The organism is Nostoc sp. DSM 114161 (assembly GCF_052692665.1).
In genome coordinates, this window is sequence record NZ_CP195141.1 from 4,906,601 (window position 1) to 4,964,271 (window position 57,671).

The 57,671-nt window shown below is 40.9% G+C and carries 32 protein-coding genes and 1 pseudogene (1 of these 33 cut by a window edge); 17 read left to right on the forward strand and 16 right to left on the reverse strand.

Annotated features, from left to right (window positions below; translation table 11 throughout):
• Both NSTC745_RS21080 and NSTC745_RS21085 read right to left on the reverse strand, forming a co-directional pair.
• Positions 1-3,164, reverse strand: the 5' portion of a protein-coding gene (locus NSTC745_RS21080; RefSeq protein WP_445632681.1) for a PAS domain S-box protein. Its footprint begins 1,882 nt before the window's first position; only the first 3,164 of its 5,046 coding nucleotides appear in the window; it begins with the start codon at positions 3,162-3,164; its stop codon lies beyond the left edge, outside the window.
• A 681-nt stretch (positions 3,165-3,845) separates the two neighbouring features.
• Positions 3,846-5,996, reverse strand: a complete 2,151-nt coding sequence (locus NSTC745_RS21085) for a putative bifunctional diguanylate cyclase/phosphodiesterase (protein ID WP_445632682.1) — start codon at positions 5,994-5,996, stop codon at positions 3,846-3,848.
• Between the two features lie 331 nt (positions 5,997-6,327).
• Here NSTC745_RS21085 and NSTC745_RS21090 point away from each other — a divergent pair, with 331 nt between their 5' ends.
• From NSTC745_RS21090 to NSTC745_RS21115, 6 genes are all read left to right on the forward strand, one after another.
• Positions 6,328-12,480, forward strand: a complete 6,153-nt coding sequence (locus NSTC745_RS21090) for an AAA family ATPase (protein ID WP_445632683.1) — start codon at positions 6,328-6,330, stop codon at positions 12,478-12,480.
• Between the two features lie 3 nt (positions 12,481-12,483).
• The gene (locus NSTC745_RS21095) at positions 12,484-12,963 is read left to right on the forward strand and encodes a response regulator (protein WP_445632684.1); all 480 of its coding nucleotides are present in this window, start codon (positions 12,484-12,486) and stop codon (positions 12,961-12,963) included.
• A 355-nt stretch (positions 12,964-13,318) separates the two neighbouring features.
• Positions 13,319-14,623, forward strand: coding sequence for an MFS transporter (locus tag NSTC745_RS21100; protein WP_445632685.1), 1,305 nt, complete (start codon positions 13,319-13,321; stop codon positions 14,621-14,623).
• 132 nt (positions 14,624-14,755) lie between these two features.
• A complete protein-coding gene (locus tag NSTC745_RS21105) occupies positions 14,756-14,920 on the forward strand; it encodes a hypothetical protein (protein WP_445632686.1) in 165 nt (54 codons plus the stop codon).
• Positions 14,921-15,574: 654 nt separating this feature from the next.
• Positions 15,575-17,929 carry a beta strand repeat-containing protein gene (locus NSTC745_RS21110; protein WP_445632687.1) on the forward strand — a complete coding sequence of 785 codons (2,355 nt, stop codon included), beginning with the start codon at positions 15,575-15,577 and terminating at the stop codon, positions 17,927-17,929.
• 58 nt (positions 17,930-17,987) lie between these two features.
• Entirely contained in the window at positions 17,988-18,113 is a 126-nt protein-coding gene (locus NSTC745_RS21115) for a hypothetical protein (protein ID WP_445632688.1), read from the forward strand.
• A 59-nt stretch (positions 18,114-18,172) separates the two neighbouring features.
• On the opposite strand, the gene NSTC745_RS21120 is transcribed toward NSTC745_RS21115, so the two are convergent.
• From NSTC745_RS21120 to NSTC745_RS21140, 5 genes and pseudogenes are all read right to left on the reverse strand, one after another.
• Positions 18,173-19,003, reverse strand: coding sequence for a phytanoyl-CoA dioxygenase family protein (locus NSTC745_RS21120; protein ID WP_445632689.1), 831 nt, complete (start codon positions 19,001-19,003; stop codon positions 18,173-18,175).
• 290 nt (positions 19,004-19,293) lie between these two features.
• On the reverse strand, positions 19,294-28,560 hold the full coding sequence (locus tag NSTC745_RS21125; RefSeq protein WP_445632690.1) for an amino acid adenylation domain-containing protein: 9,267 nt from the start codon (positions 28,558-28,560) through the stop codon (positions 19,294-19,296).
• A gap of 37 nt (positions 28,561-28,597) precedes the next feature.
• Positions 28,598-34,072, reverse strand: coding sequence for an ATP-binding sensor histidine kinase (locus NSTC745_RS21130; protein ID WP_445632691.1), 5,475 nt, complete (start codon positions 34,070-34,072; stop codon positions 28,598-28,600).
• Between the two features lie 302 nt (positions 34,073-34,374).
• Positions 34,375-34,578 (reverse strand): annotated as a pseudogene (locus NSTC745_RS21135) (IS66 family transposase); the annotation flags it as partial.
• A gap of 403 nt (positions 34,579-34,981) precedes the next feature.
• On the reverse strand, positions 34,982-36,028 hold the full coding sequence (locus tag NSTC745_RS21140; RefSeq protein WP_445632692.1) for a 3-deoxy-7-phosphoheptulonate synthase: 1,047 nt from the start codon (positions 36,026-36,028) through the stop codon (positions 34,982-34,984).
• Positions 36,029-36,532: 504 nt separating this feature from the next.
• Between NSTC745_RS21140 and NSTC745_RS21145 the strand changes: the two genes are divergently transcribed.
• Positions 36,533-37,066: a GNAT family N-acetyltransferase gene (locus NSTC745_RS21145; protein ID WP_445632693.1), complete on the forward strand. Its 534-nt coding sequence runs from the start codon at positions 36,533-36,535 to the stop codon at positions 37,064-37,066.
• Here NSTC745_RS21145 and NSTC745_RS21150 read toward each other — a convergent pair.
• The 3 genes from NSTC745_RS21150 to NSTC745_RS21160 form a co-directional block, all read right to left on the reverse strand.
• On the reverse strand, positions 37,007-37,795 hold the full coding sequence (locus NSTC745_RS21150) for an SDR family oxidoreductase (RefSeq protein ID WP_445632694.1): 789 nt from the start codon (positions 37,793-37,795) through the stop codon (positions 37,007-37,009). The genes NSTC745_RS21145 and NSTC745_RS21150 overlap by 60 nt on opposite strands.
• A gap of 79 nt (positions 37,796-37,874) precedes the next feature.
• Positions 37,875-38,696 carry an NADPH-dependent oxidoreductase gene (locus tag NSTC745_RS21155; protein ID WP_445632695.1) on the reverse strand — a complete coding sequence of 274 codons (822 nt, stop codon included), beginning with the start codon at positions 38,694-38,696 and terminating at the stop codon, positions 37,875-37,877.
• Positions 38,697-38,872: 176 nt separating this feature from the next.
• Entirely contained in the window at positions 38,873-39,988 is a 1,116-nt protein-coding gene (locus NSTC745_RS21160) for a sulfonate ABC transporter substrate-binding protein (protein ID WP_445632696.1), read from the reverse strand.
• Between the two features lie 714 nt (positions 39,989-40,702).
• Here NSTC745_RS21160 and NSTC745_RS21165 point away from each other — a divergent pair.
• The 3 genes from NSTC745_RS21165 (at position 40,703) to NSTC745_RS21175 (ending at position 44,971) form a co-directional block, all read left to right on the forward strand.
• Positions 40,703-41,113 carry a hypothetical protein gene (locus NSTC745_RS21165; protein WP_445632697.1) on the forward strand — a complete coding sequence of 137 codons (411 nt, stop codon included), beginning with the start codon at positions 40,703-40,705 and terminating at the stop codon, positions 41,111-41,113.
• Between the two features lie 181 nt (positions 41,114-41,294).
• Positions 41,295-43,463 (forward strand): peptidase domain-containing ABC transporter, encoded by a 2,169-nt coding sequence (locus NSTC745_RS21170; RefSeq protein WP_445632698.1) that lies wholly within the window; start codon positions 41,295-41,297, stop codon positions 43,461-43,463.
• 2 nt (positions 43,464-43,465) lie between these two features.
• Entirely contained in the window at positions 43,466-44,971 is a 1,506-nt protein-coding gene (locus NSTC745_RS21175; protein ID WP_445632699.1) for an HlyD family secretion protein, read from the forward strand.
• 94 nt (positions 44,972-45,065) lie between these two features.
• On the opposite strand, the gene NSTC745_RS21180 is transcribed toward NSTC745_RS21175, so the two are convergent.
• Positions 45,066-45,827: a class II aldolase/adducin family protein gene (locus NSTC745_RS21180; RefSeq protein WP_445632700.1), complete on the reverse strand. Its 762-nt coding sequence runs from the start codon at positions 45,825-45,827 to the stop codon at positions 45,066-45,068.
• Positions 45,811-46,380 (reverse strand): cysteine dioxygenase family protein, encoded by a 570-nt coding sequence (locus NSTC745_RS21185; protein ID WP_445632701.1) that lies wholly within the window; start codon positions 46,378-46,380, stop codon positions 45,811-45,813. The genes NSTC745_RS21180 and NSTC745_RS21185 overlap by 17 nt, the downstream gene beginning before the upstream one ends.
• Positions 46,381-46,512: 132 nt before the next feature.
• On the opposite strand from NSTC745_RS21185, the gene NSTC745_RS21190 reads away from it, so the two are divergent.
• Entirely contained in the window at positions 46,513-47,424 is a 912-nt protein-coding gene (locus NSTC745_RS21190; protein ID WP_445632702.1) for an IS982 family transposase, read from the forward strand.
• Between the two features lie 11 nt (positions 47,425-47,435).
• Here the strand turns inward: NSTC745_RS21190 and NSTC745_RS21195 are convergent, their stop codons facing one another.
• From NSTC745_RS21195 to NSTC745_RS21205, 3 genes are all read right to left on the reverse strand, one after another.
• A complete protein-coding gene (locus NSTC745_RS21195; RefSeq protein WP_445632703.1) occupies positions 47,436-47,582 on the reverse strand; it encodes a hypothetical protein in 147 nt (48 codons plus the stop codon).
• Between the two features lie 184 nt (positions 47,583-47,766).
• On the reverse strand, positions 47,767-47,988 hold the full coding sequence (locus NSTC745_RS21200; protein WP_445632704.1) for an RRXRR domain-containing protein: 222 nt from the start codon (positions 47,986-47,988) through the stop codon (positions 47,767-47,769).
• 396 nt (positions 47,989-48,384) lie between these two features.
• A complete protein-coding gene (locus NSTC745_RS21205; protein WP_445632705.1) occupies positions 48,385-49,281 on the reverse strand; it encodes a LysR family transcriptional regulator in 897 nt (298 codons plus the stop codon).
• A 319-nt stretch (positions 49,282-49,600) separates the two neighbouring features.
• On the opposite strand from NSTC745_RS21205, the gene NSTC745_RS21210 reads away from it, so the two are divergent.
• Positions 49,601-52,882: an efflux RND transporter permease subunit gene (locus NSTC745_RS21210; protein WP_445632706.1), complete on the forward strand. Its 3,282-nt coding sequence runs from the start codon at positions 49,601-49,603 to the stop codon at positions 52,880-52,882.
• 128 nt (positions 52,883-53,010) lie between these two features.
• Here NSTC745_RS21210 and NSTC745_RS21215 read toward each other — a convergent pair whose 3' ends face one another.
• Positions 53,011-54,111 (reverse strand): glutamate--cysteine ligase, encoded by a 1,101-nt coding sequence (locus NSTC745_RS21215; RefSeq protein ID WP_445632707.1) that lies wholly within the window; start codon positions 54,109-54,111, stop codon positions 53,011-53,013.
• 124 nt (positions 54,112-54,235) lie between these two features.
• Here NSTC745_RS21215 and NSTC745_RS21220 point away from each other — a divergent pair, with 124 nt between their 5' ends.
• The 5 genes from NSTC745_RS21220 to NSTC745_RS21240 all read left to right on the forward strand — a co-directional run bounded on the left by NSTC745_RS21220 (position 54,236) and on the right by NSTC745_RS21240 (position 57,645).
• On the forward strand, positions 54,236-54,556 hold the full coding sequence (locus tag NSTC745_RS21220; protein WP_445632708.1) for a hypothetical protein: 321 nt from the start codon (positions 54,236-54,238) through the stop codon (positions 54,554-54,556).
• Positions 54,557-55,161: 605 nt separating this feature from the next.
• On the forward strand, positions 55,162-55,737 hold the full coding sequence (locus NSTC745_RS21225) for a cupin domain-containing protein (RefSeq protein ID WP_445632709.1): 576 nt from the start codon (positions 55,162-55,164) through the stop codon (positions 55,735-55,737).
• A 23-nt stretch (positions 55,738-55,760) separates the two neighbouring features.
• Positions 55,761-56,330, forward strand: coding sequence for a carboxymuconolactone decarboxylase family protein (locus tag NSTC745_RS21230; protein WP_445632710.1), 570 nt, complete (start codon positions 55,761-55,763; stop codon positions 56,328-56,330).
• A 219-nt stretch (positions 56,331-56,549) separates the two neighbouring features.
• On the forward strand, positions 56,550-57,230 hold the full coding sequence (locus tag NSTC745_RS21235; protein ID WP_445632711.1) for a Mo-dependent nitrogenase C-terminal domain-containing protein: 681 nt from the start codon (positions 56,550-56,552) through the stop codon (positions 57,228-57,230).
• Between the two features lie 163 nt (positions 57,231-57,393).
• Positions 57,394-57,645, forward strand: a complete 252-nt coding sequence (locus NSTC745_RS21240) for a four helix bundle protein (protein WP_445638652.1) — start codon at positions 57,394-57,396, stop codon at positions 57,643-57,645.
• The last annotated feature ends 26 nt before the right edge of the window (positions 57,646-57,671 follow it).

Genomic DNA, 57,671 nt, shown 5'->3' on the forward strand with positions numbered 1-57,671 from the left:
AGTAATTGCAGATGCTCCTCGTCTTGAGCCATCTGTAAAAGATGAGAGTGAGATAATTCAGGATAAAAGACAGATATTCCCAGCTGTAGCTGCTGTACGAGCTGTTGTGCCCTGCTTTTGGGGCGATAACGTCGTTGGATTTTCTCTAGGATCTCTTGTTTTGTCGGGTCGGCAATGGCGATCGCAATTTGTTTGCTCGACCAATCTTCCTGAAAAACATCTACAATACACCAATCAGCTAGGGTAGGAACTGCTAAATTAGCTACGTTAGTAATGGTGATTTCATAATCTAATGAAGCAGCCAGTAAGGTGCTGGCTTCCACTAAAAACTGTTGGGTGGCTTCAACTCGTTTGCGTTCGCTAATATCCTCGATAATGCCTAACGCATATTTGAGTTGCCCTTTACTATTCCAAACTGCTGATGAAGTTAAGTTTACCCAAACAATGGAACCATCTTTGCAAAGGTAGCGTTTTTCTAGGGAATAACCGTTAATTTCTTGCGCCAAAACTCGCCCAGCATTTTGTATATCAATTTCTAAGTCATCAGGATGAGTAATTTGCTGAAAGTTCATTTGCATTAACTCTTCATGGCTGTATCCAGTAATTTCACACAATGCCGGATTAACCTGAAGAAATCGTCCATCCAAGGCTACCAGAGTAATGCCGACAACAGCTTGATTGAACATTGCCCGGAATCTTTCTTCACTTTCTCGCAAGGCAACTTCTGTTTGTTTGGCTGCTGTCACATCTGCCATAATCATCCCAATGCCCACAGTTTCGTCCATACGATTGTTGACTGGGTAATAGTTGCCCAGCCAATGTTTGTAATTTTCAGGTTGCCTTGGTATGTAGGTGCTAATTTCGACATTCAGCAGTGGTTCTCCAGTCTCTAACACCTGCTGTAACTGCACTTCTAACTCAGCTGCCATCTCTGGCAGGACTTCTTGAAATTTGCGTCCTAAATGTTCTTCTATGGTTAAACCATTAATGTTAGCGAATACCTGATTGATGCGGATATATCGCAGGTCACTATCCAAAAAGCATACAGCAACGGGAGCGGCTGCTAGTAGGGCATCTAGAAGAGACAGAGATTCGGCGTAATGCACTAGAGCTTGGTGGATGTCGCGATAAAGTTGGGCATTTTCCACTGCTAAGGCAGCACGATGGGCGACATCTGTTGCTAAAGTCAAGTCAGAGCGATCGTAGCGACGGTCTGATTCGGCGGTGATAAAGCTGATGCTGCCGAGTACTCGCCCTCTGGCGATTAACGGCACAATCATCACAGACTTCATCCCCAATTGCCGAAGAAGTTCTAAGTGTTCTTGATTTTGAGTATTTGCTACTAATAGCGAGTCAGATATTTCGGGGATGAGTTCGCTTTGCCCAGTTTGCAATATAGTAATTGCACTTACACCGTTGTAATCTTGAGCATACTGCTGAAGTTGACGCGCTAATTCGGCTTTGGATGGGTCTGCATGGGCAATTGGTAGGCGACGAATAGAACCATCTTCATTGACAATATCGACGCTACACCAATCTGCTAGCTGGGGAACTGAAATTTTGGCGATTTGTTCTAAGGTTTGCTCGTAATCTAGGGAAGTAGAGAGTAGACTACTAACTTCGGCAATGTAGCGGAGTCTTTCTTCAGCTTGCTTGCGCTCTGTAATATCTAGAACAAAGAAAGCTCCCCGTTCGTGACTGCCTTCAAAGCAGCTAGCACCTGCCAAAATCGGTAAACGGGAGCCGTCTTTACGGATATATTCTTTTTCAAAAGGATTACAAAAAGAACTGTTTTCTAGTTGAATAAGTACTTGTTTATCAAGTGATTCATACTCTGGTGGAGTCAGGTTTTTCCAATTAAGTTTGCCAGAAACTAATTCTGCACGAGAGTAACCCAACATATTCAATAAGGCATCATTAGCTTCTGTGATTTTGCCGTCTTTTTCCCAAAAGCCAATGCCAATCATATTCGACTCAACTACGCTGCGAAACTTGGCTTCGCTTTCCCGTAATGCTTGCTCGGATTGCTTTTGTTGAGTGATATCAATGGATGTAATTCCTACTCCTAGCAACTGCCCATCCGCTAAACACACTGGATAATAGTTGACAATACCGTAACGATAGACCCCTGGCGGATATGTTTCACCGCTGATTTCCTGGTTAAGTAAGGGTTGCTTGGTTGCCATCACTCGTTCAAACACAGGCTCTATTTGGTCAGCCCATTCTGGTAAGACTTCCCGAAAAGTGCGACCAATATGTTGGCTCAGTGGTACACCATTGATGGCTGCTAAAGCTTCATTAGCGTAAACGTAGCGAAGTTCGGTATCCAGAAAAGCCAGCGCCACTGGCGAAGTACTCACCCAAGCATTAAGCAATGCTAAAGATTCATCTTTTTGCTGAACAGCTTGCTGAAGTTCTGTCTGCAATCTGGTTTTTTCTAGTTGTGCTTGCTGGCGTTGGGTAATATTCACAGCCACACAAGTAATACCATGAATGCTATTGTCTGCATCCTTTAGCGGTTCAATCAGCAAATCATAGTAACAGTTTTCTCCACATACTGGCAGACAAACCTCTTCACGGGTGGAAATACCAGTTTTTAATACTCTTTCCTTGATTGCTGTTAATTGCTCTGCTATTGAGGCGGGAAATAATTCTGCATCAGACTTACCCAGGATTTCTACTGCTGTGTCTCCACCTTGAGGATTATGAATCCACTGATATCGCAAATTGCGATCGTGCTGAAATATCATAATATCTGAACTGCTCAAGGCTAGGCGAAATCTTTCTTCAGAGACTTTGAGCTTTTGTAAATTTTCATCAGCAGTTCTTTTAGCGGTTTTTAAAACTTCACATAAGACACTAAAAAGCAATCCTTGTATTGCAAATAACCCGATTCGCACAGAATTGGATAAGTCAAAACTCAGTTGAGAAACTGGCGATATAAAAAAGTAATTGCTCAGTAGTACAGATAAGAAGGTTGCCAACAGCCCTGATTTCAAACCACCATACCAGGCACTCACCATTACAGCGCTAAAAAATAGTAGAAAAGGAGTTTTACTCATGCTTAGCCAGGGGTCTAGCATCAGCATTAACACTACCGCAAGTGTGACACTTAATACAGCAACGCCATAACGCAGTAATTGGAAATAATAAATATGGAGCATGAAAATGTCAGAGAATAACCAATACTTATTGCAGAGGCTGTATACAGCCTAAGCTAGTTTGCAAATTTTAGGAAGTTATCTCTAGATAGATTTTGTGGAGTGGGGAAAACTTCTTTTTCTATGAGAAAAATCTTTGAAAATGTAGTATATCTAGCCAAAATTCATATTAAGAATCGTATTTGATTTTTAAACTTACTTTTGCAGTGTGCGAAGCTCAGTGCAAGCGCCAGAGGCTTTTCACAGGGAAGAGAAAACAAGCGATAGTGGAGTGAGTTTTTTCAAAAATCAAATAGCATTCCTATAATAATTAATATTCTATAATCCAATAGAGTTCAGTTAAGACTCGATCCTCGCTAAGCCTCCTTAAAAAAGAGGGAACTAAGCCCCATTTGTAAGGGTGTTGGGGGGATCTTCCGGAGCAAAATATCGTTAACTGAACGGTATTGTTCTATAATCATAATATTGATTTGCTGACGAGAAATACTAAATTTACAAAAACGTAGTTACCCAACTTAATCTTAAAACTTATAAAATAAAATCTGCTAATGAGTGATTGTTTGTTAAGTCAGTCGCAATGTGAAACTTCTATATTAATTGCAAAAAGCTGATTAGCCACTCCTGTAAAGACGCCATTCATAGTGCCTGTACTCCATACTTTCTGGCGGTGGCAAATTGCACAAATCACATCCGATCGCGATAGTTAGAGAAGAAATATAAAGTTTTACTTGCTAGAAGTGCTTCTGCTGTTTGGCGATCCAGAGGTTGGGAGAACAGGTAACCTTGACCCAATTCGCATCCTAGCTGCTGTAACCATTGAAGTTGCTGTGGTGTTTCAATACCTTCAGCAACAACACCCAATCCGAGTTGATTGCTCAAAGCAATAATGGTACTGACAACTTGGTAATTACGGTTTCCTTCTTGCATTTGACTGACAAAGGAGCGATCGATTTTCAAATTATCGGTGGGTAAGCGATGGAGATAATTGAGCGATGAATAACCAGTACCAAAATCATCAATACTAATCTGAATTTTTCTAGCTTTTAACTCGGTTAATAAATCAATTGTCTGACTAATATTTTCAATGAGCATACTCTCGGTAATTTCTAAGACTATGGAATCGCCCGTTAAATTTGTTTGGGCTAGGATGCCATCGATGTCTTCAATTAAACTCGGTTGGCGAATATCTTGAGCGGAAAGGTTGATACTAATTTTTAGCGGCAAATGATTAATAAAGTTTTTTTTCCAGTTTGCCAGTTGTTGGCAAGCTGTGTAAAGCATCCAGCGATCGATTTGCACAATTAGCCCCGTTTCTTCGGCGATCGCCATAAATTCCCTTGGCAAAACAAACCCGCGAGTCGGGTGCTGCCAGCGCACCAATGCTTCAAATCCAATCAACCGCCCTGCTTGGGGTTGGCTTTTTTTGTCGTAGCGATTGCCAAGAATATCAACAATCGGCTGGTAATAGATGGCAAACTCTTCTCTTTCCAAAGCTTTGCGAATATCGCTTTCTAAAGTCAGCCGATTTACTGCTTGGGTATGCATTTTGACATCAAAAATTTTGTAGGAACTTCTTTCCTGAGCTTTGGCTCGATACATGGCAATATCGGCATCTCGCAGTAAATCGGAGGCTTGGCAATAATATTTTGTTCCTAAAACAATCCCGATGCTTGTACTGATAACTACTTCAGCATCATTCAGTATCAACGGTGTTTGCAGATCTCTGAGGATACGCTCGGTAATTTGAATGGCTTTTTCAATACCAGGAATATCTTCTAGCAAAATTACAAATTCGTCACCACCAATGCGAGCGACTAAATCAATCTCCCGCAAATGGGCTTTTAGCTTTTGAGCAATATCCTTGAGTAGTTGGTCTCCTGCTAAGTGTCCTAAACTGTCGTTGATGACTTTAAAGCGATCGAGGTCTAGAAACAAAACAGCGTAACGATAACTTTCTACTCGTTTAGCTCGGTTAATGGCTAGTTCCAGCCGTTCCACCAAAAGTGTCCGATTCGGTAAATCCGTTAATGGATCGTGCAAAGCATTGTGGATAATTAACTCTTGTGCTTGTTTTTTCTCGGTCACATCCATTAAAACACCATACCAAACAATATCCTCATTCTCTCGACACTCCGGACGAGCATTTGTCTGTACCCACTTGAGTTTGCCAGAGGGTGTAACTACTCGCCATTCGTAGGAGAATGGTTTTAAATTTTGAGCGCTTTGTTTGGCGGCTGTATAAAATTCTGCACGGTCATCAATATGAATTTGGTCGAAGCAAAGAGAAGCATTTTCTAAAACTTGATGTGGCGCTAACTCTAAAAGATCCAGACAGCCCAAACTGATATACTCAAAGGCAGTAGAACCATCATAATAATATACAAAGCTGTAAATCATTCCGGGTATATTAGATGCTAATGTTTGTAACAGCTTTTGAGCTTGTTTGCCCTCTGCTCTTACCCGTGCATCCCGAAGTTCTCGACGCACTGCCTCTGGCAATCGATTTAAGTTATCCTTCATCACATAATCATGAGCGCCAGCTTTCATCATTTCCACAGCCAAAACTTCGCCAATTGTGCCGGAAACTAAAATGAAAGGAATATCTTTGTGACTCTGCTTGGCTATTTCCAAAGCCTCAGCAGCATTGAATCCTGGCAATCTGTAATCGGAAATCATCACATCCCAGCTAGCGCTATTGAGGGCTGCAAGTAGCTCTGGGGCTGTTTGGACGCGCTGCCAGATCGGATTGAAACCACCACGGCGCAATTCACTGAGAACTAACATAGCATCAGTCTCGGAATCTTCAACAATCAGGACGTTCAACGTTTCACTCATCCTACAATCTCCTTAGCAACCCATTGACTAATCCCGCAATATTTTGAGTTCAATTTTTCTTAAAATTCCTCTAGTATCGATAAATGAGCTAATCGGGTTTGATTATTGTATAATCGGCATGATTCAATCATTTTTGAATTTTAGATTGCCGATTTAAGATTTTTTTAGGTTTTGGGATTTGAGATTTGTTCTCGTATTTAAATTCTCTAGCTCTGAAACTATTTCTAAATTTTAGATTGAGAATTATCCTATGGAAAATCTAAAATTCAAAATCTAAAATTCAGTCAACCCGGCTTTGTCCTTCTGTGTAATAGTTGCAGGCGGTTAAGCTATGCTGGAAATTCCTGAATACCAAATTCTGACAAAAATCCATGAAAGCGTTAATTCACGCGTTTATAGAGGAATTCATCAAGTGGATGGGTTGCCTGTAATCTTCAAAGTTTTGAAGAAAGACTACCCCACTCCAGAAGAAATCACGCGCTATAAGCTCGAATATGAAATTACACGCAGTTTATCATTGGAAGGCGTTATTCAGGCTTATGATTTTCAACAATATCAAAATACTTTTCTACTCATTTTGGAGGATTTTGGAGGAGAATCTTTAGCAAAAATTATAACTAATAAAAAATTTACTCTAACACAGTTTCTCAAGTTAGCCGTTAAGATAACTCAGAGTTTATCGGAAATTCATAGTGCGAATATTATTCATAAAGATATTAATCCGTCAAATATTGTTTTAAATCCCCAAACACAAGAGCTTAAAATTATTGATTTTGGAATTTCAACTGACTTATCGCGCGAGACTTTAACTATCAAAAATCCCACGGTACTAGAGGGAACGCTAGCTTACATATCTCCAGAGCAAACAGCCAGAATGAACCGTTCTCTGGACTATCGAACTGATTTTTACTCTCTAGGTGCTACTTTCTATCAACTGTTAACCAATCGATTGCCTTTTGAATCCAGTGATGCCTTGGAGTTAATTCATTATCACCTGGCTTTAGAACCTATTCCACCGCATTTTATCGATCCAGAAATTCCGGTGATGGTTTCAGAAATTGTTCTGAAACTGTTAGCTAAGACCGCAGAAGAACGCTATCAAAGTGCCTGGGGAATTAAAACCGATTTAGAAGAGTGTCTCAAGCAGCTACAATACAGCGGACGAATTGATTCTTTTTTGTTAGGGAAACAAGATATTTCTGAGAAGTTTCAGATCCCAGAAAAACTTTATGGCAGACAAAGGGAGGTAGAGGCATTATTAGGAGCATTTCAAAGAGTGGCAGGACAAAGCGAACTGATGCTAATCGGGGGATATTCCGGTATTGGGAAGTCAGTTTTGGTGCAGGAAATTTATAAGCCGATTACACAGCAACGAGGCTACTTCATTGCGGGTAAATTTGACCAATATCAGCGTAATATTCCTTATTATGCGATCGCCCAAGCTTTTGAGTCACTAATCAAACAATTACTGACTGAAGATAAAGCACAGCTGTGTCAGTGGCGCAAGCATCTGTTGGCTGCTCTTGGTGCCAACGCTAGAGTCATTACCCAGGTAATTCCAGCACTGGAGTTGATTGTAGGCAGCCAGCCAGACGTACCTGTTCTGCCGCCAACTGAAGCCCAAAATCGCTTTCACCAAGTTTTCCAAAATTTCATTGGCGTCTTTACTCGTTCGCAACATCCCCTAGTCATCTTTTTAGACGATCTTCAGTGGGTAGATAATGCCTCCTTGAAGCTGATCGAATTATTAACTACCGCAACCATTGGGCAATCTTTGTTGTTAATCGGGGCTTACCGAGATAACGAGGTAAATCCAACCCATCCCCTGATGCAGATGGTAAAGGAAATCCGCCAAAGTAAAGGAGTGGTAAATCACCTTTGTTTGTCACCTTTAAGTCTACCTGACATCAATCAGTTAATCGCCGATACATTGCACTGCCAGCTAGAAGATTCTCTGTTATTGGCAGAACTAGTACAACTAAAAACCGGTGGCAATCCCTTTTTTATTAATGAATTTTTGAAATCTCTCCACACCGAAGGGTTATTAGAATTTCATCGCCAAACTAAAAAATGGCAGTGGTCGATAGAGCAAATTCGCCATCGTGAAATTACGGAGAATGTTGTACATTTGATGGCAGCGAAAATTCAAAAGCTGAACAAACAGACACAGCAAGTTTTACAGCTAGCTGCCTGCATTGGCAACTGTTTCGATCTGCAAACTCTGGCATTTGCCGCCCAATTATCCCAGCGAGAAGCCGCCCAGGCTTTAGGAGTAGCGATCGCCCAAGGGTTGATTCTGCCTTTGAGCAATGCCCACAAATCAGTAGTATTAGATGTAACGCTAACAGCCGACCTGACTCCAGTAGAATACAAATTTGCCCACGATCGCATCCAGCAAGCGGCCTATTCGCTGATTCCCCAAGCCCAACAAAGCAACGTCCATTGGCAGCTGGGACAGTGCTTTTTACAAATAACTTCCGCACAACAGTTAGAACACAAAATTTTTGATATCACCAACCAACTAAACCTGGGCAGAAAAGCGATCGAAAATCAATCCCAGCAGCATCATTTGTCTCGGTTAAACCTGATGGCAGGAGAAAAAGCCAAAGCATCAGCCGCTTATGACGCTGCTTGGAGATATTTGCAAATTGGTTTGGATCTCCTGACAACCGATAGCTGGCAAACAGATTATGACTTTACCCTGACCCTGTACAATGCAACCACTGAAGCAGCTTATCTGAGCGGCAATTTCGAGCAAGTACAGCCACTATTCCAAGAAGTACTCCATCGCGCAACAACTCTATTAGCCAGCTTAAAAGTTTACGATGTCAAAATTCAGACTTATGTGGCTGAAAATAAATTACTAGAGGCGATTCAAATAGCTTTAGAGTTACTTCAGCAATTAGGAATTCACCTGCCCATCAGCCCAAGCTTTGAGGATGTTCGGCAAGCACTTTCGGAAACTGACTCTAAATTGGCAAACAGACGCATTGAAGATTTGGTTGACCTGCCAATCATGTCCCAGCCAGAAATGCTAGGGGCAATGCAACTTTTGGCAAGGATGTGTGCATCAGCTTATTTGGCAGTACCTCCCTTATTTTTGCTGATTGTACTCAAGATGGTGGATTTGCTGGTTGAGTACGGAAATATGACCTTGGCTCCCTTTGCCTATGCTGCCTATGGAATTATTCTTTGTGGAGTAGTCTTAGACATTGAAGCAGGGTATCAATTTGGTCAACTGGCTTTAAGTCTACTTGGCCCAGATACCAAATCCATTCAAGCCAGAACCTTATTCGCGGTTACCAATCAGATTAACGTTTGGAAGACACACCTGAAAAACAGCCTCAAGCCACTCCAAGATTGCTATCAAATTGGTGTCGAGCAAGGCGATTTAGAGTTTGCTGGCTACGCGGCTATGTATTTTTGTGCTTATTCATTTGCAGCCGGTCAACCTCTAACTGAACTCGAACTGCATCTAACCAGCTATGCTCAGGCAGTAAAACAAATCAAGCATTCGGCTGGCATTGATTTTGTAGAAATTTGCCAGCAGACTGTTTTGAATCTGGTTGAGGAAGTTCCCAATTCTGGGATGCTATCCGGTCAAGCTTACGACGAAGCAACTCGGCTACCCCAAATGGAACAAACGAATTTTCACGCAGGTTTGTTCTATTTCTACCTGAATAAATTATTTCTCTGTTATTTGTTTGGCGATGGAAATCAGGCGATGTCTGCGTTGAAAAATTTGGATGCCTGCGGCGGACTGGGCCAAGAAGCAGCGACAGACCGCGCCTTAGCCAATGCTGTCCTCGCCCAAGAATATTTAGCAGCCATGACGGGAGCAGCCTTGGTTGGGATGTTTCGGTTCTACGATTCTCTATGCCGACTGGCGGTGTATTCCCACACAAACACCGCAACACAATCCCAATTGTTGGAGCAGGTAGTAGAAAATCAAGCAAAAATGCAAAATTGGGCGCACCATGCCCCAACGAACTATCTACACAAGTGGTATTTAGTAGAAGCAGAACGGCATCGGGTGTTGGGTCAAGTAGTCCAAGCAATGGACGCCTACGATCGCGCCATTGCCCTAGCAAGGGAGAACGAATACCTGCAAGAAGAAGCTTTAGCAAACGAACTAGCTGCAAAGTTTTATCTAGCACACAACCGCATCGCAATCGCCAAAGCTTATTTCCAAGAAGCGAGGTACGGTTATTTAAGGTGGGGAGCAACCGCTAAAGTCCGAAATCTAGAAAAACAGTATCCCCAATTGTTAGAGGTGTACTTTGAAAAAACCGAAATAAGTCAAATTAACACCACAGAATCGGCTGCAACTAAATTAGAAGCACTAGACTTAGAAACGGTGTTGAAAGCTTCCCAAGCGATCGCCAGCGAGATTGTCTTAGATCGACTCCTGGCAAAACTGATGACGATCTTAATTGAGAATGCCGGAGCGCAAACAGGTTATCTGATTTTGCCAACAGCAGACGAATGGCAGATTGAAGCCATGAAGTCCATCGGCCAAGCCACTTTAATATCAAAAGACTGCAATCCTGACTTACCAACGACCTTAATCAATTACGTGACTCGCACCCAGGAAAGTATCGTCCTCGATAATGCTGCTGCTGAAGGCAACTTTCAGTCCGAACCTTGGATTGTGCGACGCCAATCGAAATCAATTCTTTGTACTCCACTGTTGAACCAGGGAAAACTAACAGGAATTGTGCTTTTAGAAAACAATCTCACCACCAAGGCATTTACCCCAGAGCGAATTGAAGTCCTGCACTTACTTTTTACTCAGGCAGCTATTTCCATTGATAATGCCCGTTTGTTAAAGCAGCAAGCAGAATTAAATGCATCCTTACAGGCTGAAATTGCCGATCGCCAACGGGCCCAAAAAGACCGCGATCGCTTAATGGCCATGCTGGAGGCCACCAGCGACTACGTTGGTCTGGCAGATTCCCAAGGTAATGTCCTCTGGAATAATGCTCAGTTACGCAAACTGCGCGGTCTTTCTCTGGATGCAGACCTCTCCAACTTGAAGATCGCCGACTACCATCCCCAATGGGCGCTAGAGATTCTGCAAAACCAGGGCATTCCAGCAGCAATTCGAGATGGAATTTGGCTTGGTGAAATCGCTTTGCTTGGCAGCGACGGCAGAGAAATTCCGGTTTCCCAAACCATCGTTGCTCACAAAGCAACAGATGGCAGTGTAGAATATTTTTCTACCATCGTCCGGGATATCAGTGAGGCGAAACGCCGAGAAGCGGAACTCAAAAGAGCAGAAACAATGCTGCAAAATCTGGTTACAGGAACGGCTGCGGTTACAGGGCAAGATTTTTTCCCAGCTTTGGTTCATCATATTGCCGCAGCCTTACACGTCCCCTATGCCTTGGTCACCGAATTAGTTGAAGGCAAACTCAAAGCTCTGGCTTTTTGGGCGCATGGGGCATTGCAACCAGAAATATCCTACTTTCCGGCGCGTACACCATGCGAATTTGCCTTAAGAGACGGATTGTTTTACTGCGAAAGCTGCGTTCAAGAATTTTTCCCTGAAGACTTAGACTTAGTAGCAATGGAAGCAGATAGTTATCTGGGTATTTCCTTAAAAAATGCCAGCGGCGACCCGATTGGTAATCTTTGCATCCTCGACGTGGAACCACTCTCAGATCGGCTACGAATAGAGATAATTTTAGACGTATTTGCAGCGCGGGCAGCAGCAGAATTAGAGCGCAAAAGGGCGATTGAAGCTCTGCATCAACTCAACCAATCTTTAGAAATCAGGGTCAAACAACGAACTGCCCAATTAGAAACTGCTAACAAAGCGTTGGAGGCCTTTGCTTATTCAGTTTCCCACGATCTGCGGGCACCGCTGCGGGCCATCGATGGCTTTTCGAGAATGATGCAGGAAGATTACGGCGATCAACTAGATGCCGAAGCCAATCGTTACTTAAAAATTGTCCGCGACAATGCCAAACGTATGGGTGAGTTGATTGATGATTTGTTGACTTTATCTCGTTTGGATCGCAAAGAAATGTCCCGGCAACCAGTGTTTCCCAATGAGATTATTCAAATGGCACTCAATGATTTAGCCCCGGATTGGTCGAGTCGCGAGATTGAATTTGCGATCGCCGATTTACCTGTATGTCAAGCCGATCCTTCCCTGCTCAAACAAGTTTGGCTCAACCTGTTATCCAATGCCATTAAGTACACCCGCTACAAACCCCTTGCCTGCATTGAAGTAGGTTGTCAGGCCATCGATGGTGAAGGAATATACTTTATCAAAGATAACGGGGCTGGATTTGATATGCGCTATGCCGATAAACTTTTTGGAGTCTTCCAACGTCTGCATCGAGAAGAAGAATTTGAAGGTACAGGCATTGGACTGGCCATCGTGCAACGCATTATTCAACGCCACGGAGGGCGCATCTGGGCTGAAGCAGCGAGCGGTCGAGGCGCGACTTTTTACTTCATGCTTCCCAATAACTAACCCATGATTTACCAATCAAGCGATCGCTCCACCGATCCACCTTCCGAGCAACCAATTTCCATTCTCTTAGTGGAAGATAATCCCACTGATGCCGAACTGACTATTCGAGCATTGCGTCGCGCCAGAATTGGCAATCAAATTCAACTGCTTAAGGACGGAGCAGCAGCTCTAGATTTTATTTTTTGCCAGGGAGAATATGCCCACCGCACCATAACGAATCAACCAAAAGTGATTTTGCTGGATTTGAAACTACCAAAGGTGAGCGGATTAGAAGTTTTACGTCAAATCAAGTCCGATCCCCGCACGCAAAAAATTCCGATTGTAGTCCTGACCTCTTCCGCTGAAGACCGAGACATGATCGAGAGTTACCAGTTTGGGGTGAATAGTTACATCGTTAAACCTGTCGATTTTGAACAATTCAACCAAGCAGTTCAACAGCTTGGTTTTTATTGGGTTTTGTTTAACCAATTGCCAGCTTTTTAGTAGAGTAATGTACAGGAAACAGGCAATAAATATAAATAATCAAATCACCATATATGTATGCGATCGCCAAAATTGAAAGTTAAACGTGACATACTCTAATCAATCAGTTATGTCATGTCCGGCTAATCAGTTGTAATTCCATACATCTGTGCAGAAACGGCAAAACCCTCTCCCCTGCCCCTCTGCTCCCCTGCGGCCTTAATGATAAGTCTTTAACCGGACACGATATTAAAGCTTCAGCAATAAAGATACCCTTACACAGCCAAATAAACGATGCCTGCGGCGGTAAACTATGCGATTATCATATAATTGTTAGCTTGACTAACAGTTAGCAGTACATATTAAAATTCTGCTCATGAAAATTTGGAACAGGCAACTAGGCGATCGCGTAAGTAATATCACTTATCACTATTTACCTGCCTTTCGCTGGCGTAATTTTCGGCTGTTTTTTGGAGGACAGTTACTATCATTGTCTGGGACATTTATGACCCAGCAGTTAACTATTCCTTGGCTGGTATACGATTTGACTAACTCTGCCTGGTTATTGGGAGTTGCAGGGTTTGTGCAATTTTTACCTACGTTATTACTGATTCCCTTTTCAGGCGTATTGTCCGATCGCTGGAGTCGTCGGGAGTTGTTAATGCTAGTGCAGATATTGGGAATTGGCGTTTCCTTGGCTTTAACGATTCTGACCTTTACAAATTGGATTACGTTTCCCATCCTATTAATACTGAGCGTTCTCAATGGTTTGCTCAAGGGATTAGATATGCCGGTGCGTCATACAATCGTCACTGAAACCGTAGATGACCGAGCTGATTGGAGTAATGCGATCGCTTTGAATTCAGTAATGTTAAGTTCCTCTTCGGTATTGGGGCCCGCTATGGGTGGAATTTTGATTGGCACGCTAGGGGTGAAATATTGTTTTCTCTACGATACCCTTAGCTACATTCCCGCCATCTTGACTCTGCTAGCTATGCGGCTGAAAGCCAGACCCACGCAGACTCTTACAAACCTGAGCGATACTTTTGAAAAATTGCGGGAGGGCTTTGAATATGTCTCCCACTTCCAGCCGATTAGAGCAATTTTATTAATACTAGCGTTACAGGGTTTAGTCGGAATGTCTCATATTGCGCTGATGCCTGTCTTCGCATCTAAGATTTTAAATGGAGATGCAACTACAATGGCTCACTTAAGTACCTCAGCACCGATTGGTTCTTTGCTTGCTTGTTTGTATCTGAGTGTCAGACGAGGGATTGTGGGCTTAGAGCGTTTGATTGTAGTGGCTCAAGCCTTGATTGGCATGAGTACGATCTCCTTCTCGCTATCGCGTCAAGTTGGGCTGTCCATAATCATATTGGTGTTTGTAGGCTGCTTTGCCATCCTTCTGATTACCAGTAGTAATATGATTATCCAAACCCTAGTTGCCGAAGATAAACGCGGACGGGTAATGAGTTTTTATGCCCTAGCAATGGTGGGTATGATGCCTTTTGGGAATCTGTTAGCTGGAACTTTAGCAGATAATTTTGGTGCGACTAATGCCTTAATTGTTTGTGGCAGTATGAGTATCTTAGGTTCGCTATGGTTCTCTACACAATTGCCAGCAGTCAGTCGTTGGATCGCTTCCCAAACAAATCTCTTCTCTTTGGAAAAGTTGAATTAGTCATAGACTGTTTCACTAAGCTGTTGACAGTTGACGGTTGACTGTCAACAGTCAGCACAAAAAGATAGACCCATGTCTCAACTTTGTAGATTGGGAAATATGGCTAAACATACCTATAGTTTGTAAGTAGTCGTGCAAAATAAATTTCATATAAGTAGCGATGACTTGCTGCGTGGTGGTGCAGGTAACGACGTATGGCGCGGTGATGCAGGGAATGACTGGCTCACTGGTGGCAATGGTAATGATAGCCTATATTATTTTCGGATCTTTGCAATATCTGTCTTGTACTTCATGTAAAGAATTAGCTAGGAAAATATTAAGGCTATATAAAAAATAATCTCGGTAAATAATTATGACTAAATAGTTTTTCTTTTCAATATGTAAAGATATTTGTTCAGAAATCAATTACTCAGTAAATATTCTAATATATTAATATATTAATGATGAGCAGAAATTTTGAATGTTCTGTTCGTTTGTTTATGCTTCGCAATTTGTTTCGTATTTTTCAGCTAGAGCCTCAGGGTTAATAACTGTAAAAAAGACATAAATATCTGTTATCCTGTTTTCAAGCTAGTAAGACTTACGCGTTGGCAAAAAACTCAAATTGAGGTGTGTCTTTTGAGCTTTAAATCTGAATTTTTGAGACTTTTTGAGTAATTTTTGGGTTGTACTAAACCTAAAGTATTAGTCATCAAGATGATTAAAGTCAAAAATAGCTAATTTTAGAAGTTATAGACGCTCAGAAATTTGTACAATGCCTAAGACTTAGATAGTTATAGAAATGCTAGTTGCAATTTCGCGAACAGGATAAATTGTTAAGAAAAATAACTCTGAATAATAGCATGAGAATATGCCGAAAGATTGCATATGGTCAATTATTTCTGCTCTTAAACAACACTGCAACTTCAGAATTGAACTTACTTCAACAATTGATTCATGTAGGAAAAAATTATGGCAAATATCATAGGAACCAATGGTGATGATACTCTACAGGACACCACCAGCGCGGACACGATTAACGGTAAACTTGGCAACGATACCATTATTACAAGTGGTGAAGGCAACGACACCCTGACTGGCGGAGGCGGCAACGATACATTTGTTTACGATTCGGACTACTACGGCTTTGCTGGTACTTATACAATCACTGATTTTGGTGGAGTAGGTAAAGGAACAAACCCAACACCATCAGTTATTGCCGAAGTTGATAAGATTCAATTTTTTGGTGTTGAGTTGAGTGTGCGAAATCTGCTGCTGACGCAAAATGGTAGCGATTTAGAAATCACTTTTGAATCAGCCGATTCTACGCCTAAATTCATCCTCCAAAACTTCAAACTAGAAGACTTGGAGAACTTGAAAGCTTCTGGTAGTACGCCAGCCATTGGTAATATTATCTTTAATAACGAAACTACGGTTACTGATAGTTTTAATGTTGTGGATGCCAATTCTACTGATACAACCATCGGCATCAAAAACACAGTCACTTTTCTCAATGACCTTGCTAACAACATTACAGGTTTAAACAACTCAGATGATGTGATTAATGGTCAGGGAGGTAATGACAAAATCAATGGCTTAAGTGGTAACGATCTTTTGAGAGGTGGTGTGGGAAATGATACTCTCATTGGTTGTTTAGGCAATGACACCCTGGTTGATATAACTGGCAATAATTCCCTTGTTGGTGGTATTGGTGACGATCGCTTGAATGCTGACTTTTCAACAGGTGATAATTTCCTTGATGGCGGCAGTGGCAACGATTACTTAAATGCTGAGGATTCAGAAGGTAATAACTTACTCTCTGGGGGCGATGGCGATGATATTCTTAGCACCTCTTACCTTTCTGGTAGGCTTGGACAGATATTTACTGGCTCCTTAGGTAATAACACTCTCAACGGTGGTACTGGTAATGATACATTGCGTGCTGAGTCTCCAACAGGCAATAACTTACTTAATGGAGGCAATGGCAATGATTTTCTTTCCACCTCTGGCCGTAACTCATATAGAGGGTTTGTTTATTTTATCTCCTCAGGTAATAACACTCTCAATGGTGGCGCTGGTAACGATACATTGCTTGCTGAGATTTCAACAGGCAATAACTTACTCTCTGGCGGCGATGACAATGATTATCTCGACACCTCTGGCGGTCTCATTAATCCCAACTATAAAGATAGTTACGATCCTTCCTCAGGCAATAACACTCTCAATGGTGGCGCTGGTAACGATACATTGCGTGCTGAGCTTTCAACAGGCAATAACTTACTCTCTGGTGGCGATGGCAATGATTATCTCTCCACCTCTGGCATTGTCAACACTGTCATAAATTCCAACGATGAAGATTACAATCCCTCGTCAGGCAATAACACCCTCAACGGTGGTGCTGGTAATGATACATTGCGTGCTGAGATTTCAACAGGCAATAACTTACTCTCTGGTGGCGATGGCAATGATTCCTTGTATGTAAGCCCCTCATCTGGCGATAGTGTTCCCTCTTATTTAGTGACTCAAACAGTAGATGGAGGCAAGGATGAGGATTTATTGTCGGTTGATTACACCAACGCTAGCACAGGAATCACAACGACATTCAATGCTACTACTAATGTTACCTCAATCGCAGCAGGCAAGTATCAGGTTAATTACAAAAATATTGAACGATTAAATATCTCAGGTACAGCCTACAATGACAACATCGTGGCGAGCAATGGCAATGATACGCTCACCCCTGGCAATAGCGGCAAAGATACGATAGATGGGGGTCGAGGTGGGGATTTGTTGTTTGTCGATTACAGCGGTGCTACCACAGGAATTACTTCGACATACAATGCCACTACTAACATCGGCTCAATTACCGCAGGTGCGAACTCGGTTAATTACAAAAATATTGAACGATTAGATATCACAGGTACATACTACGATGACTTCATTGTGGGAACCAATGGTAATGATATCCTCACAGGTGGCAATGGTAATGATACCCTCTATGGAGGAAGTGGTATTGATACGTTTGCTTTTGATATTTTTGATTTTGATGAAGGGAGCGATCGCATTTATGATTTCAATGCAACTAATGAAGTAATTCAGGTATCGCCTGCTGGTTTTGGTAGTGGATTATCGGCAGGTGTACTAAAAGCTAATCAATTTACAATCGGTGCATCTGCAACCACTAGCGCTCAAAGGTTTATTTATAACTCCACCACAGGTGAATTGTTCTTTGACCAGGATGGTAGTGGGGGTGCATTTACTCAGCTACAATTTGCTTTAGTTACTGCTGGCTTGTCATTAACCAACAATAATTTTGTGGTTGTTTAATCGTGGTTAAGGCTGTATTCATCTAGGTAGAGAAAGTTGCAAATGCTGGGAATGCGAGATGTCTGAAATACTGGACTTTAGACTAAAGATGAGCGATCGCCTTCATCTTGAAGGCGATTCTCTTTCAAAGACGCTACGCGATCGCTCGGTAAGTGGTCTGTCCCAAACGGCAGGGCGATCGTAAAGTTTATGCCTTCAAGCTTCTTACTTTGTTATACACATCAATATTTAGATGCGTTTGCCCTAGCTAGAAAGCTGAGATAACATATCAGATGCTAAAGGAATAACAGGTCGATAATCTTGACTAACAAGAAAATCTGGTCGTGGGTTTATAACTGGAGAAGGAATATTTTCAATACTATTATAAGTAATAATTACTGTTGAACGCCCAAAAGGTGATATATTATTGCTAGAGGCGTGGACAATATTACTATCAAAAAACACTAATGAACCTGCCGCAGCTTTGATAAAAGTAATTCCATATTTTGATACTAAATTAGTAATTAATTTCTGGTTGAGAGAATACTTCAAATTAGCGCTAAAACTCGATATCCATTCCTGACTTTCATTAGAACTATGAGCCGTAACATCAATCATCTCTTCTTTATGAGAACCAGGAATCAAAAATAGCGGGCCATTAAATTCGTTCATATCATCTAACAAACACATGGCGTTGACTGCTTGAGGTCTTTGCATTCCATCCTCTTTACGCCAATAGATGTAGTCTTGATGCCACTTCCAAATATCGCCGCTAAATGCTGCCTTAATATTAATTTTGAATTGATATACATATACTTGACTGCCAACTATTTGCATTGCAGGTTCAACGATAAACGGATGTCTTGTTAGACACTTGAAAACATCATTTGTTATATGCGAACCGTGCAATGAACGTAAAGTTTTACCATCTTTTTCCAGAACTTTTTTGGGTGAGTTATCTGCTGATAAACTAGATAATTCTGCTTTCATCGCTTCAATTTCACCGCGAGAAAAATATTCTGGCAATACAAGAAATCCTTGATTTTTATAAATTAATAACTGTTCTTCTGTGAGGTGCATATTAAAAGCCTGCATCTATGTGTAATTCAAATTTATCTGTTTTAATAATTACAGCAATTGTCAAAAACACTTAAATTGTCCAGAATTTATTGATAAGTTAAGCTACTCAAAAATACCGAAAATTAATCATTATTAAATTAGATATTCATGAGTAGATATTAACTGTATCTACTAAACTATTCGGTTCTTAAATCGCATAGTCACTTCCTAAGTTTGTTGACCAATGACGGTTAACTGTCAACCGCGATCAGTTAACAGTCAACACGAGAAAATGTGCAATTTAAATATATGACAGCTTATGCAGATTACATACTCAAAAATCCACTACGTTGGAAATAATCTAAATATTTACCGATTAATTCCGCATCGATTGATGGGCATTTAATTGACGTATTGGCAATTGCATTTAGTGTATTGCGACAGTCTAAATCAGCAGTATTTTGATATAGCTCCCATGCAGCCTGTTCTTGATTCACTTTTTCAGTGAACATAGGCAAAAGAGCAAATAAGGGATTTGACTGGGAATACTGAGCTTGATTAATTAAATTATCTGTCCATTGAGAATATGGTACTTTTTGAAGTTGGTATCCACAAGCTGATATCAACTCAAATAATTTAATTAAATCAATGTTTTCCGATGGTAAAGGCACTATATGAAACGCCTTTCCTAAAGATTCTTGTGTCTGAGATATTTTAACAATGGCTTTACTGGCATAATCTACAGTAATTAAATCTTGTTTTTGATTGATTAGTTCTGGAAAACTACCTACTTGTATGCAACCTACGATCAATCTAGATATGAAGTCATCTGTATTAGTGACACCAGTCTGGGGATGACCCATTAAAAATCCCGATCTGATGACTGTTACAGGAATTCCTCTAGATTTAGCAATCCAAACAAGTTTTTCAGCTACCCATTTACTTTGTGTATAGCCAATCTCTTGAGAAAGATAAGGTTCGCTATTATCAATGTCGTCATCCTCATAAAGGACATTCAACCCATTTATACAAGCCATTGCGCCAAAAACTGCCATTGTTGAAATGTAGTGTACTGGCTTGAGTTGATGCTGACACGCTAATCTGAGAACTTCTTGCGTACCAAGAACATTTGCTGCCTTAATTACAGAATATGGTTTAGCAAAGTTGACTTGAGCGCCGCTATGATAAATAACATCAATCTGCTGTGCTAACTTCTCAAATTGCTTTACAGAAATTCCAAAACGAGGTAAAGCTAAATCTCCTGGTATGGGGATGATTCTGGAACTTTGGCTTGCATCCCAAATTAAATATTTTTCTAGGGTTTTCTGTAGTCTTTTGAAACCTTCAGTTTCGTTCTTAGCACGCACGAGACAATATATTTTTGCCTGAGTTTGCTGTAGCAATTCATGGATTAAGAAAGCACCTAAAAAGCCTGTTGCTCCTGTTAAAAAAATATGATGCGGTTGGTTGATATCCTTAGCAAGGACTCCTTGGGGATAAATGTTTGGATCTAGTACGGCTTCAGCTTTGAGATTAACAACACTATCCAAAACAGCAGTTCCTTTTTGATGCAGTTTGTCAATGATTTGGCTGAGTCCTTCTATAGTTTGCTGCTCAAAAATATATCTTACAGGCAGTTCTACTTGAAAAGTTTCTCGTAGATACATCATTAACTGGGTAGCTAATAGGGAATTACCACCTAGTTCAAAGAAGTTATCTTGAATTCCGACACGATCGCTACCCAATACCTTAGCCCAAATAGCAACCATTTTTGACTCAGTAGGAGTACGAGGTGTAATTAATGCTGCTTCTAGACTGCTTCTGGACTGATCTGGTGCGGGTAGCGATCGCCGATCTAACTTACCATTAGGTGTTAATGGCAATTTCTCTAAGCATACAAAAGCTGTAGGCACCATATATTCTGGTAGCTTTTGTTCCAGAAAGCGGCGGAGTTCTACTGCCAATTTTCGGGTAAATTTACCCTGTAGAGGTTGATTGGCATAGTAATTCCAAGGTTTAAGGGCAACTGTATCTCGATTAGCGATCGCTTGTGCTACTTTTTCTTGCTCGCGATGTCTAAAAACTACGTCGTAACAGTCAACCACACTCGATTCTGACCAAGTAATATCGAGCAAATAGGGTAAATCTTCACTTAAATTCCACAGTTCTTCCGGATCGATGCCAATTTGGGGAAGTTGTTCTAAATGGGATCGCACTTCACCTACTGTCTTAGGCCCATCTGGACTATTGAGCAATTCTATAGTCTTGACTTCCTTAATTACTCTGGCATTGGGTACATTTTTGATTCCTAAAATCTCTGGCTGAGTTGCTAATAACAGATGACGAACAGATGACAAAGTTAGCTGTTGTTGTTGCCAATCCAACCAAGTAATTCCAACAGTGTTATCAGTATTAATTCCTATATGTAAAATCGCATCGTAGCGGAACTTTGTCAGTTCGTTATGATGCTGACCTCGTTTGACTTGAATTTGAACGCGGCCTATCTTAGGCAAGTGCTGCTGTAATGCCCTAAAAAAGTCTGGGTGAATTACCAGTTCTTCCTCTTGATTGAGGCGTTGGCGAATGCGCTCTTGTAACTGTAGTGTGGAAAGTGTAGATGATGCTTGATACAGGGCTACAGAAGTGTGGTAGGCCTCTAGTAAAGGTAGACTGCGTACATCTCCGATAAATATAAAACCACCAGGCTGCACAGCGTTGACTGCTCCCGTCAAAACTTGCAGCAGATAGTCAATGCTAGGAAAATACTGAACTACCGAGTTGATAATTACCGTATTGAAGGCATCTGCTTCAATACCCTCAAAATTGTCAGCAGGTCTTTGCAACAAAGTCAGTTGCGGCCAATCTTGACCGGACTGCAACTGTTGGATTTGTCGCAGGGCTTCTGGTGCAAAGTCAGTACCCCAATATTTACTGCAATGGGAAATAATTTTGCATAGCAACAAACCTGTACCGCAACCAATTTCTAGTACTTGGCTGGGTTGTAGAGAAAGAATCCGTTCAACAGTGCAATCTACCCACTCGCGCATTTCTTCAGCAGGAATAGGCATACCTGTATAACTACTGTTCCAGCCAATAGTATTGAATACGCGGTTCTGTTGCTCAGTAGTTTGCTTGTAGGTTTGATCGTAAATTGTTTGCCACTGGGAAAGGTGTTCGGTTTGCCAATTTGTTAATAACTCTGGGGCGTTCTCATCTTGTTGATTTTGTACTACATAAGCTACTAAACGCTTTTGTCCGGGTATATCTTCCCGGTCTATGACCACACCTTTCTGGACTGAGGGATGTTGTGTCAAAACGGCTTCAATCTCTCCTAGCTCAATTCGGAAGCCACGAATCTTCACTTGGTGGTCGATACGACTGAGATACTCAATATTACCATCAGGGAGATAACGAACTAAATCCCCTGTTTTATAAAGGCGATCGCATTTTTCCCCATCCCCTCTGCTCCCCTGCTCCCCTGCTCCCTTGCCTCGACCGAAGGGATTAGGAATAAACCGAGCTTCCGTCAAATCTGGGCGATTGAGATAACCACGCGCTAAACCAGCACCGCCAATGTAGAGTTCTCCTGGCACACCTACAGGCACAGGTTGTAACTGAGAGTCCAGTATATAGAACTGAGTATTGGCGATCGGGCGACCAATTAGAACTTGTCCGTCTTCAGATGCAACTTTATATGTTGCTGACCAGATGGTAGTTTCAGTAGGGCCATAAACGTTCCATAAAGTAGCACATCGCTGTTGCAACTGTTTAGCTAATTTTCTCGGCAAAGCTTCCCCACCACACAGGATTTTCAAATCTTTACTCCCTTGCCAACCTGCCTCTAGCAGGAGTTGCCAAGTGGCTGGAGTAGCTTGCATAACAGTAACGCCATTGCTTAATTTGGCAATTAACGCTGTGCCATCCATAGCCTCTTCCCGGCTGACCATAACAACACGCGCACCGAGAGTAATTGGTAGGAAAATTTCGAGTACGGCAATGTCAAAGGATAAAGTAGTTACAGAAAGCAGTGTGTCTTGCTCTGTCAGTTCCAAATGCTGACCCATGAAGTGAAGGAAATTAACTACACAGCCGTGTATAATTTGTACGCCTTTAGGTTTACCAGTAGAACCGGAGGTGTAAATTACATAAGCTAAGTTGTCAGGATTAACACTAGTATCTAGGTTATCTTGGTTTTGTGTAGCAATATCCTGCCAGTCTTTATCCAAACAGACAATATGCGCTTGATGCTTTGGAAGTTCTGCCAACAAATGCTGCTGGGTTAAGAGTACTGATAGCTGCGAATCTGACACCATCAAAGATAAACGCTGCTGGGGATAGGCTGGATCTAGAGGTATATAAGCCCCACCAGCTTTGAGAACCCCTAATAGAGCTACCATCACATCTAGAGAACGTTCTAGACAAATCCCTACTAATACATCTGGCCCTACACCTAAAGCTTGTAAATGACGGGCTAACTGGTTGGCTCTAGCATTCAACTCGCGATAAGTTATTTGTTGGTCTGCAAATATCGCTGCTATTGAGTTAGGTACGCGCTTTACTTGGGCTTCAAATAGTTGATGAATGCAAGTTTGTTGCGGGTAATCTGCTTGAGTTTGATTCCATTCCATTAATAATTGTTGGCGTTCAGCAGGTGTTAAAAGTGGTAAATCTGCTACTCTCTGGTCTGGATTAGCAACAATCCCGGCAACTAAAGTCTGGAAATTTTCTCCTAACCGAGAGATAGTAGCAGCATCAAATAAGTCGGTGCTGTACTCAAACCAGCCACTAATTCCATCTGGCGTTTCAAATAATTCTAGGAATAAATCGAACTTGGCTGTACCATTGTGTTCTAAGCGATGGTTGATTGTTAAACCGGAAAGTTCTAAAGCTTGTATGGGTACATTTTGCAGTGCAAAGCAGATTTGGAATAAGGGATGGCGGCTCAAATCGCGCTCTGGTTCTAGTTCCTCCACCAGTTTTTCAAAGGGTACGTCTTGATGAGCGTAAGCTTCTAAAGTGACTTCTCGTACTTGCTTGAGCAGCTGGCGGAACGTTGGAGAATCGGAAAAATCGCTGCGTAGTACTAAAGTGTTAACAAAGAATCCAATTAAACTCTCGATTTCATGATGATGGCGGTTGGCTATTAACGAGCCTACTACGATGTCTTCACTACTCGTATAGCGGTATAACAGCGTTTGAAATGCTGCTAAGAGGGTCATAAACAAGGTACATCCCTGTTGCTGGCTGAACCGAGTTACTGCCTCGCTAAGAGATTTGGAGAGTGCTAGAGGTTGACGCGCTCCGCGATAAGTTTGGATAGCTGGGCGGGGGCGATCGCTCGGCAATTGTAAAATGGGTAAATCTGCTAGCTGTTGCTTCCAGTAAGCTAGTTGCTCTGATATGACTTTTCCTTGCAACCATTGCCTCTGCCAAACAGCAAAATCTGCATACTGTATAGTCAGTTCAGTTAGAGGAGAAGGTAAGCCATTGGCAAAAGCTTGATACAGCAATGTCAGTTCTTGCAACAAAACGCTCACAGACCAACCATCAAAAACAATGTGGTGAATGCTCAAAAGCAGTAGAGATTCCTCTGCATCTACTTGTATTAGGGTTGCCCGCAATAGCGGCCCGCGGTTGATATTAAAGGGTTGTTGGAATTCTTCAATCGCCAATCGCTGAATTTCTGTATCTTTTTCTGATTCCGGCAGCGATCGCAAATCTTCCAGATGTATAAGTACACTTAGCGCCGGAATAATAATTTGTACGGGCTGCCCATCTAATGAAGCAAAAGTGGTGCGTAAAACTTCGTGCCGCCGCACAATTTCGTTGATGCTTTGCTCTAAGGCTTTCACATTTACCCGACCAAACAGGCGAAAAGTTTGGGGGAAATTGTAAAAGGGACTGTCGGGCAACAACTGTTCGAGGAACCACAATCGCTGCTGGGCAAAGGAAAGGGGTAAATTTTGGTTGCGGGTTACAGGTGCGATCGCCCAAGTATGCCATTCTTGATTTTGCTTGAGTTGCACCTCGATACTTTCAGCCAAGCTAGCAACAGTAGGCGCATCGAATAAACGCCGTAATGGTATATCCAACTGATAGGTATCTCGAATCCGAGAAATTACCTGTGTGGCTAGTAGTGAGTGTCCCCCGATCTCGAAAAAGTTATCTTGGACGCTAATCTGCTGTAATTTCAAAACTTTCAGCCAAATTTTTGTTAGTACTTCCTCAACAGCAGTACGAGGTGAAACAAAATCTTGCTCTTGATTCCATCGGTTGCGATCGGGTACTGGTAGGGAACGACGATCTACTTTCCCATTCGGTGTTAGCGGCAATGCATTTAACATCACAAAACTGGAAGGTATCATATAATCTGGCAACTTCTCTTGGAGAAATCTCCGAAGATTGCCACTTATTGTCCGCTGCAAGATTTTCCATAGCTGTTGAGTTTCTAAGATATGCTCTATGCTTTGGTTAAAGAGGACTTTTTCACTGGGCGTTAGAGTCAACTCAACACCAGCCCGCTTACCCTGGCACCAAGCAACACAGCCGTCTACCCAAAGTTCTTCTGATATTACTGGCAACTTTAGACAAAGACGGACTTGTTTACCTTTTGCCCAACTGAATGGCACTTCTACCAAGCACACACCACCATTGGAGATATCTTCTGTTTGCACTTCTACTATGCGATTGTCATCAGTCTCGACTCGACAAAGACTTTCATAAGGTACTCGTTCTGGAATTAGGCTAGAAACAATATAAGCAACTAGGCGCTTTTCTCCAGGTACATCCTCACGCGCTATGACTGCGGCTTCGCGCACGTCAGGATGTTGCAACAGTATTGTCTCGATTTCCCCTAACTCAATACGGAAGCCGCGAATTTTTACCTGTTGGTCTATCCGACCAAGATATTCAATATTCCCATCAGGTAAGTAACAAGCTAAGTCCCCTGTTTTATACAAGCGATCGCAGCTTTCTCCATCCCCTCTGCCCCCCTGCTCCTCTGCTCCTCTGCCTCGACCGAAGGGATTGGGAATAAAGCGTTCCTTAGTTAAATCCGGTCGATTGAGATAACCCCTAGCTAAACTAACGCCACCAATATATAACTCTCCCGGAACGCCGATAGGAACTGGTTTTAACTCTGCATCAAGTATGTAGATTTGAGTGTTAGCGATCGGACGACCTATGGAGGGATAAGCAGGCCAGGAATCAGGATTTCGATCTAATGTTAAAGCTGTTACTACATGGGTTTCTGATGGGCCGTAGTGATTGTGAAATGAGCAGTGTGGCAGGGATTTGAATAATTTAACGATAGCTGGAGTGATTTGCAGTTGCTCGCCTGTGGTGGTAACTTCTTTGAGGCTAGTAAATAATTCCAATCCAGATGCGGCTAGTTCTGCCATTTGCTGTAGTATGACCACAGGCAAAATTGCCTTTTCAATTTCTTGATTGTGAATGAAGTAAGCTAAAGCTGTGGTGTCCCGACGCAAGCTTTCTGAGATGAGAGACAAAGTTCCTCCGGAACACCAAGCAGCAAACATTTCATGAAAGCTGGCATCAAAGCTTAAGGAGGCAAATTGCAAGGTACGGACACCTGTTAATAGTGAATTTAGATGCCATTCGAGTAAGTTCACTAAAGGACGGTGGCCTAAACAAATGCCTTTCGGCCTGCCTGTTGAACCAGAGGTGTAGATGATATAGGCTAAATTTTCTGCTGTGACTTCTGTAGAGGGATTTTCCTGACTGTATTGATCTATCTCGTTCCAGTCAGTATCTAAACAAATAACTTGTGCCTGATGTTTGGGAAGCTCTGGTAGTAATTGGTGCTGAGTGAGCAATACAGATATCTGGGTATCCTCAATCGTGAAAGCTAAACGATCCTTGGGATAGGCCGGATCTAATGGTACGTAAGCACCGCCAGCTTTGAGAACTGCCAAAACTGCGATCGCCATTTCTAGACTTCTCTCGACACAGATTCCCACTGGCATATCTGGCTTCATGCCTAGCGAATGCAAATAATGTGCTAACTGATTCGCTCGCTGATTTAGCTGTTGGTAAGTGAGTGAAGATTGTTCGCGCTTATTTTCTGCCTCTTTAAAGATGAGAGCTAAGGTATGTGGCGATCGCTCCACCTGCGCTTCAAATAGTTGATGAATGCATTTATCTAATGCGTAATTTGTACTCGTATCATTCCAGCTTTCTAATACTTTTTGATGCTCGCTTTCTGGCAATATATTCAGTTGATGAAAATATTCACAACCTTGAATAATTTGATTAGCTATAAATAGCAACCTTTCTAAAGTTTCTATATATACAAAATATTCTTGATTATAAAATATTTCTAGTTCTAGAGTATCCTTAAACTCATTAACTATAAGATGAACTTCATTATCAGCAAAAGAATTACAAACAGTTAATCTAGGGGTTTTCTCTGCAATTGGTATATTAATAATACTAAACTTATAAAAATTATAAAAAAATTTTAATTGTTCGTCCTTGATAGATTTTTTTTGTATAAATACAGAAACATTTTGATAATGCTTCAGATTTTTTCGATAATCACTTATATATGAAACGTAATTACTAATACTAGAAGTTTTATCGCAGCTATTTTGAGGTACAACAATAGGAACTACTTGATAAAGACAACCTAAAACATTAAGTGTTTGCTTATCTCGTTTACCGATAATATCATAAAATACAAAATCTCCTGGTGCTTGTAAATACTTGCTCAAGTAAATACCATACACAGCCCTAAAAAAAGCTGGAATATTACATTTATTTAGTTGGCAATATTTTCTAATCTGTTCTAGCTCATTCCCTGTAATTTGTACTTTTCTAGATTGAGCTTTGTTTTCTTCTTTGGGTTTTATATAAGATGTAACAGGAATAACCTTACTTAAAGATTCCTGCCAGTACTGCTGAATGTCTTGAGTATCAAATTCAAGTAGATGGTTCTCAATACAACCATAAAAAGAATTACCCTCAACCTTTTGAGGAATATTGCCTGCTTTTAAACCTAAATAGACTTTTGCAACTCTTTCAAAGAAAACTTTACCAGAATATCCATCGAAAAGAATATGAGGCGCACCTAAAATAGCAGTATATCCACCCTGTCCATCTTTGACTAAAACATTTTTGAATAAATAATTTTTGTCAAGTTCTAGCTTAACTTTAATTTTTGCTTGGATAACCTGCTCCAAATGATTAAAATCAGCGTTTTTAGTACTTATTTCTATAAATTCATAATGAATATCAGCATTGTTATCTACAAATTGAAAAGGTTCGCCTTGGTAAAAAATAAACTTAGTTTTAATTGTGTCATCTTCTTGACATACTATTCTTACCGCCTGTTCCCAAGTATATGTATCTAAATTTTGTGGCAACTTTATCGATAATCCTAAACTAAAAACAGTACTATCTGGATGGAGCATATTATCCAGATATAAATCTCTTTGTGTAGTTGTGAGTCGGGAAATTTTTCCAATTCTTGATGGTTCATACGGTTCATCTAGTATATTTCCTGTTATCAAAGCCATAAAAACTTCAGAAATTGAGATACTAGCAACATCTGTACCTGCAAAATTATTAATCATAAAGATTCCTTTTGTGTAAAAGTTTTACTGGATTCGGTTAGAAGTTTTTCTGATGTACGGGAAGTTCAATTAATAACTCGGTTCCTTGTCCTGGTATTGACGAACAACTGATTTTACCTGCATGTTTTTCCACGATTATATTGTAACTAATAGACAATCCCAAACCAGTACCTTTACCAACAGGTTTTGTACTAAAGAAAGGATTAAAAATCTGAGAAAGTGTATCTGAATTCATACCAAGTCCATTATCGGCAATGCAGATCGAGATCCAATTTTGCTCTAATAACTCAGTAGTGATTTTGATATAACCCGGATTTATTTGAGCTTCTTTTGATGAACGGGCATTAGACTCTTCTATAGCATCAATAGCATTAGCTAATAAATTCATAAATACTTGGTTGAGTTGACTGGAATAACAGTCTACTAATGGTAAAGAGCCATAATTTTTGATAATCTGAATTTTAGAATTTAGTGAGTCAGTTTTGAGTCGATGTTGCAAGATTAGTAAAGTGTTATCAATACCCTCATGAATATTAACTGACTTTATTTCTGCTTCATCCAAACGGGAGAAGTTGCGTAAACTCAAAACTATCTGGCGGATGCGATTAGCCCCGACTTTCATAGAAGATAGCAATTTGGGTAAATCTTCAAGCAAAAATTCCAGATCGATATCTTCTTGTTCTGCAAGTATTTGAGGAGTTAAATCGGGTGAGTGTTGCTCGTAAATTTTGATTAGGCGTAATATATCTTCAGTGTATTCACTTGCATGAGCAATATTTCCATAAATAAAGTTAATTGGGTTATTAATTTCATGAGCTATACCAGCAACTAGTTGACCTAAACTAGACATTTTTTCCTTTTGAACCATCTGTAACTGGGTAGCTTGTAGTTGTCTTAGTGTGAGTTCTAACTGTTGTGCTTGTTCTTTCAAACACACATTTTTTTCATTTAATTCCTGTGTTCTTTCTTCGACTTTTAGCTCCAGATTTTTGCTATAATTCTCTAATTCCTGGTTAGCTTGTTGCAGATTATCATTTAATTTAGATAAATTAGTATAAAGCTTTGCATTCTCAATGGAAATAGCTGCTTGAGAGGCAAGAATTTTTAAAACTTCTAAACGTTCCGTAGTAAATGCATTTGCTGTTAAATTATTTTGCAAATACATAATACCGATGAGTTTACTTTGATGAATAATCGGCGTACATAAAATAGACTTACATTGATTGCTAACAATATAAGGGTCGCTAACAAATATGCCTTCACAACTAGCATTACCAAGAACAACACTTTCTTTAGTAGTAACAACATAATTAATAACTGATACTGGTAAATATCGAGTATTATCTAAAGGCATTGATGTTTCTTGTAATAGCTTATTGTGATTAACGCCCATTGCAGCTTCTATTACCATTTGTCCATTTTTTTCTAAAAGTAAGCAGCTACTTTGTGCGCCAGCATTTTCCATCACAATTGTCATCAAATTTGCTAGCAAATCATCTAGTATAATTTCGCTAGAAATAGCTTGCGAGGCTTTAAAGACTGTATTTAAATCAAAAGATGCTAAATTGCTTATTTTGCTTGAAGTAGTGGGTAGAGGTGACTTCAAACTAGATGATTCATGATTTTTTCTTAATGGACAATAGTCAGGATATTTGGATTCTAATTCATTGATTTTTGTAATAGCTCCCCAACGTATATATGCATGATAAGATTCTTTGATGTAGAAAATTGCTTGTTTATCTCTATTGCGAGAAAAGTAAAATTCTGCTGCCAATTCATTGGCTAGTGCTTCTTCTTGAAGAAATCTTTGTTCTTTTGCTCCTTGAATCGCTAGCTCATAATACTCCATTGCGACAAAGGTATGCCCTAAAATTCGAGCTTTTTCCGCTTCTACTAGATAGTATTTATGCTGATAGTTAGCAGGAGCATGACTAGCCCATAGCTGCATTTTTTCCTGATTGGCATTAATAATAGTTAGATATTCTTGTTGAATGTCAGGTTCAACATTGGCATATAAACCAATCAAGGCTAAGGAATAATATAAGTTGTGGATGCCAACTGACATCATTCCCATAACACCACTTATATATTCTGAAGCTAATTTGGCATTATCAACTGCTTGGGCGTAATCCTTGAATAAGTAAAGGAGAATCATTTTGGCAATATAAACAACAAATAGAGAAGTAGCGTTGTTCGTTTCTTGTAAATATGCGATCGCTGATACTTCATCAAAACTATCGCCAACTAAAAGATATTTATTTTGTGATAAACCTTGTAAATTTAATGCCAGTTGATGCCAAATTTTAATGTAGTTAATAGGGAAATCTAGTTGAAATTTTTGTAGCAAATCAATATATGATGCTTGCTGTTGAGCTACTAATTCGAGTTGTTCTCCACTAAAAAATATATGACCGCAATAGTGAACAGAACAATAGCCAGCGTACTCTAAATCTCCAATTTCTAATGCGGTTTGAATTCCTTCTTGGAGTGGAGCAATTGTTTCTCTAATATGCTCTTTCCAATGAATAGTAAAACCATAAAATGGGGCATATACTTTGCTTTTAAGTTCAATAGCTTGGAATTGCTCTAATATTTGCCAAGCTATTTGACCAGAGTGATATCCAGCATCAATATTTTCTAGATAGCCACACAAAAGCATACCATAATAAGCGTACCCGTGGGCAGCTAAAGGTGAATGACCGTGCTTAATGCAGAGATTGACAACAGTCAAGATTATCTGAGGAAAATTTGTTTTTGTCGGGTTAGTAATGAAAGCAGCACCAGCAATGGTAACAAGGATTTTTAAAGCCGCTAGGATGCAAGGATCTGTAACAATTGGATAATTTTCTAAATCTTGGAGTTGAGGTAAATTAGCTATAGTACTTTGTTTGTTTGGTGTTTCTGATAGAGATACTCCTAGCTTGGCGATCGCTTCTAGTCCAGCATCAATGGCTTGAAGCATTTGATTTTGAGCCATATAGAACTGGATCTGTAATTGATAAGCTTTGACTAGATCCAGCAGATTAGTGGCTTTTTCTAAAACTGTTTCAGTTAGGATAGCTGCGCGTTTAAAGTTAGCATTTAGGTATTGTAATTCTACGCTTTCTAGATGCAGTGCCAGCATCAGATCGTAGTTACTTTCCCAACTTGATAAGTTAAGCAGTTCTAGTCCGACTGTTGCATAACTCAAAGCAGCTTCGTATGCTGATGCTGCTTTTGCTTTTTGGCTAGCGATTAAATTTAATTTTGCTAGTCTATCTTTTTTGGACTGTTCGCAAATAAACTCAGTACCAAAATTTAGATGATTGACAATATCAAAAATCTTTTCTTCAATCTCTTCTGTTTGGTAAGAATCTAATAATAGTTGCCCAATTTTTAGGTGAGTTTGTTTTCTTTGGGATTCTGGGATGAGGGAATAAGCTGCTTGCTGGACGCGATCGTGTAAAAACTTATATGAAACTTTTAATTCGTGGGAAGCTATAGAGCTAGATGTATCTTCGTCAAAAAACAACGGAGCTTTATAGTTCTCACTTAGTGGCAAAATTAAACCTGCTTGCAGTGCTTTCCATAAATCAGATGCGGTTTCTGATTGAGATTTTTCATTGACAATTGCTAGAATATCTATACTAAAGCGATTTCCTATACAAGCAGATAATTTTAAAACTTCTTGTGTTTCTTTAGGTAATTTTTTAATATTTCTCGCAATTAATTCTATGGCATCATAATCTGTAATACCAACCGTTTGAATTTGATTGATTTCCCACTGCCATACTCCACTATTAAAATCAAAGTTTAATAGCTTTTCCTGATACATTGTTTGGAGTAGCTGGTTGATGAAAAAAGGATTACCTTGAGTTTTGCTAAAAATTAAATTAGCTAAAGTTTTTGTTTTTTCTGTAGTGCTATGGAAGGTATCAACTATTAATTCATGAACATTTAAAAGGTTTAAAGGTTGTAAGATGATATTGTTTATGACTGTTCCTGATTGCTGAATTTCATTTAAATTTTGAAACAAATAATGAGTCGATATAACTTCGTTATCTCGATAAGCTCCAATCATTAATAAATACTGGCTACCAGGTTCAATCATCAGCATTTTAATCAACTTTAGCGATGCTAAATCTGCCCATTGTAAATCATCTAAAAATAAAACTAGTGGGTGTTCTTTCTGAGTAAACACCTGAATAAATTTTTGAAATACCGTATTAAAGCGATTTTGTGATTCAGTTGCTCCTAGCTGTGGAACAGATGGCTGTTGACCAACTATTTTTTCAATTTCGGGAATAACATCAATAATAACTTGACCAATATCGCCAAATGCTTCTAAAAGTTTTTGTTTCCAAATAAGTATTTTTTCATAACTTTCTGTTAATAACTGTTGGGTTAATTCCTGAAATGCTTGAATTAAACCTGCATAAGGAACGTTACGCTTAAATTGATCGAATTTACCAGATATAAAATATCCCCGTTGCCGGATAATGGGTTTATGAATTTCATTAACCAAGCAAGATTTACCAATCCCTGCATAACCAGAGACTAACATCATCTCGGTTGTTCCTGCGCTTACTCGGTCAAAAGCTGATATAAGACATGCTACTTCTTGTTCGCGCCCATACAGTTTTTGAGGAATAGTAAACTGACTAAATTTATCTAATTGCCCAGGAATAAATTTTTCAATTTTGCCATTATTTATTAATTGTTTAAGACAAATCTCTAAATCTGCTTTTAGCCCTAAGCCACTTTGGTATCTTTCTTCAGCAGTTTTAGATAATAATTTGATTATTATATTAGATAATGCCTCTGGAATTTGTGGGTTAACTTGATGAGGAGGTAGAGGTTGTTTTGCAATATGAGCGTGAATTATTTCTAAGGCATCGGTGCAATTAAATGGTAACTTAGAGGTGAACAGTTCATACAAAGTTACGCCTAAAGAGTAAAAGTCTGTGCGGTAGTCAATTGACCTATTCATCCGCCCTGTTTGCTCTGGAGACATATAAGCAAGTGTGCCTTTGAGCAAATTCGGATTACTGATAATTGCATTTTCTTTTGATAAACGTGATGCAATGCTAAAATCAGTTATTTTAACTTGCATTATTTTAGGATTAATAATTATATTTTGTGGCTTAATATCTTTATGAATAATATGTTTTTCGTGCAATTTAGCAATAATATCAGCAAGTTGAATGGCTATTTTTAAGCAATCTATGATATTAAGTTTAATATCATCTATATATTGTTTTAGATTTTGCCCTTCAATATCCTCTAAAACTAGAGTAATACAATTTTGAAAATTTTCTAATCTGTATACTTTGATAATACCAGGCAAATCTATAGAGCTAGAAATTTCGTACTCATGTTTAAATACTGTAACATATTCAAGATTAGAATATTCACTTTTAAGACTTTTTAAAATAACATTTTTCTGATTTGCAGTATCGTATGCTCTATAAACAACAGTTTCTAGACTGTCAGAAATTTTTTTTAGATTATTATATTTCAAGCTTGTAACCATCGTTTTATATTTGAGTTGTTTTCTGTTTTTAAAGAATATTCTGAATCTATTGAAATATTTATATATATGTTCAAATAATTATTGTTTTGCCGAATTAATCTATAATATTTAATATTTTAAACCGCAAAAATGTTTTATTATTATAAATTAACTTGTTATATTTTACTAGTTATAAAACTGGATTGTAATCGGCTAATATACTATTGTTTTGTAAAATTAGATCGACCAGCCTCTATGTAATTACCGTAGGAATTTAATTTCCAATTTAAAAAAATGTTGAGTAATAAGGTAAGGATTCAGGTCTAATATTGAGGAAACAAAGAAGGACGAGACGCACTATTATTAGAGTCAGCAATTAGACCCTGTGCAAAAAAATCAATAACAGACCTACTTTAACGACGACAGGTTTGAACCACCGTCAACAAATTGGCAGTATGACAAAACCGCTCCATCGAACGAGAACCACCACAAACCTTACGTTTTGTGACAGCTAAACGCAGCGATCGCTAACCTCTGTTTAAAGTCCGACATCACAAAATCACGTTGCTCCCGCAATAATATCGTGTCCAGTTAAAGACTTATCATTTAGAGGGCAGGGGAGCAGGGAGCAGGGGAAAGAGGGTTTCCTGGTTTTTGCACAGATGTGGGAGTTATAACTAATTAGGCGGACATGATATAACTTACTTTCTGGAGGTGATGGCAATGATTATCTCTCCACCTCTGGCTGACGGATATAGAGCGAACTTTCGTTTTAGTGCTTCAAGCAATAACACAGCTAATCAATTTAGGAGGTGTATAAAACAGATGGGAGGATGAGGAAGTATTTTCTTGCCAATCTTCCCATCCCTTTTACTGCCTCAATAAGACAATTTTGGAATCCTAAATTAATATTCTAGTTTCCCAAATAAGTTACTTCAGTTTTTCGTAAGCAGCCAAAATAATTTTCTCTGTTTCTTCCCAGTTAATACATTTGTCAGTTACAGAAACACCATATTTTAATTCTTCTTTTTTCCCAGTAATTGGTTGATTGCCTTCATAGATATTCGATTCCAGCATCATACCAACTATTGATGTATTGCCGTCCAATATTTGCTCAATAATATTTTCCAAGACGGTAGGTTGTAATTTGTAGTCTTTATTTGTATTGCCGTGGCTACAATCGATGACAATTCTTGGCGATAAGTCTGCCTCTTTTAATTTCTTTTCTACTAGACTAACGCTTGCTGCATCAAAGTTTGGCTGATTACCACCTCTTAAAATGACGTGACCGTAGGCATTACCTTTTGTTTGAAAGACGCTGACTTGTCCGTTTTGGTTAATACCCAAAAAATTATGAGGGTTTCTAGCTGATTGTAGGGCATTTAAAGCGACTTGAATATTGCCGTCAGTACCGTTTTTAAAACCCACAGGCATGGAAAGTCCGCTTGCCATTTCCCGATGAGTTTGCGATTCGGTGGTGCGTGCCCCAATGGCTGACCATGTAATCAGTTCGCTAATGTATTGAGGTATAATTGGATCTAGTGCTTCTGTACCAGCAGGTAGTCCCAATTCTGTAATTTTTAATAATAGCTGGCGTGCAATTAATAAACCATTTTCTACATGAAAAGAATCATCCATTTCTGGATCGTTAATCAATCCTTTCCAGCCTACGGTTGTTCTTGGTTTTTCAAAATAAACTCGCATAATTAGCAGCAGCTTATCTTGGACTTTCTCAGCCAATACTTTCAATCTTTGGGAATATTCGATCGCTGCTTCGGGATCGTGAATCGAACACGGCCCGACTACTATGAATTTGCGGCGATCGCGAAAATCTAAAATATCTTCTATTTCTTCTCTATACCTTAAAACTGTTTGTTCCGCTAATTGAGTTAATGGCAATCTCGATTTAATTTCATTGGGAGTTAAGAGCACGCGATCGCTCTCGATGTTAGCATTAAATAATTGGTGGTTGTGCATGGAGATTTTCTCGGATGTTTCTGAGTGGAATTTAATATACACAGTTTTGAACGAAAATACAATATGAGTTAAGATTTTGTCTGAAAATATTTATAATAAGACCTTATTTTAGTGAAATAATTACTGTTATGAAGATTTGACTTTCTTGTAGTATTGCTGTTTTTAATTAATTAAAATAGAGATGAATTCACAGTTATATATAAGTGTCAATTGATGCCAAGATTTCAGACAAAATTTTGTTTTCACCTTAATAACTGATAACTGTTGACTAATTTAAACTAACCCCCAAGGACGCCAAAGCAGAAGGAACGATGGTTTAGTGGAAGTTTACATTAGAGTTGGTCAAAGAAGGCAATAGTATAATTAAGCTACTGCGCTTATTATCGCAGATAGAGTGTTTGATATCATATACTGACAGCAAGAGAACTTTGTAGACCCTTGTGTGGCTAGTTTTGCATAAGATTAAGAAATATTGTTTTTGCTCGATTGATTATGTATGTAAAGGTGTTATCTGCTTCAATCGATGACAAACCACTCATCCAAAGGATGATGGAGCTTTATCAGTATGACTTTTCAGAGTTTGAAGATCGAGACCTCAACGAACATGGTTACTTTGGATACCCTTATCTAGATTATTACTGGATTGAAAGCGATCGCTACCCGTTCATTGTGCGAGTAGGGAAAAAGCTTGCTGGATTTATTTTAGTGAACCAATTCACATACATTGCAGAGAGTGAATATTCGATTGCAGAGTTTTTTATTTTACGAAAATACAGGCAACAAGGAATTGGTAAGCTGGCTGCTTCTCAAATCTTCAACCGATTTTGTGGTAAGTGGGAGATTTATCAAATGAGCACAAATACAGTCGCTCAAAAATTTTGGCGCAGTGTCATTGCAGAATATACAACAGGGAAATTTACAGAAATTGCCATTGATGATGGCGATCGCCAAGGAATGATTCAATGTTTTGATAACACCTCAAAATGTTCCTTGAATCATTCCGCCGTCTACTTGCAGCATGACTCCATTCACAAATGAGGCTGCTGGCGAACTCAAAAATACTGCAACATTGGCAAACTCTTCTGGTGTTCCCATACGACCTAAAGGAACTTTAGCATTGATTTTGGCGATTTCTGCTTCTTTTGTTTCGCCACTTTTACTAATTTGAGCGTTGATTAATTCTTCGACTCGTTCTGTATATGTCCAACCTGGTAAAATGCTGTTGACGCGAATTTGATCGCTACCCAATTCTTGGCTGAGAGTTTTAGTTAGACCAATAACCGCTAATCGAATGGAATTAGACAATACCAAATTTTGGACTGGTTGTTTGGTGGAGGTTGAGGTGATAGTTAGAATCGCTGGTGCAGGAGATTGACGCAAGTGAGGTAAAGCGTATTTTATTAGACGGACTGTACTGAGCAAATTCAAGTTAACGGAAGTTTCCCAGGTAGCTACATCGATATCATCAAAAGTACCAGCGGGCGGCCCTCCAGCGTTGGTAACCAGGATATCCAACCCGCCAAATTTCTCCACTGTGGCATCAATCACCCGTTCAATATCTGTTTGACTGGTGACATCTGCACGCAGAGATAGTATTTCTGCACCTGTTTCGCTGCTAATTTCCGCAGCAGCTTTGTCAACTAATTCGCTGCGGGCGCAGATCGTGACTTTTGCACCCTCACGGGCAAATTGCCTTGCTGTAGCTTTGCCCAAACCTTTACTAGCAGCTGTTACTAAGGCGACTTTACCACGGAGTTGCAAATCCATAATTTTGATGTTTATTGAATAGAACTCAGGAGTCAGAATTCAGGAGTCAGAATTCTGAATTCTAAATTCTGACTCCTTCTCATAGTAACTTGAAGCCCAGGTTATTGAGAACTTGCCGCAAGCGATCGCGTCCTCTCAATGACTCGACAGTTGCAATCCGCCCGGCTGAGTGTTCTGACCAATCGCCAGGAATGTTCATCTTTTGTTCAGTATAGAACTCTTTGATGATGTTATTGTAATGAGCGATCGCTTCATCTTGTTCTGTCAATTTATAGGTTTCGCGGTGCAGTACAGCCGATTGTGGCAAGCGTGGCTTAATTGCAGCATTCACTTCTGGATTTGGATAGCCTACACACAACCCAAACACAGCATACACAGAAGAAGGCAAATTCAAGATTGCTGCTACTTCTTCTGGGCGGTTGCGGATTCCACCGATATATACTGTTCCCAAACCCAAGGACTCAGCCGCGATTGTGGCATTTTGCGCTGCCAACGTTGCATCAACCGTCGCCATGACAAACATTTCCAAATATTCCAAACCATCATGGGATATGCCGCGACTGTCAGCAACATAAGCCAGACGTGCCAAATCTGCTAACCACACCAAGAATAAAGGTGCTTGGCGGATGTGTGCTTGATTTCCAGCCAACTTTGATAACTCATCTTTGCGTTCTTGGCTTTCGACTGCAACCACACTCCAAGTTTGCAAATTTGAAGAAGTAGATGCAGATTGGGCGGCTGCAACTAGCAACTCCAGAGTTCCAGGTGGTAAAGGATCTGAAAGATAAGCACGAATCGAACGGTGAGATAGTAGTGATGTCAGAGAATCATTCCATTCAATTTCGGAATTAAAAGGAATTTCACCGTAGCGCGATCGCAATAGTTCTATAGGATTGGTCATCCGTAATTCTCCAATTCAAAATTTTAAAACGCAATAGGGAAAGAAAGTTTCTTGGCCTCAGGGTTTACCATCAGTTTATGTCCTAACCCAACTCGCAACCATAAATTAGGAGTTGGATTTTTTCTAGATTCTGAATTCACCAATTCTGACTCCTGAATTCTGAATTCTGAATTCTTCTATATTTTTGGTGAAAACGCAGCGTATTGTTCTTTTGTTAACACTCCATCTCTGACGTTAACTTTTTTGGGAATCAACTTTAACTGATAATATGTATCAGCTACTTGTTGCTGTAAATTTATCAGTTCATCATTAATTGGTACAATCCCAAACGTCCGCCTATTAGTAGCTTTTCTCATAGTTTCTATGTCAATTCCTAACACAGATGAGAGAGTTTGCGCTACTTCTTCTCGATGGGTTTTAGCCCATTCTTCTAGCTGTTGAATTTCCTCCAATACTGCCTTGACAATTTGGGGATTTTCAGTTGCAAATTTCCGAGTTGTTAAATAATATCCCCCCTGTTTGTTAATTCCTGTGCCATCAATCAGGACTCTAGCTTTAGTTGCTTCTTGAGCCGCTGCATAGAACGGGTCCCAAATTACCCAAGCGTCTACACTACCCTTAACAAATGCGGCGCGAGCATCAGCTGGCGGCAAATATTTAGGCTCGATTTCACTATATTTGACTCCTGCTTTTTCTAAAGCTTGGACTAACAATAAGTGGGCGCTAGAGCCTTTTTGAAAAGCAATTTTTTTGCCTTTGAGATCCGTCACTTTTTGAATTGGAGAATTTTGGGGAACAAGAATTGCTGAACCGCCAGGACTAGCAGCAATACCAGCCACATAAGTTAATGATGCTCCTGCTGCTTGGGCAAATATTGGTGGTGATTCTCCTACATGTCCAAAGTCAATACTACCCACATTCATAGCTTCTAGCAATTGCGGCCCCGCAGGAAATTCAATCCATTCCACAGATATCCCATCTGGTGACAACCGCTTTTCTAAAACACCTTTATTTTTCAATAAAATATTCGATTTTTGAAACCCAAATCGCACTAATGTTGCTTTGCTAGAAGCAGAATTCGCCACAGATGTAGCACTATGATTAGGAGAATTAACAGTCGATGTTGATGAACAAGCAGCAAATAGCAAGCTCAAACAAACACCAGTAACAAAAGCCCCCGCTATTGGTAAAAAAGAACAAAAGAATAATTTATTTTGGTTGTTAAATAAATTCCTGATTGCGATCGAGGATATCCACTTGGCAATTAAGCGGCGAAAAATTTGGTTAACCATTAAAATCATCCTTTTGGACTATATTAATACTATATACCTATAGGGTTACCGTAGTATATTCTTTGAGGATGGAGAATTGGGCAGTGGAAAGAGTCAGAGGTATATGGGGGGTTCATCTGAGATAGCTGCGAAGGGGCAGTTTGTAAAGTTTTGTAATACAAACAAAGCAAAACCCTTGATCTACGCTTGTTTCAAGACCAAGCGTTACTTGAATCCTCCAGTTAGAGACCATTTATAAAATAAATCTTAGGGAACTCCAATAAATAAATTATTTAATCTTGTAGGGTTAGCAATATGAGTGCCCAGTTCACAGGGCGGGCTTTTCGGCCCATCCTACAAGGAATATTGGGATATTTTATTACTTGAAAGTTCCGTAAGTAAGTGTGTTACGGCTTTAGCCTAACGTTCTCTGAAAAGTAAAATAAAAATAAAATTTGCAGAATTCGTATTTACAAATTTTATTTTCCTTCTATAGTAGGAATACATGAGTTAATCATCCTCCTCTCGAAATAAATCCTGACACGAAAAAGTTAACTCTTATTATTTTGAATAGAGATAACTTTTGTTTTTTCCCTTTATGTCTACTCTGCAAGAAAGACTACTGTCTGGGAACTGTTAGTCTTCTATGACATTAAGGATAAACGTCGTATGGGTGAGATTTACATATTATCTATCAGCAACACCTAACCTGTAGGCGGTTGTCGGTTATAAATATTGAGCGTATTTCCTAAACACCAACTTTTAGGAGAAAATCACATGGCTATGACAGTGGAAACAGCCCAGTTAAACAACCAAAGTATCTTGCAAAATTTTGGTTTGGTTGAAGAAATGGACGAACAAGCTGCGGAAATAATTTCTGGTGGCTCTGAGGAGTTTACGATCAGAAACAACACACGAGGGAACATTACCTACAACTTAGATGGTTATGATGTGATAATTCAACCAGGTGAAGAATTATATCATATTACCTATGAAGGAATAATTGATTTTAATACGTACAGTGGAAGTGCCTTTTTAGTGCTGAATAAATCATACAATTTGTCCGATGGACAAGTATATGAATTTCAAAACAACTACGACACTGCTAATTCCTATGATATTGATCTTTATCCAGTATACTCCTAATCAAATTGTTAGTTAAGAATAGGACTTAGGAGTCTTTATATTCCAGTCTTGATTAGATAACGAGCAACAAATGAAGTCCTTTTAGCCACTTCAATAATAGTTTTTCTTCGTAAATCCTAATTCAATATAGTCAAGTCATTTGACTTAACTGTAATTTTCTCTTCAAGAATTGCGTCTGTAAATGAAATACAAAATTGTCCTTCAACACAGTGAAGAAGATTGTGGTGCAGCCACTTTAGCTACGATTTCTCAACACTACGGACGCACATTTACCCTTAACCGCGTGCGGGAAGCTGTTGGTACTGGGGCGAGAGGAACTACTCTGTTGGGATTAAGGCGGGGTGCAGAAGCCCTGGGATTCCATAGCAGGCAAGTTAAAGCCACTCCTCAACTCATCAACCAATTAGATCGAGCTCCTTTACCTGCGATTATTCACTGGAAAGGCTACCACTGGGTAGTATTATACGGACAAAAAGGGAAAAAATATGTAATTGCTGACCCTGGTGTTGGTATCCGTTATCTGACTCACGAGGAGTTAATTAAAGGTTGGAGTAATGGGGTGATGCTGCTACTCCTTCCCGATGAAAGCCGCTTTTATCAACAAGAATCAGATAAAATTGGCGGTTTTGGACGTTACCTGCAACGGGTTTATCCCTATCGGTTTATCATAGCCCAAGCGATCGCCATGAATATCGCCATTGGGCTACTTTCCCTCGCATCACCCTTCATGATGCAACTTCTCACCGATGATGTCTTAGTGCGGGGAGATACCCAACTATTAACCACTGTTGCTATTGGTGTTGTCGCCCTGAATTTAATTAGAAGCGCCATTGGTTTAGTACAATCGCACCTTATCGGTTATTTCAGTCAAAGATTGCAATTAGGACTAATTCTAGAATACGGGCGCAAACTCTTACATTTACCCCTATCTTATTTTGAAGGACGACGCAGTGGGGAGGTTGTCAGCCGCATTTCTGATGTTCACGCTATCAATAACTTAGTTTCCCAGATTGTCCTCGGATTACCCAGTCAATTTTTTATTGCTGTAGTCTCCTTGGGCTTTATGCTTTTTTACACTTGGGAGTTAACTCTGGTTTCTATAGTTGCATTTCTCATTGTTACGGCTGTTAACTTGCTTTTCTTACCAGCACTGCGTCAAAAAACCCGCAATATGATTGTTTTTGGGACAGAAAACCAAGGTTTTTTAGTAGAAACCTTTCGGGGAGTACAAGTCCTAAAAACTACCCAAGCTACACCCCAAGCCTGGGAAGAATATCAAGGAAATTTTGGTCGTCTGGCTAACTTGGGCTGGAGTACCATGCAGCTAGGACTTTACAGCACTACAGTTACCAGTATTCTTTCGACATTGATTAATATTGGTATTCTCTGGATTGGTAGCTATTTAGTAATTAATCGGACTTTAACAATCGGACAATTGATTGCCTATAACGGTATGAGTGGCAATCTTTTAGGCTTTTTAAGTTCTGCTATCGGCTTAATAGATGAATTTATAACTTCCCAAATAGTTATTCAACGTCTGACAGAAGTTATTGATGCTACTCCAGAAGATGAAAATGATGTGAAAAAGCAGTGGGTAGAAATTCCTGGAAATACAGATATTACTTGCGCTAAAATTAATTTTCACCACACAGGTAGAGTTGATTTATTACAAGATTTTTCCGTAACTATTCCTGGTGGTAAAGCAATTGCTCTAATTGGTAAATCTGGCTGTGGTAAAAGTACCCTAGCAAAGTTGATTACTGGTTTATATATAGTTCAATCAGGAAATATTCGCTATAGTTTCTATAATCAGCAAGATATATCTTTAGAATGTTTGCGGCAACAGGTGGTTTTAATACCACAAGAACCTCATTTTTGGAGTCGGTCTATTCTGGATAATTTCCAATTTAGTTATCCTCACATTAGTTTTGCAGACATTGTTAGAGCTTGTCAAATTACTGGTGCTGACGAATTTATCAGCGAACTACCTGATAAATATCAAACTGTTTTAGGAGAATTTGGAGCCAATCTTTCTGGAGGACAAAAGCAACGATTAGCTATAGCTAGAGCCATAGTTACTGACCCACCCATCCTGATTTTAGATGAATCTACCAGCGCCCTCGACCCAGTGAGCGAAGCACAAATACTAGATAGGCTTTTAGACCATCGTCATGGTAAAACTACTATTTTAATTAGTCACCGGACTAAATTGATCCAGCGTGCAGATTGGATAATTTTTTTAGAAAAAGGTCGGTTAAAAATTCAAGGGACAGCGGAAGATTTAGGACAAGTTAATGGTGAACATTTAGACTTTTTAGATGATGTGATTTTGAAGATGAATTCGGTCTAACTATGGTTAACAACGCAGACTTTTTACAGCCAATTCAAACAGATGAATTTCTGCCACCGATTAGTCGTTGGATTACCTTTGGTGGACTCTTTGTTCTCTGTGTTTTGGGACTAGCGATTCCTGTCGCCACAATCACTAAATATAAGGTGACAGTAAAAGGGCAGGCAGTTGTCCGTCCATCTGGGGAATTGCGAATTGTGCAGGCGGCAACTGAAGGCCAAGTTATGCAGATTCATGTCAAAGAAAATCAAGTTGTTAAAACCGGAGATGCGATCGCCATTATTGACGACTCCCGCTTACAAACTAAAAAAAACCAACTGCAAAGTAATATTCAGCAAGCTAAGTTACAGCTAGTGCAAATCAAGGCTCAAATTCACACTCTTAACAGTCAAATCCGCGCCGAAACTGCTAAAGTTAACCGGACGATCGCTGCTACTGAGGCTGAATTAAGCGATCGCCTGCGCCAATATCGGGATAAAAAAATTACTACTGTGGCTGAATTCCAAGAAGCTCAAGCTAATGTGCAAATTGCTCAACAAGAATTGCAGATTGGCATAACACAGTTAAAAACAGCACAAGCAAATCTCCATTCTACTGAGGCGGCTTGGAATGCAGCCAAGTCAAAGCAAAATCGATATGAGGGTGTAGCCCAAGCAGGAGCATTGTCTAGGGATAAATTAGAGGAAGCGCGGTTAGCTACAAAACAGCAACAACAAGCAGTAGCCGCACAAAAAGCAGTTGTCGAGGCGCAAAAGCAAACAATTGAGCGATTAAAACAAACTGTACATGCAGCGATCGCTAAAAAGCAACGTGCGAAAGCCGCTTTAAATCCCAGTCATGCAGAAGTAGAAATTGCTATTGAGCGGATAGCCCAAGAAGAAGCCGCAGGTGACAGTAACAAAGCAGCTTTAGACAAAGAATTGCAAGGAATTATCAAGCAACGGATTGAAGTAGAAAAACAGCTAGAGCGCGATACTAGCGAACTAAAACAAGTGGAAATTGAACTTCATCACACCACTATTATTGCTACTGCCGATGGTATCATTTCTCAGATAAACTTGCGTAACCCCGGTCAAACTGTGCGTCCTGGCGAAGAAGTCTTGCAGATTGTCCCCAGTGATGCCAAGCAGATTGTCAAGGCAGCAGTGGCATCTGAAGATAAAAATAAGCTCAAAATTGGTCAGCAAGTTCAAATGCGGGTTAGTGCTTGTCCCTACCCAGATTATGGTACTCTCAATGGCAAGGTCGAGGCGATTTCTCCAGATGCCATGACTCCCCCAACAAATAGCACAAATGGATCTTCTCCTTATCCCAATACCACTCCGAAAGCGGCTGTCCCAGGTGCTTTTTATCACGTGACTATTGAGCCGGAAAGTCTGGTTTTAGGTAAAGGCAAAAATCTCTGTCACATTCAATTGGGAATGGAAGGTAGAGTAGATATTATTTCCCGTGAAGAAACGGTACTGCAATTTTTCTTGAGAAAAGCGAGGTTAATTGCAGATGGGTAATTTTATCGTGATTTGACACCAGACAGGGGGCAGACGGACAGAGGAGACAACGGAGATAACCAATGCCCAATGCCCAATGCCCAATGCCCAATAACTAATCCAGCAAATCAGGTTCGTCGCGGACAATCCTTTCGTAAAGTGGCTGGAAGCTAAACCATCCACTATTAGGCGCTCCCACTTGACTGTGTGTTAAACGGGCTGTTTCGTGTTTAATAATATTGGGTCTACCTGCGGCTTGTGCCAAGAGTTGTGCTTGGCACGATCGCTCTAAGCTAATGTACCAAAAAGCAGCTTCATCTACCGTATGTCCCACAGTTAAAATGCCGTGGTTACGTAGAATTATGGCTTTAGTTTCGCCCAAAGTTTCGGCAAGTCGCTTCCCTTCAGATGTATCTAATACGACACCCGTATAATCTTCAAGCAGTGCATGGTCTTCGTAAAAAGCGCAAGAATCTTGAGTCAAGGGATCGAGCAGACGACCCAAACTCGACCAGGCTTTGCCATAAATTGAATGGGCGTGTGCGGCTGCAACTACGTCAGGTCGAGCCTCATGAATTTGAGAATGGATGGCGAAGGCTGCTTGATTGACTTGAGCATCGCCTTTGACCACCTCACCTTCTTTATTAACCAAAATCAGGTCAGAAACTCGAATATGACCGAAGTATACTCCTAATGGATTCACCCAGAAATGGTCTGTAAACTCCGGATCGCGGGCTGTAATATGCCCTGCAATGCCTTCGCTGAAGCCAAAGCGACCAAACAGGCGAAAAGCAGCAGCTAGGCGTTGCTTGCGGTGCAGGCGTTCATCTTCAACTCGCTCGAATATAGGGGGTTGCGGTCTATGAAACTTGGGCATGTTCTTTTTCCTCCTCCTCTTTGCAGGGAGCATTAGAATATCCAGAGCGAAAAGATTTGACGCTGTGAGATTCTGGAATGAATTGGTGACGCCAGATGCAACCAGTATCATTGCCGAGAAGATGGATAGATACAGATTCACTCTCGGATGTGGTTTTGACGGCGTGGATATCGCCATCTGGAGGTAGGAGGCGGTAAATATCCCCCCTTTGAAGCGATCGCACTTCAGTTATTTGTAATTGTGCCTGTCCTTCGGCATTGCCGCTATCTACACGCCGATAGACTGTCTCTTCTTGATTGCCTTTGTATAAACCAATCAATCCCCAAGCCAAATGGTCGTGGACGGGAGTAGTTGAACCTGGGGGTATCACCAAGCTAAAGACTGATAAAGAACGGTCTTTAGCCCGATAAAGTAGCCATTGACCAATACCACCGCCCATTTTGCTTTCGGGGTTGATTTTGGCAAACTTTTCGGGTAACCATTGCTGTTGGGCAAGTAGCTCTTGAAAATAAGGTTCTAATTTAACCTGAGTTCGACGGTTAGAAAAAGCCAAAAAGCTTGCTAGATATAAAGCGCGAGAAACTGGACATAAAAGAGCGATCGCTAAGATTGATTGAGAATGAGTAAAAAAGGCACAAAAAAACGCCGAGACTAAAAATATCTAAGAAAAATGAGTGTCTCGGCTATGTCTACCATTGTATCTCGGCTCGATATTGAACAAATCTTCTGTGACGTAGATGATTTTTGTAAGCAGTGGGAGAACTTGTGGCAACAAGTACCACAGTTACCATCCACAAAGGGAGAGTGTCGCAGTTACTCAAGAATGCATTTATCAGAAGTGATGACAATCGTGATTGCATTTCATGGTAGTGGTTATAAGACTTTCAAGGAGTTCTACACGTTGCACGTACTACAAAGCTGGCGTGGAGCGTTTCCAAATTTGGTCAGTTACACAAGATTTGTGGAACTTATGCCTTGGTGTTTAATGTTGTTGTGTTGTTTTTTGCATACACGGACAGGAGAAATTACAGGGATTAGTTTTATCGATTCTACCCCAATTAATGTTTGTCATAACTGCCGGGCGCATTCTCACAAGGTATTTAAAGGGTTGGTAAAATGGGGCAAAAATTCTGTGGGCTGGCACTTTGGATTTAAACTGCATTTGATTATTAATGATTGTGGAGAATTACTCGCATTTTCACTAACTCCAGCAAATGTGGATGACCGAAAACCAGTCCCAGATATGACTAAAGATTTAATTGGTAAACTCTTTGGTGACAGAGGTTACATCTCTCAAAAATTATTTGAGGAGTTATATGAACGAGGGTTGCAATTAGTCACAAAATCTAAAAAGAAAATGAAAAATCGCTTGGTAAAGCTGATTGATAAAATTCTGTTACGCAAACGTGCTGTGATTGAGTCCGTCAATGACCATCTGAAAAATATATGTCAAATCGAACACTCTCGCCATCGTAGTCCATTTAACTTTTTAGTGAATTTGATGGCTGGTTTAGCTGCTTATACCTATTTACCTAAAAAACCTTCAATTGATATTTACCCAAAAGATTTGCCTGCGCTACCTCCTGCTATTTTTTAGTTCCGTCGAACTCACGTTAATTTAGCTAGCTGTTGTATGCGATTTGTCGTAGTATCAGCAGTAATTTCACGTACTTTTGCTACAAGCGATCGCAACTCTTGGCTGTCAATAAACCATTGGTCTTCGGGCAAAGGTTCTAAAATAGTATCATTCGTCATCTATATTCCTCATTAATCTAAGTAAGTCGGTTTAAATATTCCTCGTAACTTAGTTAATCTTTATTTAAATACTTTCGTTTTATTGTGCCAACCTACTCGCTAAGTTTTTTATCTTTGGCGTAAAACTCCTATTCGATTGCTTCAAAAAACTCTACACAATTTGAAAAAGCTGATTCCCCACTTTCTACTCTCTACTCTCTATTTCCCTTTTAGTTTTGACATTGGGGTGAATTTTGAACCCAAGTTGCTCAAGTTTTAAATGGGAAAACGACTCTTTGAGAATGATAGTAAAAGGATATCGCTGGAATACGGTAGCTTTACCTTGTGACAATAGTAACCTAGCACGGCTAATACGTACCGGGTATAACGGTTGTTGGTTGGAATCGAGAATTAGAACTTTGCTCATGTATTAAATTCCTGACAGATAAAGTTAGTAAGCAAATAAGGGCAAATCAAACTTGATTCATCTCATTGCGATCGTCATAATTAGGACTTACGCACTGAAGCTTGAAACCTCGATCCCCCCTAGCCCCCCTTTTTAAGGGGGGAATTTCTGAAGCCCCCTTAAAAAGGGGGTTGGGGGATCTGAGTGCGTAAGTCCTGAGAATAATAACCGTTGTATTACTCCTTTGATTAAACGCAGGATAATAATGAGAGTGTAGAATCCTACCTAGCACTCTCATCTCTATTGCCCATTCAGGTGTAGTATTAGTTTTAAAGTACGGTAATTCGGTCGATTAAGTGTACAATACTAAAAACAGAAATTATCACATACAAATTCAAAAAGCAAGTACTCTTCTGGTCACCTACTGGACTGACTCGCATTAAGACAAGCTTGCACAAAATCTTCAACTACGTTGTTTACAGAATCTCGTCGCCAAGCCACAGCTAACGCACTGGGGCTGACATCCCGAACTGGGCGGAAAGTTTGTCCAGACAGCGCGTAAACTTGTGTAGTGGTTTCCGACACTAGTGCAATTCCTTGACCATTAATCACTGCTTCCATTGCTTCATTAGTATTATTTACTTCTGTGCCAAAGACGATTGGATGACCGTCACGTTCATTCTTTGCCAGCCAGTGATCTCGCCATATTCCTGCTTGGGCAGGTACTGTAATAAACGGTTCATTAACCAAATCTGCCATCTGCAATACTTCCTGCTGCGCCAGGGGATGGTCAGATGCTAAAGCAACCCATCTTGGTTCAACTAATAAGATTTCAGTGAATAATTTTTCTTGTTTGGGAACTGGTAACCGTAATAGCGCAACATCAGTATTACCAGAGAGGAGTCCAGCAGTAGGATCTGAGAACTCAAAGAAGCGAATCGCTACCCTCCATCCTGGTTGTAGGGCTTGAAACCGTGAAAGGATAGATTTCGTTAATTCGCTACCAATCCTGCAAATAAAACCAACGCGTAATGTCTGCGTTTCCTTTGCTGCTACTTCTCGCAACGTTAACAAGGTAAACTGCCAATCTTGGATTAGCCCTTGGGCTAAAGGCAAGAGTGTTTCACCAGCAGCAGTCAGCTTCACTTCTCGACTATTACGGCGCAGTAGTTCAATACCCAATTCTCGCTCTAGTTGGCGAATTTGCTTAGATAATGCTGGTTGTGAGATATATAATCGCTCAGCAGCACGGGTGAAGTTTAACTCTTGTGCCACCGCAACAAAGTAACGAAGCAAGCGTAAGTCTGCATCCATCCTGTTTGGTAGTTTTTATCTATTCCTTTTGGTTATAGCAGTATATCTTGGACTTTTGAGGCAGTTTGCGATAAAAATTTCTAATGGGCATAGGGCATTGGGCATTGGGTATGGGAAAAGGTGAGCCAGCGCGGTCTTGGGGGTTTCCCCCATGAGCGACTGGCGAACCCCGAAGGGGTTAAAGGGAAAAGGGAAAAGGAATAAATTTAATCTTTCCCGTTTTCCCCGGTTGGTGAGCTTGTCGAACCATACCCCTTTCCCTTTCTCCTTGTCCTCTCCCCATGCCCTATGCCCCATGCCCCATGCCCAACCCTAGCTTATGTTTGTCAATACTTTCATCAGGCGTCCAGTTCTGACGACCGTCTGTACATTCATCATTTTGTTGCTGGGAAGCATTTGTATTCCTATCCTGCCGATTTCTCAGCTACCAGATCTCGCTCCGGTGCAAATCACTGTTAGTTCTAACAATATTGGTGCGGATGCTCAAACAACAGAAAGCACTGTTACTAATATTATTGAACGACAAATTAATGGTGTTAAAAATGTATCTTACATATCTTCTAATACAGGTAATGATGGCTCAAGCAATATAACTGTTTCTTTTCCAACTAGTGTTAATAGCGATATTGCCCAAGTAAACGTTCAAAATAAAGAAGCTCTCTCTGAACCTCAATTGCCGAGTAGCGTTCAACAAACAGGCGTCACAATTGAAACGGCATCAAGTAGTTTGCTTCTCGTCTATGGGTTCTACTCAGAGAATAATGAATATGACAACATTTTTATTAGTAATTATGTTGATTTATTCGTTCTGGATCAAATTAAACGCATTCCTGGTGTAGGAAGCTCCAGGATTTTTGGAGAACGCAAATATGCGATGCGTCTTTGGCTCGATCCCAACAAGCTTGCTCAACATCAGTTAACTCCTCAAGATGTGACAACTGCCCTGCAAGAACAAAATATTCAGGTGGGTGCAGGAGCAATTGGTAAGGAACCAGCACCAGATAATCAAAGCTTTGAATTTGCTTTACGGGCAACCAGTCGATTCAAAGATGCGGCTGAATTTGGGGAGATGGTGTTAAAGGTGGCTCAACCCGGTACCACTAACACTAACACCTTAGTTAAAGTCAAAGATGTCGGTCGAGTTGAACTAGGGGCAGAGAGTTATCTTGCTGATGCCAGATTCACCATTCCGGGAAATGCTTCTAAGCCGGCTGTGGGTTTAGGGATATATCAACTTCCAGGTAGTAATGCCTTGCAAGTTGCCCATGCTGTGGAAGAGCAAATCGAAACCCTAGCCAAGAATTTTCCCCCAGGACTGAAAGCGCAGTTAGCATTTGATACCACTCCATTTGTGGAAATTTCCTTAGAAGAGGTACTACACACGCTGGTTGAGGCGATCGCACTGGTGGTGTTAGTAATTTTTGTTTTTTTGCAAGACTGGCGCACCACAATCATTCCCACCGTTGCGATCCCTGTGTCCTTGATTGGGACATGTGCGGCTCTTTTGGTTTTAGGGTTTCAAATTAATACACTGACATTATTTGGTTTTGTGCTGGCGATCGGTATTGTCGTCGATGATGCAATCATTGTGGTGGAAGCCGTTGCGGTCAAACTGGAACAGGGGATGAAGCCGTTTCAGGCAGCCGTGGAAGCCATGAAGGAGTTGACCGGGGCAATCATCGCCACTTCACTTGTACTGATGGCGGTATTCATTCCCGTTGCATTCATTCCCGGCACCACTGGGATTGTTTACAAACAGTTTGCGTTAACCATTGCTTGTTCGATCGCCATTTCGACTTTCAATGCCTTAACCTTCTCTCCGAGTATGGCAGCGATCCTCATGCGCCCAGCCCAGACTCCACGCGGCCCTTTGGGCTGGTTTTTTACGCAGTTTAATCGGGGATTTAGCTGGTTCACGCGCCGATACGTCAGGTTTGTAAGCTTCCTTACCCATATTAAAGTGGTTGTAATTGGAGTTTTCATTGCTGGTTTATTGGCAACGGGTTTCATGTACACAACAGTGCCTACCGGATTTATTCCAGAGGAAGACCAAGGCTACTTTTTTGTAATTGTCCAGGGGCCTGACGGAGTTTCTTTGAAATACACAGAATCGGTGATGGAAAAGGTTGTCAAGGAAGTTACGGCACTTCCAGAAGTCAGAGCTAGTTTTATGATTAGTGGCTTTGGTTTCGATGGCAATGCTTCTAATTTAGGCATCGCCTTTGCGAACCTGAAACCTTGGAAAGAAAGAACCGAACAATCTCAATCTGTTTATGGCATACTTCAGAGACTGAACAAAAAGCTGGCTGTTATTACCGAAGCTAGAGCGATCGCTGTGAATGCTCCACCTGTGAGAGGGTTAAGTACTACGGGTGGTTTTGAGTTTATCATTCAAGACCGCACCGGCAGTGCGCCGATTGAAAGTCTGGTTGAAACCACTCAAAAGTTCATTGCCGCAGCAAATAAAAAACCAGTTCTGCAACGAGTCTTCACTCAGTTCACCGCAAACACTCCGCAATTTGACATCCAGGTAAACCGCAATCAAGCCAAAGCTCTCAATGTCGAGATTAATGATGTCTTTGGGGCATTGCAATCTTACTTGGGATCGCAATATGTGAATAACTTCGTGCAAGGACAGCGACAGTACCGTGTATATGTCCAAGCAGATGGGGTGTACCGTGCAAATCCTAATGATATTAACAAGTTGTATGTTCGCTCAACAACTGGGGCGATGATTCCTTTGGGCAGTTTGGTAAAAGTTACTCCCTTTGTGGGGCCAAAAACAATCTCCCATTACAACTTATATCGCTCAATCAAAGTTCAAGGCGCTCCCGCTCCTGGTGCGAGTTCCGGACAGGCGATTAAAGCGATGGAAGAAGTCGCGGCAGAGGTGTTACCCCAAGGATTTGGTTACGAGTGGACAGGGACTTATTTGCAAGAGAAGACATCTGGAGGAGCCACTGGGCTGATTTTTGCTTTAGCGATCGTTATTGTCTTTTTGGTGCTGGCGGCTCAATATGAAAGCTACATCGACCCAATTATTATTTTGCTGACAGTTCCCCTAGCGGTTTTAGGAGCAATGACAGCGATTTGGTTGCGATCGAATATTTTCATGGCGGGTAGCCTGTTTCCAAAAGTAGTAGATGATATTTATTGCCAAGTAGGTCTGGTGACTTTGATTGGTCTAGCCGCGAAAAACGCGATATTAGTTGTGGAATTTGCCAACCAACTGCACGAGCAGGGCATGAGCTACACGCGGGCAGCGGTGAAAGCCGGACAAGAACGTTTGCGACCGATTTTAATGACTTCCTTTGCAGCACTGTTAGGATTTTTGCCCTTGGTGATTTCTGAAGGCGCTGGAGCAAGTAGCCGTTGGTCTTTAGGCACAGCACTGTTTGGGGGGCTGCTGCTTTCGACGTTCTTGAGTTTGTTCTTAGTCCCAATTCTCTACATTCTGGTTAAGACCTTGGCTGGGGCTATATTGCCTCGTCAGCGACGGGGAGGCTCAAATCCTCCAGATTCTCCAAATGGAACTTCGGAATCTGGCCATGTAGCTCTGCCTGCTGGCTCAAGTCAACAGCAGGATGGAAGAATTGCTTAATGGGCATGGGGCAAACAGGAGGTGTGGGAGGTGTGGGAGGATGGGGAAGAAATCTTTCTCCCCTCTCTCCCCACACTCCCCACACTTCCTTGTCTCCCCTGCCTCCCCTGCCTCCCCCCATCTCCCTTCTAAATCTGATAAGTCTCCCTGATTGCCTCTTCTATTGAACCTAAACGATGAAACTTTTCTATTAATTCATGGGACTTTGTTTTTCGGTTGGCAAGCAGCTTTTTTAATGGTGTTAAAAAATGAATATCTGGATCGTCTCCTAATGCAATTTCAGCTGCTTGCAAAACTTTTGTTGCATTGCTAAAAATATCCTCATTGCCAAAGCCTTTTTTTGCAGACATTTGGTGCAAAGCTGCATCGGGTACTGTTGCTCTACCAAGTAAGGTTTTATCTAACACCAACCCTTTCAATAATGCCAGTAAAGCTGCATAAATCGAGAAATCATCACAACTGTCACAAGACTTAAATTCAATGCGACCTATTTCAGCTGGAATGCGGGCGATTTTTGTTAAGGAAGGTTTACTATTAATCAGTTGTTCCTGTTTCTCAACAAAAACTAGAGCTGCTGGTCTTTTTCCTGTTCGGATAAACGTCCTTACTGATAGCCCATCCCATAAAGCTCCATTATAAAAAGGGGAGCTATAAGTAAAAGGGACAATGTAGGGACTGTAATAAGTTAATTTTCTGCCAATATCAATTAGTTCTTCACTAGACAAATCTGCTAGTGAAATATTTAAATCTGGGCCGTATGTAACCATGTGAATATTAGCAGTTTGTTCGTCAGGTTCAGCCTCTAACTGTTTGATTTCATAATCATTTAATGGGGGTTGAGGTACAAAAATCGGATTGTATGGATTAAAACTGACTAAAACTGGTGAGAAACTAAAATTAGCAGCAACCTCACGTAGTAAGTGAAAACTTTCTGACAATTCAGTAACAGCGCCATGAATATCAGGATGTATAGTTGTTCTAATTTCAATACCTTTAGAATGACAGTCTATCACGCGATCGCAATCTGCAAATCTTTCAAATCCCTCGATGTACCATCTCTTTTTTTTAATACCCGCATCACCGACGCGCAGCTGAGGATAATCGCTGGCGTATATAGGTAGCTTTTCAATTATTTGATTGAAATCAGCAAATTTGGTATGGGAAAAATCAGCAAACTTTCCTTCTTTGTTTAAGAAAGCGACTTCATGTTCAATGCCAAAAAGAAACATTATGTAAACCTTAATTAATGATAATTAACATCAACAAAACCGCGATTAATTGACACTGTTCGCTTTGATTAAAAAACTGTCGTCCAATAACTACAAAGTCTGGTGAGTCAATGGAAAATCTCGAATGACACCCAAGTTAACTTTGGTTTTACTCATGGATACTCGATTAGACGCATTAATTTCTCCTTGCGGGATAATTAAAAATTTTTCTCAAGAGGATTATGAGATAGATTTTATATCAAGTCCGGTGATTATATGGCAAAAGTTTTCAAACAGGAGAGTGACACAAGCTGTTTACGGAGGCGCTCACTTCCGTTATCGATGGAACAAACAAGTCAAATCCTCTTCCCTTCTGCCTTCTGCCTTGTTTCTTAGGAGAGTGTTAGATGTCCAGACGCGATATACCGCGTCTTTAAAAATGCGTTTCTGCTGCGATCGCTCGTAAATCTATATAAATACAAAACCTTTGTTATAAAGAAAAATTCTGTTTAATACTCTAAATAAGAATGTTCGCCTAGATCAATGCAATAGTTACACGTGTTGAAAAAATTACCAATACATACTTTAAACGAATCGCACAATCGCACACGAAAAAATTCCATATAATTCTCCCGTGAAGGCTGGTTATATGAGAAAATTCAGTAGAATACCCAAACAAGGGGGTAAAAAACAAGTTTTCCGTATATTAAGACAGAATTTCGTTGCAATGCTTAACATATTAGGATTGAAAGAAGATTATACGTAAATCCGTATACTAAATAATTAGCCACTTTCTGAATGAAATGCTTCAGAATGTCAGTGACCACAAGAATTTGATTTATATCAGGACTTACGCACAGGCTATGGAAAATCGTAGACGCAAAGCGGCTTCCCGCAGGATACCACAGAGGCGCAGAGGTCACAAAGAAATAAGAGTTTGAGAGGTTTTTTGCGTAAGTCCTACTATATGTAGGTATGTAGGTAGGAACTTCTTTTTGAAGGAAATGTTGATTTTCTAAATCAATCTTTGCTCGTCCTCGCCAAGACGTAGCGCAACGGGAGAAACAACCAATGGCAACAACGAACGAAGGAGTCAGAGTCTTCAGGCGGGTCGTGACCGGTCACGACCAAGACGGGCGTGCTATCATCCTGTCCGACGCGCCACCCAATCGAGTGCAACAGGTCGGTGGACCAGGCGGCCCGACCTTCTTCGAGGTGTGGAATACCCGCGAGATACCGGTTGCGATCGATCGGCAGTCCGGCGAACCTGCGGAGAGCGGCCTGGTGTTGGCACCTCCGAAAGGCGGTACCAGAATTCGCGTGATGGACTTTCCGCCAGAAGGCGACGCAATTCGAGCGCTGACAACAGCCGAGGCCGCCGAGAAATTCAGCGAGATGGGCGGAGCAGAGGCGGCACGGTCGAGTACTGACGCGCCGCATCCCTTGATGCACCGCACTCAGACCCTCGACTACGCAATCGTGCTGGAGGGTGAGCTGACGTTGGTGGTGGATCGTGGCGAAACGACCGTCCGAGCCGGTGATATTATCATCCAGCGCGGAACCAACCATGCCTGGGCGAATAGGTCTGACAAGAACTGCCGCGTCGCCTTTGTCCTAATCGATGGTCAGTTCGTCGATGGATTGTAAATCTTGAACCTGAGGAGACATCCATGCGCCTTCCACCGCTGGCCCCAGAAACCTTGAGCCCCGAACTCCGTAAAGTACACGACGAGATCGCCGCTGTTGTTGCACGCACGCAGCAGAGAATCGTCATTCTCAACGCCCAGAATGCATTGATCGGCCCTTTTCCAGCCATGCTGCACTTTCCTCAGTTCGGCGTTCCGGCCCTGATATTTCAGAGGTCTTTGTCCTCCGAAGCACGCCTGCCAAAGACGGTGCGTGAGGTGGCAATTCTGACGGTTGGTGCAGCCTTCGGGGCACGCTACGAACTCTACGCTCATGAGATCACCGCAGCGGAAGTCGGGCTATCACACTCCCAGATTGCGACACTTGCGGCGGGCAATTGTCCTTCCGAATTGAATGAGGAGGAAGCCATCGCCCACGATGTTGCCCGCGTGCTGACCAGCGGTCACATCCTGCCAGCCTCGACGTATGCGCGTGCCCTCGAAGTACTCGGACAAGACGGCGTTGGCGAACTCGTGTTTCTCATTGGCGGCTACTGTCTCATTGCGATGCTACTAAATGCCTTCGATGTACCAGTGCCTGACGCCGATGCCTGACGCCTCACAAAAGCCGTGTCCGGGGGCGGCTAATTAAGTTAACGCTTCAAAACCGTGCTTGAAGGGTAACTGTGGGAGTGCGATCGCCCCCAAGCGAGAGGACTATTTATTTAAATGATAAAGTAAGTTGATTTACAAGCCGCTACTGCACCCACTATCCTCACAGCCACCAGGTAGGGTAGCTTAGTAGTGACTAAGGAAAGCGTGAAGCGTAAGTTTATGACAAGTACTGTTCAATCCCCCTACAGCAGCGAACAAATTGCCGCTTGGTTGCGTGGACTGCTGACTATTGCTTGGGCTGATGGTAATTATGACGAACACGAGCAAGAAATAATTGCCACCATTACTAAAGATCAATTAGCTCCTAAGATTCAATGGGAGGATTCGCCAGAGATCATTTCCGCTGATGAACTAGCCGCAGCGTTAGGCAAAGGTACGCCAGCAGCGGAAAATTTCTTGCGGACAGCGGTGATGGTAGCGATCGCAGATGGTACTTATTCTCCCAGCGAAGATGAGGTTCTGCAACAGTTCTGCCAAGCCTTAGAACAACCACAGGATATACTCGAAGCCCTCCGCCACACCCTAGAACATCCAGAGCAAATTACCCCCATTATCCCCGCAACTGGACTTACAAAACGTCAAATTGATGCACTACACCCTTTGCGCGAGTGGCTCGATGGACTAGATATCCAAGACCCAAGAGTAGCCCGTTTTTTGTGTAAAATGATTCCCTCCCAGTGTCCATTTGAGCGTGATGTCACCCTATTTGGACGCAAAATTGTGCATATACCACCGATGTGTAAAATTAATCCTTTGTATGAACAACTGGTGGGCTTACGTTTCCGTGCCCTCTGCTACTTGGCTGATAAATGCGGTGAAGATGTTTCGCCATATATTTAGTCATTAGTTATTAGTCATTGGTCATTAGTTAGGCAGCATAATGTCAAGTAAGAGGTTCCAAGAATTACGAGTTTATCAATTAGCAGAAAGATTAGCTGACGACATCTGGAAAATTGTTAATGGATGGAAGTCATTACCGCAAGATACAGTAGGTAAATAGATTATCCTTTCAGCGGATAGCATTGGTGCCAACATAGCAGAAGGAATGGGACGAGGGAGTTATCAAGAGAATCGGCGATTCGTCACAATAGCGAGGGGGTCTTTATATGAAACTCAACACTGGCTAAGACGAGCATATAGCCGTAACCTATTAACAGATCGACAGGTAGACGCACTCAAACTAATCATTAATGACCTTGCACCCCAATTAAACGCATATCTAAAGTCAATTGGCAATATTCCAAATAGCCAATGACCAATGACCAATGACCAATGACTAAT

Coding starts and splice junctions, on each gene's coding strand:
- NSTC745_RS21085 (WP_445632682.1), bottom strand. CDS start 5,996: ATGAGTGAAACGTTGAACGTCCTGATTGTTGAAGATTCCGAGACTGAT.
- NSTC745_RS21090 (WP_445632683.1), top strand. CDS start 6,328: ATGCTGGAAATTCCTGAATACCAAATTCTGACAAAAATCCATGAAAGC.
- NSTC745_RS21095 (WP_445632684.1), top strand. CDS start 12,484: ATGATTTACCAATCAAGCGATCGCTCCACCGATCCACCTTCCGAGCAA.
- NSTC745_RS21100 (WP_445632685.1), top strand. CDS start 13,319: ATGAAAATTTGGAACAGGCAACTAGGCGATCGCGTAAGTAATATCACT.
- NSTC745_RS21110 (WP_445632687.1), top strand. CDS start 15,575: ATGGCAAATATCATAGGAACCAATGGTGATGATACTCTACAGGACACC.
- NSTC745_RS21115 (WP_445632688.1), top strand. CDS start 17,988: ATGTCTGAAATACTGGACTTTAGACTAAAGATGAGCGATCGCCTTCAT.
- NSTC745_RS21120 (WP_445632689.1), bottom strand. CDS start 19,003: ATGCAGGCTTTTAATATGCACCTCACAGAAGAACAGTTATTAATTTAT.
- NSTC745_RS21125 (WP_445632690.1), bottom strand. CDS start 28,560: ATGATTAATAATTTTGCAGGTACAGATGTTGCTAGTATCTCAATTTCT.
- NSTC745_RS21130 (WP_445632691.1), bottom strand. CDS start 34,072: ATGGTTACAAGCTTGAAATATAATAATCTAAAAAAAATTTCTGACAGT.
- NSTC745_RS21140 (WP_445632692.1), bottom strand. CDS start 36,028: ATGCACAACCACCAATTATTTAATGCTAACATCGAGAGCGATCGCGTG.
- NSTC745_RS21150 (WP_445632694.1), bottom strand. CDS start 37,795: ATGGATTTGCAACTCCGTGGTAAAGTCGCCTTAGTAACAGCTGCTAGT.
- NSTC745_RS21155 (WP_445632695.1), bottom strand. CDS start 38,696: ATGACCAATCCTATAGAACTATTGCGATCGCGCTACGGTGAAATTCCT.
- NSTC745_RS21160 (WP_445632696.1), bottom strand. CDS start 39,988: ATGGTTAACCAAATTTTTCGCCGCTTAATTGCCAAGTGGATATCCTCG.
- NSTC745_RS21170 (WP_445632698.1), top strand. CDS start 41,295: ATGAAATACAAAATTGTCCTTCAACACAGTGAAGAAGATTGTGGTGCA.
- NSTC745_RS21175 (WP_445632699.1), top strand. CDS start 43,466: ATGGTTAACAACGCAGACTTTTTACAGCCAATTCAAACAGATGAATTT.
- NSTC745_RS21180 (WP_445632700.1), bottom strand. CDS start 45,827: ATGCCCAAGTTTCATAGACCGCAACCCCCTATATTCGAGCGAGTTGAA.
- NSTC745_RS21190 (WP_445632702.1), top strand. CDS start 46,513: ATGTCTACCATTGTATCTCGGCTCGATATTGAACAAATCTTCTGTGAC.
- NSTC745_RS21195 (WP_445632703.1), bottom strand. CDS start 47,582: ATGACGAATGATACTATTTTAGAACCTTTGCCCGAAGACCAATGGTTT.
- NSTC745_RS21200 (WP_445632704.1), bottom strand. CDS start 47,988: ATGAGCAAAGTTCTAATTCTCGATTCCAACCAACAACCGTTATACCCG.
- NSTC745_RS21205 (WP_445632705.1), bottom strand. CDS start 49,281: ATGGATGCAGACTTACGCTTGCTTCGTTACTTTGTTGCGGTGGCACAA.
- NSTC745_RS21210 (WP_445632706.1), top strand. CDS start 49,601: ATGTTTGTCAATACTTTCATCAGGCGTCCAGTTCTGACGACCGTCTGT.
- NSTC745_RS21215 (WP_445632707.1), bottom strand. CDS start 54,111: ATGTTTCTTTTTGGCATTGAACATGAAGTCGCTTTCTTAAACAAAGAA.
- NSTC745_RS21220 (WP_445632708.1), top strand. CDS start 54,236: ATGACACCCAAGTTAACTTTGGTTTTACTCATGGATACTCGATTAGAC.
- NSTC745_RS21225 (WP_445632709.1), top strand. CDS start 55,162: ATGGCAACAACGAACGAAGGAGTCAGAGTCTTCAGGCGGGTCGTGACC.
- NSTC745_RS21230 (WP_445632710.1), top strand. CDS start 55,761: ATGCGCCTTCCACCGCTGGCCCCAGAAACCTTGAGCCCCGAACTCCGT.
- NSTC745_RS21235 (WP_445632711.1), top strand. CDS start 56,550: ATGACAAGTACTGTTCAATCCCCCTACAGCAGCGAACAAATTGCCGCT.